This is a genomic window from Dactylosporangium sp. NPDC051485 (genome assembly GCF_040682015.1).
Lineage (GTDB): Bacteria > Actinomycetota > Actinomycetes > Mycobacteriales > Micromonosporaceae > Dactylosporangium.
Map to the genome: position 1 here is coordinate 56238 of NZ_JBFAZW010000002.1, position 56805 is coordinate 113042.

Below are 56805 nucleotides of genomic sequence, written 5' to 3' on the forward strand. Positions count from 1 at the left end.
GGGCGCTGGCCGCGCTGCGGGCCGCGTTTGCCCTGGCCGGGCGGACCGTGCACCTGACCGGCAGTGCCGGCGTGGTCGTGGCCGACGGGCAGCGCACCTCGGCGGAGATCCTGCGCGACGCCGACCTGGCCCTGGAGGCGGCCAAGGGCGGCGGCAAGGACCGGACCGTGTGGTTCGACACCGGCCTGCGCACCGCCGCCGACCGGCACCGGGAGCTCGCCGCGGGGCTGCGCCGGGCGCTGCGCGAGGGCGAGTTCGAGCTGCACTACCAGCCGGTCGTGCGCCTGAGCGACGGGCGGGTCACCGCGGTCGAGGCCCTGCTGCGCTGGCACCCGCCGGGCGGCGAGGCGATCCCGCCGGGCGTGTTCGTGCCGGTCGCCGAGGCCATCGGCCTGATCGTGCCACTGGGCTGGTGGGTGCTGGCCCGGGCGTGCGCGCAGGCGCGGGAGTGGCACGAGCGCTCCGGCATCAGCGTCACCGTGAACGTCGCCGCCCACCAGTTGCGCGAGCCGGACTTCGTCGAGCGGGTGCGGGCCGCGCTGGCCGCGGGCGGGCTGCCGCCCACCGCGCTCGTGCTGGAGGTGACCGAGAGCGCGCTGGTCGCCGACGCCGAGTCCACGGCCCGGCTCGATGTGCTGCGCGCGGACGGCGTGCGCGTGGCCATCGACGACTTCGGCACCGGGTACTCGTCCCTGGCCTACCTCGTCCACCTGCCGGTCGACGTGCTGAAGGTCGACCGCACGTTCATCGCCACCTCGGTCGACACCACGCTCATGCGGGCGATCCTGCAGCTGGCCGGTGGGCTGTCGCTGCAGACCGTGGCCGAGGGCGTGGAGACCGAGGAGCAGGCGGCGACGCTGCGGGCGCTGGGCTGCGAGCACGCCCAGGGCTACCTGTTCTCCCGCCCGGTACCGCCCGACGTCCTCGAGCCGCTCCTGTCCGGCGGCTTGGAGCTGGGCGCGGCGCGGGCGCGGTGAGCGCGGCGGATCCGCCGCCCGCCGTGCGAGGTGCAGCTCGAGCGATTCGTGTCCCAGGGTCGAGCATGGTGCGGCTCGGGCGCGGTTGTTTTCCGGGTCGGGTGGGCTTGAGCTTGGTGCGGTTTGGGCGGATTTGTGTCCGGGGTTCGGCGGCCTGGTGCGGTTTTGTGTTGCGGGGTCAGGCGGCCTCGAGCTCGGTGCGGCGGGGGCGCGGTAGCGGGGCGGGCCGGTTGTCGGGCTCGGCCGGGACGCGGGTGACCTTCGCGGACCGGCCGGCCGCCACGACCCGGTCGCGGCCGGCCCGCTTGGCCGCGTAGAGCGCCCGGTCGGCCAGTTGCACCAGCTCGGCGGGGTCGGCGGTGTCGGCGGGGAGCACCGCGGTACCGGCGGAGACCGAAACGGCGCGGTGGACGCCCGCACCCAGCTCGATCGGCCCGCCGCCCACAGCCGCGTGCAGCCGGTCCGCGACCTGTGCCGTGCGCTCCGCGTCGGCGTCCGAGACGAGCAGCGCGAACTCCTCGCCGCCGTAGCGGGCCAGGGTCACGCCGGGCCCGGCCGCCGCGCGCAGCCGGTCCGCGACCTCGCGCAGGACCCGGTCGCCGGTCGGGTGGCCGAAGGTGTCGTTCACCCGCTTGAAGTGGTCGATGTCCACCAGGATCAGCCCGAGCGGGCGGCCCCTCCGCGCGGCGCGGAGGCGCTCCTCGAACGCCCGCCGGGTGCGCAGGCCGGTCAGCGCGTCGGTCACGGCCAGCCGGTGCTGGTCGGCGACCAGGCCGGCCATCCGCCCGAGGACGAGCAGGAACAGCAGGGCGCACGCGACGGCGATGACCGGGACGTCGCGCGTTGTGCCGCGGGCGTACTGCACCAGCAGTACCACCGGGGCAAGCAATGACGCGGCGGCCAGGGCCACCAGGCGCGCCGGCGTGGTGGGGACCGCCCGCACCGGCGCCGGGTCGTCGATGCGCCGCATGGAGGGGTGCAGGGCCGAGCCGCCGAGCAGAGCGTAGGCCATCAGCCACAGGAAGCACTCCCAGCCGTTCGCCGGGCCGCCCAGGACCGTGAACGCGGTGTCGGCCGCGAGCATGGTGACCAGGCTGCCCAGCAGCATGAGGTAGCTGGGCGTGCGGGCGCCCCCGCCGAGCAGCATCCGCAGGCCGATGACCAGCACGAGCAGGTCGCCGACCGGGTACGCGACGGTCACCAGCCGGGCCGCCGGCGTCAGTCCCTCCGCGGCGGTGAGGGGGCCGATGAGGTACACCCAGGACAGCAGGCCGGCGGCGATGGCCAGGATGCCGGCGTCCAGCAGTGACGGGGTGTGCCGGCCGGGGGTGCGGCGCCGCACGAAGCTCACCAGCGCGGCCACGACGAGGGGATACTGCGCCAGGTAGAGGCCGTCGGCGGCGTTCGGGAACGCGACCTCGCCGTGCGCGAGGTTCTGCGCGATGTACAGGACGTCCCCGGCCGTGTAGATGAGCTGGCCGGCGCCGAGCAGCAGCCAGCCGGTGCGACCGTTCGGGCGGTACCGCCACACCGCGGCCAGCACGGCGAGCGCGGTGATCATGGACAGCCCGGCGTACAGGGCGCCGGCCAGCTGCGCGCCCACGCCGAGGGTGCGCAGCGCGGCGATTGCCGCGGCGGTCAGCGCCCCGAGCGTGAGGAAGGCCGCCCAGAAGGGCCTCTGCTCACGGACTGTATTCACACCATGATTTTCCGTTATCGCCGCGCGAAAGTGGTCCTCCAGTCGGATGATCCACAGTCCTGCCGGGGTTGTTCCCGGTCACAGTCGCGAGGTCGATGCCACCCCGTCTGCAACCCGGATGACACGGCGGTGCTCTGCCGCGAGCGTGTGCTTGGTTGAGGCGAAGGGAGCAAGTCATGACGCCACAGCTTCTCGAACACGTCCGCGCCGAGGCGCTCTTCGTGTCGGACGTGCAGTTGTCGGAGGCCCGCGACGCGGAGCGGGTCCGCCGGGCGGTCATGGCCAGCGTGCGGCGGCACGGGCCGCGGGGGTGCGCGGCGCTGGTGGCCCACGAGTTCGGGGAGCACCCGGACGCGGCGGTGCGCCGGATGGGCTGGGTGCTCGATGCGATCCGCCAGGCCTACGTCTGAGGGTTGTTTCGATAAGTCGGGCGCTGGCGCGCCGCGACTTATCGGATTTATACTTTATTTCCGATTTCTGGATCTTGAGCCGATCTTGAGCCCTGAATTTGTCGTACCCCGGGGGCAGAATCCCGGATATGCGATTCGAGGAGTTGGCAGGGGTTTCCCGGGCGGTGGCCGCGACTTCGGCGCGCAACGCCAAGATCGACCTGCTGGCCGCCGCCCTGCGGGGGCTGGCCGAGTCGGGTGACCCGCGCACCGTCGCCGCCGGCGCCGGCTACCTGGCCGGCGAGCTGCGCCAGCGCCAGACCGGGGTGGGTTACGCGAGCCTGCGCGACCTGCCGCCGCCCGCCGCCGAGGCCTCGCTGAGCGTCGCCGACGTCGACCTGGCCTTCGAGCGGATGTCGCAGCTGTCCGGCAAGGGCTCCCAGGCCGCCCGCCGCGAGCAGGTCGCCGCCCTGTTCGGCGCGGCCACCGACGCCGAGCGCCGGCTGCTGGTCGGGTTGCTCAGCGGCGAGCTGCGCCAGGGTGCGCAGGCCGGCCTGCTCGCCGATGCTCTCGCCCGGGGCGCCGGGCTCTCCTCCGCCGCGGTGCGCCGGGCCCTGCTCCTGGCCGGCGACCTCAAGGCGGTCGCGGCGGACGCGCTGCTGGGCGGGGTGGAGGCGCTGGACGCCTACCGGCTCACCGTCGGCCGGCCGCTCGCCCCGATGCTCGCCTCGAGCGCGCCCAACGCCACCGAGGCTCTCGCCGGCACCGGGGTGCCGGCCGCGGCCGACATCAAGATCGACGGGGTGCGCATCCAGGTGCACCGGGACGGCTCCGCGATCTCGGTCTTCAGCCGCAGCCTGGACGACCTGACCGCGCGGGTGCCGGGCGTGGTCGCCGCGGTGGCCGCGCTGGACGTGACCTCGGTCGTGCTCGACGGCGAGGCGGTCGGCGTCGACCCCGGCAGCGGCCGGGCCATTCCCTTCCAGGAGACCTCCAGCCGCGCCGCCCGGCGCGACGGGGTGTCGGTCCTGCACCCCTTCTTCTTCGACATCCTGCACCTCGACGGGGTCGACCTGCTCGACGAGCCGGCCGGGCAGCGGTGGGCGGCGCTGGAGCGGGTGGTCCCGGAGCGCCTGCGGGTCGGGCGCGCCATGGTCGGCTCGCCGGAGGAGGCCGAGGCGGCCTTCGCGCGGGCCGTCGCCGACGGTCACGAGGGGCTGGTGATCAAGTCGGTCGGCGCGGCGTACGACGTGGGCCGGCGCGGCGCCGCCTGGGTCAAGGTCAAGCCGCGGCACACGCTCGACCTGGTGGTGCTGGCCGTCGAGTGGGGGCACGGGCGGCGCCGGGGGTGGCTGTCCAACCTGCACCTGGGCGCGCGGGAGCCCGCGACCGGCGGGTTCGTGATGTTGGGCAAGACGTTCAAGGGGATGACCGACGAGATGCTGCGGTGGCAGACCGAGCGGCTGCGCGCCCTGGCCGTCGAGGAGTCCGAGTGGGTGGTGCGGGTGCGGCCGGAGCTGGTGGTGGAGGTCGCCTTCGACGGGGTGCAGACGTCACCGCGCTATCCGGGTGGGGTGGCGCTGCGGTTCGCCCGGGTTTTGCGGTACCGCGAGGACAAGCGCCCGGAAGAGGCGGACACCATCGACGCGGTTCGCGCGATTCACCGGGGCACGCTGTGAGCGGCGTCCGCTTCGTCGGGCTCCTCGTCCAGGAGGTTGTCCGGGCGCGGGCCGCGCGCCTCGCGGCGGGCCAGGTAGCCGTAGCCGTAGACGGTCATCGCGGCGAAGAGCCACCACTGCAGGACGTAGCCGGCGTTCTGCAGGGCGTTCTGCTTCTCGGCGGGCACCATGGTCAGGCCGGCGGCGGGCTCGTCGACGCTGACGTAGGCGTCGAAGATCGCATAGGGCAGCGTCGGGGCGATCGCCGCGGGCGTGATCCGGCGGATCTCCGAGTGGCCGGCGACCTCCTGCGGGCGCCCGCCCCGGCTCTCCGGCGGCTGCAGCCGGCCGGACACCGTCACGCTGCCGCCGGGGGCCGCGGGCACCTGGGGCGCGGTGAGCGCGCCGGACGAGGCCGGGCGCACCCAGCCCCGGTCGACCAGCACCGCCTTGCCGTCGCCGAGCACCAGCGGGGTCAGCACCTCGAAGCCGACCGCGCCCTCGACGGTCCGGCCGCGGACCAGGATCTCGTGGGCCGGGTCGTAGGTGCCGGTGACCGTCACCCGGGTCCACTCGGTGTGCTCCGCCGGCGCCGGCCCGACCGTCCCGGGCCCGCCGGAGGGCGCGCCGACCACGCCGATCAGCGCCACCGGCGCGGCCGAGGTGCCGGCGTCGATCCGGGCGTTGATGTCCGCCCGCTGGTGATAGCGGTCGAGCTGCCACAGGCCGAGCAGCACCATGACGGCCGCCGCGGCCACCGTCAGCGCGGCGTAGCCGAGCCACCGGGGCGTCGCGAGAAACCGGTACACAACCTGCACGGTATCCCGTCCGCTTCCGGGCGGTCGGGGTGGCGCCCGTTCGGTATCGTCCGGGACACACGTCTGCCCGAGCGCCGGAGGAGCACATGAGCACGATCCCGCGGCTGGTGATCAGCGCACCGTCGTCGGGCCACGGCAAGACGGCCATCTCGGTCGGACTGCTCGCGGCGCTGTCGGCTCGGGGCTACCGGGCCGCCGGGTTCAAGATCGGGCCGGACCACGTCGACGCCGCTTACCTCGGGCTGGCCGCCGGGCGGCCCGGGCGCAACCTCGACCCGCGCATGGTCGGGGCCAAGCGGATGGGACCGCTGTTCGCCCACGGCGCCGGCTCGCTGGACATCGCCGTCGTCGAGGGCACCATGGGGCTCTTCGACGGGCTGGCCGGGCGCACCGACAGCGAGTCCACTGCGCAGATCTCCGGCCTGCTGCGCGCGCCGGTCGTCCTGGTCGTCGACGTCGGCGCGATGGGACAGTCCGTCGCCGCGCTCGTGCACGGCTTCCGCGCCTACGACGAGCTGCTCTGGCTCGGCGGCGTGATCCTCAACCGGGTCGCCTCCAGCCGGCACGAGCAGCTGCTGCGCGAGGCGCTCGACGACATCGGGGTGCCGGTCCTCGGCGCCCTACGCCGCCACGCCCTCAGCGACGCCGGCGAGTCGGGGGCGCCGCTGCCGTCCCGCCAGCACGGCGTCGCCCCGGTCGTGCACCACAACATCGACGCCGTGCGGGCCGTGCGCCGCCTGGGCGAGGTCATCGCCGGCGCCGTCGACATCGACCGGACCATGGCGCTGGCGCGCTCCGCGCCCCGGCTGACCTCCGACGCGTGGGACGCCGAGGCCGAGATCGCGGCGGCCGGCGACCCGGCCATGTCCTCGCTCGCCGCCACGCGCATCGGCCGCCGGCCGATCATCGGCGTCTCCTTCGCCTACCCCGAGACCGCCGAGCTGCTCGCCGCGGCCGGCGCCGAGGTCGTCGCGTTCGACCCGCTGCGCGACGAGACACTCCCGCCCAACGTCGACGGCCTGGTCATCGGGGCGGCGCTTCCGGAGTCGTACGCCGAGGAGCTCACCTTCAACGGCCGGCTCCGCGCCGCCGTCGCCGCCCACGCCGCCGCCGGCAAGCCGATCGCCGCGGAGGGCACCGGCCTCGTGTGGCTCTGCCGCGACTACAACGGCCGGCCCATGTGCGGGGTCGTGGACGCCTCGGCCCGCGAGACCGACCTCGTGGTGCTGGGCTACCGCGAGGCCACCGCCCGCTCGTCCTCCGTCCTGCTGCCGGTCGGCGCGCAGGTCATCGGCCACAAGATGCACCGCACCAGCATCACGCCGCGGGCCGGCCTGCAGGCCGCCTGGACCTGGGCCGGCGGCCCCGCCGAGGGCTTCGTGCAGCGCGGCGTGCACGCCTCCTACCTGGGGCTGCACTGGGCCGGCGCGCCGGCCATCGCCTCCCGCTTCGTGGCGGCGGCGAGCGCCACGGCGGCGCCGACGCCCGGCCAGTGGAGCACCCCCTCCATCAGCCCGTATGGCCGCCCCTCCGTGCCGATCATGACCTTCCCGACGGCGCCGGTCACCGGCATCGCGGCCGCCGCGGGCACGCCCAGCTACACGGCCGACTACACGACGCCGGACGCCCCGCCGCCGCGGGTGCCGGGGATCGCCATTCCCGGCTCGATCCTGGCCAGCCCGGGCGGGCCGGGGTCGATCGCGGCGGGCGCGGCGGACGGCACGCCCTCGCCCACGCTGTCGCTGCCGCCGGTGGTCGCGAGCGCGGTGGGGACGTCGTCCGTGCCGGCCTCGCCCTACGCGCGGCCCGTCGAGGACGCCGGAAAGCCGGCCAGCGCGCCGACCTCGCCGGGGGCGTCGTCGCCGTTCGGGCCGGCGCTGGGTGCGGCTATGCCCACGCCGTGGACGGCCGATTCGGGGTCGGCCGGTGCCGAGGGCGGCTCGGCCGCGCCGGGCCCCGCGGACTCGCAGGCCCCCGTCACCGGCGTCCCGGCCGCCGGGACGCCGGACACGGTGAAGCCGGGTGCAGTAACGCCGGACGCGCTGATGCCGGGGGCGGTGACGTCGGATTCGGTGGCGTCAGGTGCGGAGGCATCTGTTTCTGGGCCGTCTGGCTCGGGGCCGTCGGTCGTCTCGTCGGCGGTTGCCGGGGTGGCGGAGCCATCCTCGCGGGCTCAGGCCTCCTCCGCCGCCGCTGTCCCATCCATCGGCGGTTCCGGCGATTCGGATCTTTCCTATGTGAGTGATTCGGGGGACGAGCAGCCCGGCCCGCGGTCCGGGGGCGGATTGCCCGCGGCCGGGCTGGTGATCTCTGGCCCCTGGGCGGCGGCCGACCCGGGCGGCGAGCGGGGCCAGGACGGCCCGGGCGACGACGGGGATGACGAGGTCACGACGGTCCTGCCGGGCGATATCAGCGGGGCCGCCGGTGCCACACCGCCTGTCGCGACGGATGGGGCGAGCGTTGGGGTGCCTTCCGGGCCGAACGGTCCCGCGGACGCCGCCGGCCTGTCATCGTCTGGGGTTGTGCCGACGTCCGTACCGATCGCGCCGGAGTCCGTGCCGGCGCAGTCCACGAGCCAGCCAGTGTCCGCCGCCCAGCCCGTCTCCACTCCGCCGGTGAGTGAGGAGCGCCCGGGCGCGGCCGTCAATCCGGCCACGTCGTCCGCGGTGCCGGTGTCGTCCGCCCCCATGCCCCGGGCCACCGCCCCGGTGTCGGCCGCGCCGATCGGCGTCACGGCGATGCCGGCCGCGGAGTCGGAGCTCGCGGCCGCGGAGCCGGAGGCCGACTCCTACGCCGCCGCCTCGTATGCCGCCGCCGACTCTTACCCCGCCGATTCGTATGCCGCGGATTCCTACCCCGCGGACTCGTACTCCGCACCCTCCCTGCCGATGTCGATGCCGTTGTCGGCCGCCGGCCTTGCCGAGCAGGCGCCCGTGTCCGCGCCACCGGTCTCCGCGCCTCCGTCCTCGAACCTGCTGGCGCCGGGCGGTGCCGGCTCGAGTTCGCCGGTGTCGACCGCGCCCGTGTCGGGCTCGCCGGCGGCGGGCGGAGGCGGGGCGGGAGCCGTGGGTGCGAGTGCCCCGGTTACGAGCGGGCCGGTGCTCGCGGGGTCCGGTGCCGCCGGGTCCGTGTCGGGTGCGCCCGTGTCGAGCTCGCCGGTGTCCGGGATGCCGGCCGGGTCGGGGGTCGGATTGGTTGGGCCAGTCGGATCGGTTGGGCCCGTTTCCGGGGCCGGGGTGGCCGGGTCGGTGTCTGGGGTGCCCGTGTCGGCGGGTGCGGGTGCCTCGGTCGCCGGGTCGCCGTTCGGGCCGGCTATCGGAACCGCGTCCATTCCAGTCTCACCCGTGTCGGGGGCGGGGTCTGAGGGGTCCGGTTCGGTAGTGTCCGGTTCCGTGCCTTCTTCGCGCGTTTCTGGGTCATCGCCCGATCTGTCCGGGCCCGGGGCTGTCTCCGCGCCGCCGGGGCAACGGGCCGGGGGCGCCGCCGCCGATGCGGGGGTCTCGTCGGCCGGGGAGGGCGGCGGGTGGACGCCGCCGGCCGGTGGTTCGAGCGGGGCGGTCTAGTGTCGACCTGGTCGGTGGCGCTGCGCCGGTTTCCCTCGCTGCTGGTGGAGACGCCGCGGCTGACGGTGCGGCCGCTGTGTGCCGACGATGACAAGCGGGTGGCCGAGATCTTCGCCGACCGTCTCGTGCGCCGGTGGCTGCCGGTGGCGCAGGACGAGGTGGACGAGTTCGACGGGTACGCGTGGTGCACCGAGTTCGCCGTCGAGCGGCGTGACAGCGGAGCCGGTGACCATTACGGCATCGTGCGGCGCGAGGACGAGCGGCTCGTCGGGTGCCTGTGGACGAAGAACACGGACTGGCTGACGCGGTCGACCGAGGTGACGTGCGCGGTGGCGGCGGACGCCCGCGGCTACGGGGTGGCGCCCGAGGCGATCGACGTGCTGGCGCTGTCGCTGCTGCTGGAGCACCGGTTCCAGCGCGTCGAGCTGCGGGTCGCGCCCGGCAACGTGGCCTCGCGGCGGGTGGCCGAGAAGGCCGGGTTCACGTACGAGGGGCTCCTGCGCAACGCCGGCTCGCTCGCCAGCGGGCGGGTCGACCTCGAGAGCTGGTCGCTCCTGCCGTCCGACATTCGCTGACCCCGGTGGCGTCCGGCCGTAGTCGCCGTTGGAAGAGCCCGGTCAGTGGGCCGTGGGGCGCTGGGTGGGCTTGGTGTCGCGGGTGGTGCCGGTCCGGCTCTTGGCCGGCTTGTCGGGCTTGCCGGCGATGGCCGGGCTCGGCGGCGTGAAGTCGCGCACCGGCGTGCCGGCCAGCGCGTCCCGCAGGGTCTCGGCGACGGTCTCGCGGGGCTTGCCCGTGTTGCCGGAGCCGACGCGGTGTAGTGGATTGTCCGGGTCGGCGATGAAGCCGGCGATCGTCAGGTCGGGGGTCATGCCGACGAACCAGGCCGAGCGGTTGTCGTCGGTGGTGCCGGACTTGCCGGCGACCGGGCGGCGTACGGTCGGGTAGACCTGCGGGGCTGTGGACCAGCCGCCGCAGTCGCCGGTCGCGGCGCGGTAGCCGGTGACGCAGCGGGCCGCGTCGACCGCGCCGCGGGCCACGTCGGGGGAGAGGACCTGGGCGCAGCGGGGCTTGGCGACCTCCACGCCCTTGTCGTCGACGGCCGGCTTGCCCTCGACGTCGGTGATGGACGTGACCGGGATCGGGTCGCAGTGCATCCCGTCGGCGACGACGGTGGCGAAGGCGCCGGCCATCTCCAGCGGGGTCGTGTCGGCCACGCCGAGGGTGAAGGCGCCCCAGCCCTTCGCCTTGGCCGGTGAGGCCTGCAGCTGGTCGATGCCGGTGCGCCAGCGAAGGCCGAGGCGCTCGGCCATGCGTACCGCCGAGTCCGCGCCCACCCGCTGCTCCAGCTGGACGAAGAACGTGTTCACCGACTTGCCGAAGCCCGACCACATGGTCTGCCGGCCCGTCATCGAGTCCGAGGCGTTGGACGGGCACCAGAAGTCGTTGCCGCAGTGGGCCGGGGAGCTGCGGCCGGTCTTGTACTTCGACTGGAACGTCTTGGGCGAGTTGATCGCGGTCGACAGCGGCAGGCCCTGCTCCAGGGCGGCGAGCATGGTGAACATCTTGAACGTCGACCCGGCCTGGTAGCCGGCCATGTCGCCGCCGCCCAGGAGCGGGTTGACCGTGTTCGGGTAGTTGCCGCGCAGGCGCTTGCGCTGCCTCGGGTCGGAGTGCGGGCCGTTGCTGGCGCGGTCCAGGGAGTACACCCGGTTGACGGCCATCGCCCGGATGCGCCCGGTCCCCGGCTCGATCGCGACCTGACCCAGCGCGTAGGGGCTGCGCGTCTGCTCCCGCTTGAGGATCTGCTGCTGCGCGATGTCCTGGGTGCGCGGGTCCAGGGAGGTCACCACGGAGTACCCACCGCGGCGCAGCTTGTCGATGCGCTCGTTGGGGCTGGCGCCGAACGCGGGCTGGGCCGACCACCAGCTGCGCAGGTAGGCGCAGAAGAAGCCCCAGCCCGCGCGGGTGGCGAGGCAGTCGTTCGGGGGCTCGGACAGCTGCAGCGCGACCGGGGCGGCGTGCGCGGTGGCGGCGTCGGCGGGGGAGAGGTACTTCAGGTCGACCATGCGGTCGATGACGTAGTCGCGGCGGGTCTTGGCCGCCCGGGAGTCGGTGCCGGCCGGGTCGTACGCCGACGGGGCCTGCACCAGGCCGGCGAGCATCGCCGCCTCGGACACGGTCAGGTCGGCCGGCTTCTTGGAGAAGTAGATCTCGGCGGCGGCGAGGATGCCGTAGGCGCGATGGCCGAAGTAGGCGACGTTGAGGTACCGCTCCAGGATCTCGTTCTTGCTCATGTGCTTCTCGAGCTCGATCGCGAGCTTCATCTCCCGCAGCTTGCGGGCGCCCGTCTGCTCGGTCGCCTCGTTGACCTCGGCCGGCGTGCGGGCGGAGTCGCGCAGGACGTTGCGCACGTACTGCATGGTGATCGTGGACGCGCCCTGCGACACGACGCCGGCCTTCTGGTTGGCCACGAACGCGCGGGCCACGCCCTTGAAGTCCACGCCGTGGTGCTCCCAGAAGCGCGCGTCCTCGGCCGCGACGATGGCCTGCTGCACGTTGACCGACATCGTGGACAGGCCGGTGTACGTGCGGTACTCCTCATAGAACTGGGCGAGCAGCGTGGTGCCGTCGGCGGCGTACACGTGCGTGGTCTGCGCTGGCAGCGTCTGGCGTAGCTCGTCGGGGGATATGGCCAGGGCTTCGGCGCTCTTCTTCGCGCCGACCCCCGTGACCGCCGCGATCGGGTAGATCAGGGCGGCCACGGCGAGGCCCACGATGAGGCCGGTCCGCAGGAGGGTCAGGAGGCCGCCGGCCGCCCGCATGGTGCGCGCGATCACATTCTTAAGCTAGGACAAATCGCCTCGCCGTACGCGACGATCGCGGGATGCTGCGCTTTCACGGCGACGCCGAGATCGCGCCGGGCCTTGTCGACCTCGCGGTCAACGTCCGGCAGGAGACGCCACCGCCCTGGCTGACGGGGCCGATCGCGGCCTCGCTGGCCCATCTGGCCCGCTACCCCGACCCGGCCGAGGCCACCGCGGCGATCGCGGCCCGGCACGGGCGGCCGCCCTCCGAGGTGCTGCTCACCGCGGGCGCCGCCCAGGCCTTCACGCTGCTCGGCCCGGCGCTGCGCCCGCGCCGGCCGGTGGTCGTGCACCCGCAGTTCACCGAGCCGGAGGCGGCGTTGCGCACGGCCGGCCACGACGTGACCCGCGTCATGCTTGCCGAGGACCAGGGATTTGCACTGGGAAATCTGGACATTTCGCCAGAGGTTGATCTCCTCGTGGTGGGAAATCCGACAAATCCGACATCGGTGCTGCACCCCGCCGAGGACCTCGCCGCCCTGACGCGCGACGGGCGGGTCACGGTCGTCGACGAGGCGTTCGCCGACACCGTGCCCGGCGAGCCCGAGTCCCTCGCCGGGCGCCGGGACCTGCCGGGCCTGCTGGTCATCCGCAGCCTGACGAAGACGTGGGGCCTGGCCGGCCTGCGCATCGGGTACGTGCTGGGCCCGGCCGAGCTGATCGAGCGGCTGCGCGAGCACGCTCCACTGTGGAGCGTGTCCACGCCGGCGCTGGCCGCCGCGATCGCCTGCGCCTCCCCGCTCGCCGTGGACACGGAGCGTGAGATCGCCATCCGGCTCGCCGCCGACCGCGCGCACCTCGTCGCCGCGCTGGAGCGGGCCGGTGTGGCCGTCGCCGGGCGCCCGGCGAGCTCGTTCGTGCTGATCAAGGTGCCGAGCGGCGAGTCGGTGCGCGCCGCGCTGCGCGAGCGCGGGTTCGCGGTGCGACGTGGCGAAACCTTCCCCGGACTGGGCCCGGACTGGTTACGTATTGCCGTGCGGGACACTGCCACGAGTGACGCTTTCGTTGCGGTGTTGTCAGACGTACTGGGAGGGTCAACATGCTGAACGAGACAATCGCCGCAATCCGGCCGCTCGACGACGAGGCGATCGCGGCCGCCCGGGCCCTGCAGGCCCGCCTCACCAAGCCCATGGGGTCCCTCGGCGCGCTGGAGACGCTGGCGGTACGGCTGGCCGGCCTGGCCGGCACCTGTCCGCCGCCGATCCCGGAGCCGGCCGCGCTGGCCATCTTCGCGGGTGACCACGGCGTGCACGACCAGGGCGTCACGCCCTGGCCACAGGAGGTCACCGCGCAGATGGTGGCCAACTTCGTCGCCGGGGGCGCGGTCGTCAACGCCTTCGCCCGCCAGGCCGGCGTGCGGGTGACCGTGGTCGACGTCGGCGTGAAGGCCGTGCTCGACCCGGCCGAGGGACTGCTGGACCGCAAGGTGCGGGCCGGCACGCGCGACCTGAGCGTCGAGCCGGCGATGACCCGCGACGAGGCGATCCAGGCCATCGAGGCCGGCATACAGGTCGCCGACGACCTCGTCGCCGGCGGCGCCCGGGCGCTGCTCACCGGCGACATGGGCATCGCCAACACCACGCCCTCGGCCGCGCTGATCGCCGCCTTCACGCACGCCGACCCGGCCGCCGTGACGGGGCTCGGCACCGGCATCGACAGCGAGACGCACGCCCGCAAGGTCGCCGTGGTGACCTCGGCGGTGGTCGGGCTGGAGGTCGAGGACCCGATCGACGTGCTGGCCGCGGTGGGCGGGCTGGAGCACGCGGCGCTGGCCGGGTTCATCCTGCGTGCGGCCGCCCTGCGCGTGCCCGTGGTCCTCGACGGCGTCATCGCCGTGTCGGCCGCTCTGGCCGCGCACGCCCTGGCCCCGCTGTCGAGCGGGGCGATGGTGGCCGGCCACCGCTCGGCCGAGCCCGGGGCCGCCGTGGCGCTCGGCTATCTTGAGCTCGAACCGCTCGTCGACCTGGGCCTGCGCTTGGGCGAGGGCACCGGCGCCGTCCTGGCGCTACCGATCGTGGCCAGTGCTGTCCGCGTGTTGCACGAGGTCGCCACTTTCGACTCTGCTGGAGTAGCCCACAAGTGAACCCCTACCCCCTCGGTCTACAGCTCGACGGGTTGCGCGTCCTGGTGGTCGGCGGCGGCGCCGTCGCCACCAGGCGCGTGCCCGCACTGCTCGACGCGGGCGCGGACGTCGTGCTCGTCTCCCCGCGCATCACCCCGGCGTTGCAGGCCCACGTCGACGCCGGCCGGCTCACCTGGCGGGCCCGCCGCTTCGAGCCGGCCGACCTCGACGACGCCTGGCTGGTCCACGTCGCCGTGAACGACCCCGAGGCCGGCCGCGCGATCAGCGAGGCGACGGCGGCCCGGCGGATCTTCACCGTGCGGGCCGACGACCGCCACGCCGCGACCGCCTGGACCCCCGCGGTGACCCGCCACGGCCCGGTGACCGTCGCGGTCCTGGCCGGCGGCGACCCGGTCCGCGCGGTCGCGGTCCGCGACGCGATCGGCGAGCGGCTCTCGGCCGGGGGGCTGGACGCCGCCGGCGCCGAGCCCCGGCGCGGCACGGTGGCCCTGGTCGGCTCCGGGCCGGGCGACCCGGAGCTGCTGACCGTGCGGGGCCGTCGCCTGCTCTCGGCCGCGGACGTGGTCGTAGTCGACCGGCTGGCCGCCGGCCTGCTGCTCGACGAGCTGCGCCCCGAGGTGGAGCTCGTCGACGCCTCCAAGATCCCGTACGGCCCCTCGGCCGCCCAGGAGGAGATCAACCGGGTCCTGGTCGACCGGGCCCTGGCCGGCAAGTTCGTGGTGCGGCTCAAGGGCGGCGACCCGTACGTCTTCGGCCGCGGCGGCGAGGAGGTGCTGGCCTGCGCCGAGGCCGGCGTGCCGGTGACCGTGGTGCCGGGCGTGACCAGTGCGATCGCGGTGCCGTCGGCGGCCGGCATCCCGGTGACCCACCGCGGCGTGGCCCACGAGTTCACGGTCGTCTCCGGCCACCTGGCCCCGGAGCACCCGGAGTCGCTGGTCGACTGGGCGGCCCTGGCCCGCCTGCGCGGCACGGTGTGCGTGCTCATGGGCCTGAAGAACCTGCCCGCGATCGCCGCCGTCCTGCAGGCGCACGGCCGCGCCCCGGACACCCCGGTGGCGGTGGTGCAGGAGGGCACGACCCGGGACCAGCGCGCGGTGCGGGCCACCCTGGCCACGGTCGCGGATGCGGCCAAGGAGGCGGCCCTGCGACCCCCGGCGGTCATCGTGATCGGCCCGGTGGTCGACGCCCTGAACACGCCCTCGGACGCCCCGCCCCCGGCCGCTCCGAACACGCCCCCGGGCGCCCCGGAACTGCCCTCATAAGACCCGAACCAGCCACATAAGACCCGAACGTGACCGCATAAGACCCGTCGGGCGAAAAATCCGATAAGTCGGGCGCGTCAGCGCCCGACTTATCGTGCAAAAGGGGCGCTCTCCCTTGCCAGGAAGAGCGCCCCGAAAGCCAACCGTCAGGAGCGGTCGAGCTCCAGCGCGCACCGGATCAGGCCCAGGTGCGAGTACGCCTGCGGGTGGTTGCCCAGCGCCCGCTCGGTCATCGGGTCGTACTCCTCCGGGATCAGCCCCGTCGGGCCGGCGCACTCGATGAACTGGGCGAAGAGCTCCTCGGCGTCGGCACGGCGGCCCGTGCGCAGGTACGCCTCGATCATCCACGTGGTGCAGAGGTGGAAGCCGCCCTCCGCGCCCGGCAGGCCGTCGTCCCAGCGGTAGCGGTACACCGTCGGGCCCTCGCGCAGGTCGGCCTCGACCGCGAGCACGGTGGCCAGGAAGCGCGGGTCGTCGTCCTGCAGGAGGCCGGAGAGGCCGATCCACAGCACCGAGGCGTCCATCTCCTCGTAGCCGTAGGCCACCGTGTACGCGCCGATCTTCTCGTCCCAGCCCTTGTCCAGGACGTTGTCGGCGATGGTCTTGCGCAGGGTGTACCAGACGTCGGGGACGGGGCGGCCCTGGCGCTCGAAGAGCTGGATGCCGCGGTCGACGGTCATCCAGCACATGACCTTGGAGTACACGTAGTGGCGGGGCCGGCGGCGGGCCTCCCAGATGCCGTGGTCGGGCTCGTGCCAGCGCCGCTCGACGGCCTCGACCATGGCGTCCATGAGGGCGAAGTCGCCCTCCTCGGGGGGCCGCACGTCGGCGAGGGCGCAGAGCAGGTCGGCGACCGGGCCGAAGACGTCCAGCTGGACCTGGCCGTTGGCGGCGTTGCCGATGCGGACCGGGCGGGAGCCGGCGTAGCCGGGCAGCGCCTCGATCACGGCCTCGGGGCCGAGCTCGGTGCCGTCCAGCGTGTACAGCGGGTGAAGCCGCTCCGGGTGCCCGTCGGTGTTGTCGGCGACCCGCAGCGTCCAGCGGACCAGGGACTCGGCCTCCTCGGTCGAGCCGAGGTCGACCAGCGCCTTGGCGGTCAGCGAGGCATCGCGCAGCCAGCAGTACCGGTAGTCCCAGTTGCGGGAGCCGCCGATCTCCTCGGGCAGCGAGGACGTGGCCGCGGCCAGGATGGCGCCGGTCGGCTTGTGCCACAGGCCGCGCAGGGTGAGCGCGCTGCGGCGAACGAGGTCCTTGGCGACCGAGGGCAGCTTCAGCGAGTCCGACCAGTCGCGCCAGGCCGACTCGGCGGCGATCTGGCGCTCGTTGATCGGGACCCGCGGTGCCTCGATCGAGTCGGTGCCCAGGCGCAGCTCCAGCATCGCGCTGCCGCCCATGGCGCCGAGGTCGACCGTGGCGCGGGCCAGGTCGCTGTGGCCGTCGGAGGTGATCTCCCACTCGATGCCGGGGGAGTAGAGCACGATCGGCTCGTTGGAGCCCAGCACCAGCAGGCCATCATCGCCGAGCGGCTGCAGGCGGATGTGCACCTGGCCGAAGTCCGGACGCGGGACGAAGTCGATGCGCGCCCGGGAGCTGCCCGACAGCACGCGGATCAGCGAGTTGCCGGTGCGGTGGTGGTCGAGCCAGTCCGTGACGGTCAGCCCCGACCAGCGGGTCTCGACGGTCATGGTGCCCGGGCGGTACCGCTGGCCGAGCGGAATCCCGCCGCGCTCCGGCTGCACCGTGAAGTGCCCCGCCGCGGTGTCGCCGAGCAGGTCGGCGAAGACCGCGCCGGAGTCCGGCTTGGGGTGGCACAGCCAGGTGACCCGGGCGGCCGGGGTGAGCAGCGCGACCGTGTGGGTGTTGGAGAGCATCGAGTGGCGCTCGATCGGCACCGCCTGCTCGCCGAAGAGCCAGCGCCGCCGGGTGAAGAGCAGCAGCTCGAGCAGCGCGACGGCCTCCTGCGCGTCGCCGATGCTGAACCGGGCCAGCGTCTCGTCGCCGCTGCCGACCTTGATCCCGAGGTCCGGCCCGTGCAGGTGGGCGAAGGCCTTCTCGTCGGTGGTGTCGTCGCCGAGGTACACCACCGCGCTGGCCGACACCTGCATGCGCAGCGCGTCGACGGCCAGGCCCTTGTCGGTCGGCACCACCGACAGCTCGATGACCTCCTTGCCGGTGGTCATCTCGATGTCCGGCCACAGGGCCGCACCGCTGCGCACGGCGTCGAACACGCGCTGGGCGACGTCTCGCGGGGCCGCCCGGGTGTGCACGGCGATGCTCGCCGGCTTGACCTCCAGCCGGACGCCCGGCTGGTTGTTGCAGATGGCGTTGAGCGCGGCCTGCAGCTCGGCCCGGCGCTGCTGACGCTCGGGCGGGAGCTCGTCGACGTAGCCGACGTCGAACTCGGAGCCGTGGCTGCCGACGAGGCGAACCTCGGCGGGTAGCCGCGATAACGCGGCGAGGTCGCGCAGGGCCCGCCCGCTGATCACGCCGACCGTCGTCTGCGGCAGCGACGACAGCGCGCGCACGGCGGCTACGGATTCTGCGGTCGGAGTCGCCTTGGTGGGGTCCGCGACGATCGGCGCGAGGGTGCCGTCGTAGTCACATGCCACCAAGAGGTTGGGCACGCGGGCGACGCGTAGCACCGCCGCGCGGAGGTCCGGGTCGAGCGAGAGGACGTTGCCTGTCGCCGAGGTCTGGTTCATGTCCGGCCTGTTCGTGGGAGCGATTTAGGTCGTGGATGCATGCAGCCGGGTGTCGGGCATTGTGCATCGAGCGGTTCATGATGCCGCGCCGAGCGCGTCGAGGAACGCGTCCGCCCAGGTTCGGACATCGTGCGCGCGCAGGTGGGAATGCATAGCATGCATCCGTTTGCGCCCTTCGACCGGGTCGACGTGGATCGCACGCATGAGTGCGTCTTTCACCCCGTCGAGGTCGTGCGGGTTGCACAGGAACGCCTGGCGCAGTTCGGCTGCTGCGCCGGCGAATTCCGACAGCACGATGGCGCCCCCGCCGTCGACGCGGGCGCCGACGTACTCCTTGGCCACCAGGTTCATGCCATCCCTCAACGGAGTCACCATCATGACGTCGGCCGCGACGTACAACGCGGCCAGTTCAGCCCGACTGTACGACTGATGGAGATAGTGCACGGCCGGTTGGCCAACTCGTCCGTACTCCCCATTGATCCGCCCGACCTCGCGCTCGACGTTCACCCGGAGCGTCTGGTAGTGCTCCACCCGCTCCCGGCTCGGCGTAGCCACTTGTACCATCACCGTCTCCGGTGCCGTGAGTCGTCCTTCCGACAGCAATTCCCTGAATGCCTTGAGCCTTCGCTCGATGCCCTTGGTGTAGTCGAGCCGGTCCACGCCCAGGATGATGGTGCGCGGATCCCCCAGCTCGGTGCGGATGGCGGCCGCCCTGGCCTGCACCTGCGGCGAGGAGGCGAGCCGGCGCATCTCCTCGACGTCGATGGAGATCGGGAACGCCTCGGCCCGCACCGTGCGACCTTCCCATTCGACGATGCCGCGGCGCACCCGGGTGCCCAGCAGATGTCGGGCCAGTTGGACGAAGTTCTGCGCGCCGAGTGGCCGTTGGAAACCAACCAGATCGGCACCGAGCAGACCCTTGAGAATGTCGGCGCGGCGAGGTAGCTGCATGAACAGTTCGACCGGGGGGAATGGAATATGCAGAAAAAAGCCGATCTTCAGATCGGGCCGGGTCTCGCGGAGCAGGGCTGGCACGAGTTGCAGCTGATAGTCCTGCACCCAGACCGTGGCCCCCGGTGCGGCATCGTCCGCGACCGCTTTCGCGAACCGCTCGTTGACCAGGCGGTACGACTCCCACCAGCGCCGCTTGAAGATGGGCGTCTCCACGGCGTCGTGGTAGAGCGGCCAGAGGCTGGAGTTGGAGAAACCCTCGTAGTAGCGCTCGATCTCGCCCGCGCTCAGGGGGACTGCGTGCAATTGCACCCCGCCGGCCTCGAAGGTCTCCTCGGGTGCGTCGGCGTCCGCGGCCCCGCCCGGCCAGCCGACCCACGTGCCGTCGCGCTGCTGCAGCACCGGCTCGAGCGCCGTCACAAGGCCGCCTGGGCTGCGGCGATAACTGACCTCTCCGTCCGGGCCGACCACCTTGTCGACGGGCAGCCGGTTGGCGACCACCACGAATGCACTGTTTCCAGCCACGTGTCGTGTCCTCCCCCTGGGCGATCCACCCTCGTACTTTCAGCCTACTGATCCCGGTAGCTGCCTGGCACCATGCGGAGTGCTGGCTCACAGATGCGATCCTGCTTGGCATGTCGCGCTACGAGGCCGGTCCCGCGCAGGGTTCGAGCCGGACCTTCACCGTCGTGCTGCTCTCGTTGCTCATCCTCACGGTCGTCGGGGCGCTCTTCGGATACGTGATCGGACGGCGCGACATTGATGAGGATAAGTCAGCGTCCGGTAACGGTCCGTCGGCGGTGCCGCCGGGAGTGACCTCCGCCGCGGCGACGCGCAAGGCGCCGAGCCTGCCGGGGATACGGTGCCCGGAGTTCATCGGGGAGGCGGCGAAGACGCTGGACGGGAATACGGCGCTGCCGTTGATGCTTGTGCAGTACATCCGCACGGCCAAGGGCCGCGAGGTGTGGATCTGCCAGGAGTCCGACGGGTCCGGGCTGTGGTATCAGGGCCACGACCGCAAGCAGGACTTCTACGACGGCGGAGAGCTGCCGCAGGAGGGCGTCAACGGCCTGCTGCGCCCCGGCGCGCAGGCGCGGGGCAACCGCACGTGGACGGTCACCAACGAAGGGACCACCTACACGGTCACCCCATCGGCGCTGAAGGTGACCGGCGGGCAGAACTTCACCGACACCGCGATCCAGGCCAACCCGCCCGCCTAGGGTCTGCTGCATAGCTGGGCCGGCCTGGGCGAGGAATCTGGGCCCGCCGCAGCCCCGCCGCGGCTATGCAGCAGGCCCTCGCGGCGGCCCGATTTGGGAGCGCGGTAGGGGCCTGGAAAGATTGGGCCCGGCACCAGCAACAGAACACTGGCGAAACGTTCACCGGAGGTAGGGGCGCACCGTGGCGCAGTACATTTACGTGCTCGAGAAGGCGCGCAAGGCGCACGGCGACAAGGTCGTGCTCGACAACGTCACGCTGTCGTTCCTGCCCGGCGCGAAGATCGGTGTCGTCGGCCCGAACGGCGCCGGCAAGTCGAGCCTGCTCAAGATCATGGCGGGGCTGGACAAGCCGAGCAACGGCGAGGCCCGCCTCATGCCCGGCTACACCGTCGGCATGCTGCAGCAGGAGCCGCCGCTCAACGACAGCAAGACGGTCCTCGGCAACATCGAGGAGGCCGTCGCCGAGACCAAGGCCAAGCTCGCCCGGTTCAACGAGGTCGCCGAGCTGATGGCCACGGACTACACCGACGAGCTCATGGAGGAGATGGGCCGCCTGCAGGAGGACCTGGACCACGCCGACGCGTGGGACATCGACTCCAAGCTGCAGCTGGCCATGGACGCGCTGCGCTGCCCGCCGCCGGACGCCGACGTCTCCCAGCTCTCCGGGGGTGAGCGCCGCCGCGTCGCGCTGTGCAAGCTGCTGCTGGAGGCGCCCGACCTGCTGCTGCTGGACGAGCCCACCAACCACCTCGACGCCGAGAGCGTGCAGTGGCTGGAGCAGCACCTGCAGAAGTACGCCGGCGCCGTGCTCGCCGTCACCCACGACCGCTACTTCCTCGACCACGTCGCCGAGTGGATCGCCGAGGTCGACCGCGGCCAGGTCCACGGCTACCAGGGCAACTACTCCACCTACCTGGAGAAGAAGGCCCAGCGCCTGGCGGTGCAGGGGCGCAAGGACGCCAAGCTGCAGAGGCGCCTGAGCGAGGAGCTCGAGTGGGTGCGCTCCAACGCCAAGGCCCGCCAGACCAAGTCGAAGGCCCGCCTCGGCCGCTACGAGGAGATGGCCAACGAGGCCGAGAAGACCCGCAAGCTGGACTTCGAGGAGATCCAGATCCCGCCGGGCCCGCGCCTGGGCAACATGGTCATCGAGGCCGCCAACCTGCGCAAGGGCTTCGAGGAGCGCGGCCTGCTCATCGACGACCTGTCCTTCACGCTGCCGCGCAACGGCATCGTGGGCATCATCGGCCCCAACGGTGTGGGCAAGACCACGCTGTTCAAGACCATCGTCGGGCTGGAGAAGCCGGACGACGGCTCGGTGCGGGTCGGCGACACGGTCCAGCTGTCCTACGTCGACCAGAACCGGTCCGGCCTCGACGGCGACAAGACGGTGTGGGAGGTCGTCTCCGACGGCCTGGACCACCTCATGGTCGGCAAGGTCGAGATGCCCTCGCGGGCCTACGTGGCCGCCTTCGGCTTCAAGGGCCCCGACCAGCAGAAGCCGACCAAGGTGCTGTCCGGCGGCGAGCGCAACCGGCTCAACCTCGCGCTGACGCTGAAGATCGGCGGCAACGTGATCCTGCTCGACGAGCCGACCAACGACCTCGACGTCGAGACGCTGTCGTCGCTGGAGAACGCGCTGCTGGAGTTCCCCGGCTGCGCCGTGGTCATCTCCCACGACCGGATGTTCCTGGACCGCGTGGCCACCCACATCCTGGCGTGGGAGGGCGACGACGAGAACCCGTCGAAGTGGTTCTGGTTCGAGGGCAACTTCGAGTCGTACGAGAAGAACAAGGTCGACCGGCTCGGCCCGGACGCGGCGCGGCCGCACAGCGTCACCTACCGCAAGCTGACCCGCGACTGATCGAACCGTAGTGGCCCGCTTCATCTACCACTGCGCCCTGCGCTGGTCCGACCTGGACGCGTACGGGCACGTCAACAACGCGCGCTTCCTCACGCTCTACGAGGAGGCGCGCGTTGCCCTGATGTTCACCGCGGCCCGGTCGGCCGGCCTCGAGTCGTTCGAGAACGGCATCGTCATCGCACGTCATGAGATCGACTACCTCCGCCCGATCGACTACGGCGACCCGGTGCGCATCGAGCTGTGGATCGAGGAGATCAAGGCCTCCCGGCTGACGGTGGCCTACGAGCTCTTCGACGGCGAGGAGCTCGCGTCCCGGGCGCGGACCGTCTGCGTGCCCTACGACCTCGACGCCGGGCGGCCGCGCCGGGTCCGCGACATCGAGCGCAAGTTCCTCTCCCCGTGGCTTGGCTAGCCGGTTCGGGCCGCTCCGACGCCGTGGCGTTCCTGGCCCGGGTGGCCCGCCTGGACCCCGGCGCGGTCGCCCGGTTGCGGCCCGCGGGGGAGGGCGCGGTGACCCTGTGGTCCCGCCTTCCCTGGGGTGTACTGGTGTGCCGCGCGCTGCCGGCCACGGTTGGCGGCGACCGGACCGTGGCGGCGGCCGACCTGCTCGCGTCGGTCGACGGTGACCTTCCCGCATCGCGGGACACCGACTGGCGATGGTCGCTACCCGCCGTCCCCGGAACAACGGTCGAGCGGATCCCTGCCGCGGACGTCGTGCGGGTCGGCGAGGCGGCCGCCCGGACCGTGCGGACCGCCGCCGTGGAGGGGGTCGGCGGGCGCCCGGTCGGCTCGCGGATGCTGCGTGACGCCCTCCTCGACCACGTGCCGATCACCGTCACCACCGAGGGCGGCGCGCACATACCCGTCTCGCAGCGCCTCGTCCAGGCGGTCGTCCGGATGGGCTTCACCGAGGGCGGCCCCGAGGACTTCGTCGATGTTCGGATTTCGGGTCCATGGACGGCCCTGGCCTGCGCATATGGCTCTGCCTGGCATCGCGCCGGCGGAGTCACCCTCATCGGATAGACGGCTATAAGACCCTCACCCGAACGGGTGGGAAGAGGGTGAAATTGGGGGCTGCTGAAACTCGGCCGAACGGGTACCGTCCTCTTTCGGGTCCACCGCCGAGCGGAATCGGGCGGCGACGGACCGCACATGCGGGTGGAGGCGCACGGGGGAGCAGGGAGTCCGAAACGATGCCAAAGTGGCCATGGCGGGCCGAGCCGGCGAACGGGTCGAAGACCGACTCGACCGTCGCTCAGCTGCCGCGGGAAGACGCGACCCCTACGCTCGACAGAGCGTGTGAGACGCCGCAGGAGGACGACGCCGCCGGCATAGCGCCGGTGACGCTGCAGCGAGTGGCTGATGCCCTCGAGAAGCTCGAGATCCGATACCTGACCGACGGAGACGGCAGCCTGCTCGCGCTGTGGGAGCGCCACGCGGTGCTGTTCGCGCTGGAGGGCCCGTCGGACGAGATCCTGGTCATCCGCGCACGGCCGCACGGGACGGTGCCGCCGGACTGGGCCGACCGTTCCTACCAGGTGGTCAACGAGTGGAACCACACACGTCGCTTCTACAAGGCGTATGTCGGTGACCCCACCGACCGCGGCCAGCTGCCGATCTACGCCGAGATGCAGGTGCCGCTCCTCTCCGGCGTCCACGACGCGCTCATCGGCGAGCTCGTCGACTGCGCCGCCGTGGTGGCGCTGGGCTTCGTGGACTGGCTCCACGACGAGGGCGCACTGCTCTGACGCTTCAAGCGGTTCGCCCGATTCGCAGGGGGTCGGGCGCCGCATCCGTCCGATGAGGCTGACATCCGTCCGATACGGGTCGCCAGGATCCGTGGCTGCGCCGTGTCTGTTGGCGCACACGGCTCCCGGAGGCCCGTGCCGGACGGTGTCAGCGCCTCACCGACCCCAGTGCCGGACGCGGCGCTCGACCTGTCCAGCATGGAATACAACGCTCTCGATCTCCTCTCAGGTGGCTATCGCGCCCCTCTCACTGGCAGAATCCGGAGGCCGACGGCCGGGGGCCGGATTTCCCCGCGGGCGTGGGACGATGTATGAGATCCCCAGCCCGATGGAGAACGGACGACTGTGCCACCGACGATCGACCCCGGCGCGAACCGGCCCGGCGACACCGCACCGGACCGGATCCGCAACTTCTGCATCATCGCCCACATCGACCACGGCAAGTCGACGCTGGCCGACCGGATGCTGCAGCTCACCGAGGTGGTCGAGGCCCGGCAGATGCGGGCGCAGTATCTCGACCGCATGGACATCGAGCGCGAGCGCGGCATCACGATCAAGAGCCAGGCCGTCCGCATGCCGTGGACCGTCCGCGAGGGCGACCGGGCGGGCGAGCAGGTCGTCCTCAACATGATCGACACCCCGGGCCACGTGGACTTCACCTACGAGGTCTCGCGCAGCCTGGCCGCCTGCGAGGGCGCGGTCCTGCTGGTCGACGCGGCGCAGGGCATCGAGGCGCAGACGCTGGCCAACCTGTATCTCGCGCTCGAGAACGACATGCAGATCATCCCCGTGCTCAACAAGATCGACCTGCCGGCCGCGCAGCCGGAGAAGTACGCGGAGGAGCTGGCCCACCTCATCGGGTGCGAGCCGGACGACTGCCTGCGGGTCTCCGGCAAGACCGGCGTGGGCGTCCCGCACCTGCTCGACGAGATCGTCCGGCAGCTGCCGGCCCCGGTCCCGGGCAGCGACGACGGCCTGGCCCGGGCCATGATCTTCGACTCGGTGTACGACGTGTACCGCGGTGTCGTCACGTATGTCCGGGTCGTCGACGGCCGGCTGGGGGCCCGCGACCGGATCCGGATGATGTCCACCGGCGCCGTGCACGAGCTGCTGGAGATCGGCGTCATCTCGCCCGAGCCGATCAAGAGCGACGGGCTCGGCGCGGGCGAGGTGGGGTACCTCATCACCGGCGTGAAGGACGTGCGCCAGTCGCGGGTGGGCGACACGGTCACCATCAACGCGAAGCCGGCCTCCGAGCCGCTCGGGGGCTACAAGGACCCCAAGCCCATGGTGTACTCCGGGCTGTACCCGATCGACGGCTCCGACTACCCCTTGCTGCGCGACGCCCTCGACAAGCTCAAGCTCAACGACGCCGCGCTGGTGTACGAGCCCGAGACGAGCGCCGCGCTGGGCTTCGGCTTCCGCTGCGGGTTCCTCGGCCTGCTGCACCTGGAGATCATCCAGGAGCGGCTGGAGCGCGAGTTCAACCTCGACCTGATCTCCACCGCGCCCAACGTGGTGTACCGCGTGATCATGGACGACGGCACCGAGGTCGCGGTGACCAACCCCAGCGAGTTCCCCGACGGCAAGACCGGCCAGATCTTCGAGCCGACGGTCCGGGCCACGGTGCTGACCCCGAACGACTTCGTCGGCGCGGTCATGGAGCTCTGCCAGGGCCGGCGCGGCTCGCTGCTGGGCATGGACTATCTCTCGGCCGACCGCGTCGAGCTGCGCTACACGCTGCCCCTCGGCGAGATCATCTTCGACTTCTTCGACCAGCTCAAGAGCCGTACGAAGGGCTACGCGAGCCTCGACTACGAGCCCTCCGGCGAGCAGGTGGCCGACCTGGTCAAGGTCGACATCCTGCTGCACGGCGAGGCGGTCGACGCCTTCAGCGCCATCGTGCACAAGGACAAGGCGTACAACTACGGCGTCACCATCGCCGGCAAGCTGCAGAAGCTCATCCCGCGCCAGCAGTTCGAGGTGCCGATCCAGGCGGCCATCGGCAGCCGGATCATCGCCCGCGAGACGATCCGGGCCATCCGCAAGGACGTGCTCGCCAAGTGCTACGGCGGTGACATCAGCCGCAAGCGCAAGCTGCTGGAGAAGCAGAAGGAAGGCAAGAAGCGGATGAAGATGGTCGGCCGGGTGGAGGTGCCCCAGGAGGCCTTCATCGCCGCCCTGAACACCTCGGACACCGCCGCCCAGGAGAAGCCGAAGAAGTGAGGCACTGCCCGCGCTGCGGCGGCCCCACCGGGGCCGCCCCGGCCGTCTGCCCCGCCTGCGGCTACGCCGTGTGGGTCAACCCGCGGCCGACCGGCACGGTCATCATCGTCGACGGCGACCGCTTCCTGGCCATCCGCCGGGCGCGGGCGCCGCGCGAGGGCTGGTGGGACCTGCCCGGGGGCTTCTGCGACGGCTTCGAGCTGCCGGCCGACGCCGCCGTGCGCGAGGCGCGGGAGGAGCTCGGGGTCACCGTCGAGCTGGGCGCCTTCGCCGGCATGTACATCGGCACGTACGACTATCAGGAGGAACACCTCCCGGTCCTGGACTGCTTCTGGCTGGCCACGATCACGGCCGGGGAGATAACCCTGGATCCGGCCGAGGCCAGCGAGTTCACCTGGCTCGCGCTGGCGGATCCGCCCGAGATGGCATTTGCGACCATGGACCTCGTGTTGCGCAATCCGATCGTTCGACAATCGTCGGTGCGTTTGGCGATGTGAGTCTGCGGGCATCACCAGTTCAACCGCAAAGCACAACCCCTGGTTGAGTTGGTAAGAGGAGGACTCCAGTGACTGTCACCGGAATCATCACCGCGCTCATCGTCGGTCTGATCGTGGGTGCGCTGGGCCGCCTGGTCGTTCCCGGCCGGCAGAACATCTCGATCCTGCTGACGATGGTCGTCGGCGTGATCGCCGCCCTGCTGGGCACCGTCGTGGCCCGCGCGATCGGGATCTCCACCGACACCCCGGGTGTCGACTGGGGCGAGCTGCTGATTCAGGTGCTGCTCGCGGCCGTCGGCGTGGCCCTGGTGGCCGGTCTCCACGGGCGTGGCCGCCGCGCCCTGTGATTTCTCACCGAATACGCGATTGACCCCCGGTTTGTCACAAGCCGGGGGTCAATCGCGTTTCAAGGGTTGTTCTTTAACGCAGCCAGGGAATCGAACGGTCGAGCAGGCCGCGGGTCTTCAGCTCCTTGCGCAGCGGAATCTCCTCGTCGATGTAACCGTTCCAGTTGATGCCCCAGTAGTTGGCCGTGTGCGATGCCTCGCCGAGCAGCTGGCGCTGCACCGGCGTGCGGTTGGCCCACCACTCGCCGTCGAAGTCGATCGGCATGTCGTCGAGAATGCGGATCCACCGGTAGGTGTAGCCGACGAACAGCATCTTGCGCGTGATGTTCGAGTAGTTGGGCGACCGCGAGTGCCAGAGGCGGCGGTCGAAGATGAAGCAGTCACCTGGGTTCGCGGTGATCTCGACGGTGCCCTCGGGGTCGGGGTTGTGCACCGTCGTGTCAGCGGGGCGGGGCAGGGAGTTCCACAGGTGGCTGCCCGGGATGACCTTGGTGGCGCCCCGGCCGGTCTCCGAGAGGTCGGAGATCACGTAGGCGACCTTCAGCGAGAACATCGGCCGCGGGACGTTGGGGTCCATCGTCTCGGGGTCGGAGTTCTGGCGGTAGCCGTCCTGGTGCCAGCCCCACGAGGGCGGCTCTTCCTCGGAGGTGGGCGGGGTGACGTCCAGGTGGTTGTGGTGCGTGTAGATGTTCCACCCGGCCAGGCCCCACATGTACGGGAAGATGGTCGGCTGGGTCAGCAGGTGCCCGAAGAGCTCGTCCCGATTCAGGAAGCCCAGCAGGTGCAGCGTGCCGTCCTTCTTCATGCTGGACGACCCGGCCGCCTTCTCCTCGGCGTAGACCCGGTCCATGGCGGCCTCGAGCTGGGCCCGGTGGTCCTCCGTGAGGACGTTGCGGACCAACAGGAAGCCGTTGTCCAGGAACTCCTTGCGATCGGTCTCGCTGATCGGCTCGTAGCCGGTGAGACCGTCGTAGTCGGGTGCAGCGGACGTCATGTCCTCCCCTTACTTCTTGAACCTTGCTACTACTTGGCAGAGCCCTTGCTCAGTAATCGCGAACGACCGATCGTAACGCGAGGTGCATGCCGCGCCGACTCGGGAGTTGGCCACCGGACAGTGGCCGAAAGGGCGACAACCTGCTGGTCGCGCGGAACGTCAGTGCCTCAGTAGACCTCGGCGACGACCCGTTCGCCGGCCGGGCCGGCGTCGATGCCGCCACGCTCCGTCACGTGTGACCACGCTCCGCTGGAGGCGGTCCACTGCATGTCGGCATAGACCACCCGCTTGACGCCGTGGTCCTGGGCGTGGGCGACCAGCCAGTGGGCATACTGCCAGCCGGACTTCGCCTCGCGGACCTTGAGCGCCACTCCGACGAGGTTCTGCACGTTCGCGGTGCTGACGCTGCCCCAGTCCAGCTGCAGGCTGTCGCCGAGCGAGCGGGCGGCGTCCGGGCCGTGGCTGGACGCCTCCCTGATGGTGCAGGCCACCGCGCCGGTCACGTCGCCGGACAGTGCGCGCACCATGATCTCGGACTCGTCGGCCCACTTCTCGTAGGCCTCCGGGTGGGCGCTGCGCTGCACCTCCTGGGCCGCGTCGGTGACCCGCATGTCCTGCCAGCCCTTGACCTTGAGCAGGGCGGTGAAGAACGCGTTGGCGGCGTAGCGCGGGTCGGCGATCTGCTCCGGCTTGCCCCAGCCCTGGCTGGGCCGCTGCTGGAACAGCCCGATCGAGTCGCGGTCGCCGCCGGTGAGGTTCTCCAGCTTCGACTCCTGCCACGCGGTGGCCAGCGCGATGACCAGCCCCTTGTGCGGGATCTTGCGGGTCAGCCCGACCGCCGTGATCGTGGCCGCGTTGGCCAGCTGCTCGGCGTCCAGCTGTACCTCACCCGCGTCCCCGGTCGCCCCGACCGACGCGTTGCCGGCGTTGACCACGCAGGCCTTGCCCGCGATGATCGGCAGTTGCAGGCCGTCGCCGATCCGCTGGATCACGGCGTAGGCGCACACGGCCATGGCGACGGCGGCCACCGCCGCGATCGTCACCAGTGTCCGCGCACGCATGGTGAGTCTCCGCTTCGCTCGTTCGTCGATTTGGTGGGCGTTCATCGCGCTCAGGTCGAACAGCGTACGTGTTCGATGCCACTCGAGGGGGTCAGGCGACGCCGTCGGGCACCCAATTCGGGTCGCGTTTGTCCCGGAATGCCATGATGCCCTCGATCCCTTCGGCGGATCCGAAGAATCGGACGGACAGCTCGGTCATGGCCGCCACCTCGTCACGGAACGTGCCGGACTCCCGGCCGTGCAGCAGCTCCTTGACCCCGGCCAGCGCGCCGGGGGCGCCGCGGACGAGGTCGCGCACGTAGCCCTCGACGGCCTCGTCGAGCCGCTCGGCCTCGACCGCGGCGGTCACCAGCCCGATCTGCTCGGCCCGCGCGCCGTCGAAGGTGGCGCCGGTGAGGTACAGCTCGGCGGCCGCCCTCGGCGCCAGCCGAGGCAGGACTGTGGTCGAGATCACGGCGGGGATCACCCCGATGCGCACCTCGGAGAACGCGAAGGTCGCCGCGGTGGTGCACACGGCGATGTCGGCGGCGGCGATGAGCCCCAGGCCACCGGCCCGGGCCGGCCCGCCGACCCGGGCGACGACCGGCTTGCGGGCCTCGCGGATCGCGGCCAGCACGTCGCCGAGCCGGCTCACCGGCGGCTTGCCGCTGCCGAACGCGGCGGCGGTCTCCTTGAGGTCGGCCCCGGAGCAGAAGACCGGGCCGGTGTGGCTCAGCACCACGGCGCGGACGGCGTCGTCGGCCTCGGCCGCGGCCAGGGCGGCGAGCAGCTCCTCGATGAGGGCGGTGGACAGTGCGTTGCGGTTGGCCGGGCTGTCGAGGGTGAGCGTCGCCACGCCCCGCCGGGTGTCGGTCGTCACAAGTGGCATGCGGGCACACTAGACAAGTGCCGGGACTACTACCAGAAGGCGAGCCCATGCCGCGGGACGGCGTCCTGCCCGACGAGGCTGCGCAGCGTGCCGGGCAGGCGGGCTTCGGCGTCTACGTCCACGTGCCGTTCTGCGCCACCCGCTGCGGCTACTGCGACTTCAACACCTACACCGCGGGCGAGGGCGTGCTCAGCGCCGGCTACGCGGAGCAGGTGCTCGACGAGCTCGCCCTGGCCGCGAAGGTGGTCCGCCCGCCGCGGGTCGACACCGTCTTCTTCGGCGGCGGCACCCCGACGCTGCTGCCGCCGGGCGAGCTCGGCCGCATCCTGGAGGGCATCGACCGGACCTGGGGTCTGGCCGCCGGCGCCGAGGTGACCACCGAGGCCAACCCCGAGTCGGTCGACCTGGCGGCGCTGCGGGAGCTGCGGGCGGCCGGGTTCAACCGGCTCTCGCTCGGCATGCAGTCGGTCGCGCCGCACGTGCTGACCGTGCTCGATCGCCGGCACACGCCGGGCCGCCCGGCGCAGATCGCGGGTGAGGCCCGCACGGCCGGGTTCGACCGCGTCAGCCTGGACCTGATTTACGGTACGCCGGGGGAGCGGCCCGAGGACTTCGCCGCCTCGCTGCGCACGGCCGTGGACGCCGGCGTCGACCACGTCAGCGCCTATGCGCTCATCGTCGAGGACGGCACCCGGATGGCCGCGCGGATGCGGCGGGGTGAGCTGCCCTTCCCCGACGACGACGTGGCCGCGGACCGGTATGTGGCCGCCGACGAGACGCTCACCGCGGCCGGGTTCGCGTGGTACGAGGTGTCCAACTGGTCCCGGGACTCGCCCTGCCGGCACAACGAGCTCTACTGGCGCGGCGGGGACTGGTGGGGCTTCGGGCCGGGCGCGCATAGCCACGTCGGCGGCGTGCGCTGGTGGAACGTCAAGCACCCGCACGCCTATGCGGCGCGGCTGGCCGACGCCGCCTCGCCGGGGCAGGCCCGGGAGGTACTGACGCCGGAAGAACGGCACATGGAGGACGTCATGCTGCGCATCCGGTTGGCCGACGGGCTGGCGCTGGACGCGCTCGACGCGGCCGGACTGGCCGGCGCGCGGGACTGCCTCGCCGACGGGCAGCTGGAGGCGGAGGCGTTCGCGGAGGGCCGGGCCGTGCTCACCCTGCGTGGTCGGCTGCTCGCGGACCACGTGGCCCGGGCGCTGACGTGAACGTATGCGGGGCGGTCGCCTCCGAGGTTGGCGACCGCCCCGAGATGACTGCGGGTCCTACTTGATCAGGCGCAGGGTGGCCGGGTAGCGGTACAGCTCACCGTTGTTCGCCTTCATGCCGCCGATGATGCACATGACGAGGACGTAGATCCACAGCAGGAACGGCACGAAGATCAGGATGACCGTGCAGGCCCCGATGATCCACGACAGGATCAGCGCGATCCCGTAGGTGATCTGGAAGTTGAGCGCCTCGTTGGCGTGCGCCTTGACGGTCGGCGACTCGTTGCCCTTCGCGAGCAGCGCGATGAGCGGGGCGATGAAGCCGATCAGGATGCCGCCGAAGTGGGCGATGAGCGCCCACGTCTTCTCGTCGCTGTTGGCGTAGCCGACGGGGGCCGGGCCGCCCGCGCCGGGCGCGCCGTACTGCCCGGGCTGCTGGTAGCCGGGCTGCTGGTACCCCTGCTGCTGGTAACCGGGCTGCTGGTATCCCGGCTGCTGGTACCCGGACTGCTCGTAACCGGGCTGCTGGTATCCCGGCTGCTGGTACCCGGGCTGCTGGTAGCCGGCGCCGGAGGTCGGCGGGGCGCCGTAGCCGCCGCCGCTGGACGGCGGCGGCGTGTACCCGCCACCCGACACGGGCGGCTGGGGCGGGTACCCGGAGTTGGGGTCCGACGGCATGCCGTATTCCCCCGGGGGACGAGGTGGTTCTGTCATGGGGGTCACGGTAGGTGCATCGATCAAGTGGCGCCAGCGACACGACATGACGTCTTTTCGACATCTTTTGCGCAGCCCAGCGGTCGTGCCGTCTATCGTGCGCGAAACGATCATCGCGTGCCCCTGCGCGACTGACGTAGACTGGCACTCACTAGTTGGGAGTGCCAGTCGACGAGGAGGTGCCATGGCCCTTGACGAGCGCAAGCTGGAAGTGCTGCGCGCCATCGTCGAGGACTACGTCGCCACCCAGGAACCGGTCGGCAGCAAGGCACTGGTCGAGCGGCACAACCTTCGGGTTTCCCCGGCGACGGTCCGCAACGACATGGCCGTGCTGGAGGAGGAGGGGTACATCAGGCAGCCGCACACCAGTGCGGGCCGGGTGCCCACCGACGCCGGCTACCGGCTCTTCGTCGACAAGCTCTCCCGGGTCAAGCCGCTCACCCAGGCCGAGCGCCGGGCGATCGAGCGGTTCCTGATCGGGGCGGTCGACCTCGACGACGTCGTGCACCGCACGGTCCGGCTGCTCGCGCAGCTCACCCGGCAGGTCGCCGTGGTGCAGTATCCGAGCCTGTCCCGGGCCAGCGTGCGGCACTTCGAACTGGTGCCGATCTCCACCACCCGGCTCATGGTCGTGATGATCGCCGAGACGGGCCGGGTGGAGCAGCGCCTGGTCGACCTGCCCGGCCCGACCCTCGCCGACGAGGTGACGGAGCTGCGGCGGCTCATCAACGAGAAGCTGGTGGGCAAGCGGCTGGTCGACACCCCACCGCTGGTCCAGGCGCTGGTCGAGGAGGCCGCGCCGAGCCTGCGGCCGCCGATGACGGCGCTGTCGACGGTGCTGCTGGAGACGCTGGTCGAGCGATCCGAGGAGCGCATCGCGCTCGCCGGCACCGCCAACCTGGCCCGCGGCGGCCTGCTGGACTTCCAGGGCTCGCTGCGGCCGATCCTCGAGGCGCTCGAGGAGGAGGTCATCCTGCTCAAGCTCTTCGGCGAGGTGGAGCCCAGCATGACGCGGGTCCGCATCGGCGACGAGAACGAGATCGAGGACCTGCGGACCGCGTCGATCGTGGCCACCGGCTACGGGCCGGGCACCATGGTTGTCGGTGGCATGGGCGTCCTCGGTCCGACCCGGATGGACTACCCCGGGAACATCGCGACCGTGCGCGCCGTGGCACGCTACGTCGGCGACCTGCTGGCACAGAGTTGACATCTATCTCAGGGGCATAGGACTCAGTGGCGAAGGACTATTACGGGATTCTCGGCGTCAAGCGAGACTCCACGGCCGATGAGATCAAGCGGGCCTACCGTCGGTTGGCCCGCGAATTCCACCCGGACGTCAATCCCGATCCGGCGGCGCAGGAGAAGTTCAAGGAGATCAACGCCGCGTACGAGGTCCTCTCCGACCCGCGCAAGCGTGAGATGGTCGACCTGGGCGGCGACCCGCTCGCCCCGAACGGCGGAGGGGCCGGCCCCGCCGGTGGCGCCTTCGTCGGCTTCCAGGACATCATGGACGCCTTCTTCGGCACCCAGTCCGCCCGCGGGCCCCGCCCGCGCGTGCGCCCGGGCGCCGACGCGATCCTGCGCCTCGACCTCGACCTGCACGAGACGGCCTTCGGCGTCGAGGCGCCGATCCAGGTCGACACCGCGGTCGTGTGCAACACCTGCCAGGGCGCCGGCACCGCGGCGGGCACCCACCTGCAGACCTGCGAGATCTGCCAGGGCCGCGGCGAGGTCCAGTCGGTGCAGCGCACCTTCCTGGGCCAGGTCGTCTCCGCTCGCCCCTGCTCGGCCTGCCAGGGCTTCGGCACGACCATCCCGCACCCGTGCGCGACCTGCGGCGGCGACGGCCGGGTCCGCACCCGCCGCCAGCTGACCGTGAAGATCCCCTCCGGCGTCGAGGACGGCATGCGCATCCGCCTCGCCCAGCAGGGCGAGGTCGGCCCCGGCGGCGGCCCGCCCGGCGACCTCTACGTCGAGATCCACGAGCGCCCGCACGACGTGTACTCGCGCAAGGACGACGACCTGCACTGCCGCGTCACCGTGCCGATGACCGCCGCGGCCCTCGGCACCCGCCTGACCATCAAGACCCTCGACGGCGAGGAGATGGTCGACGTGAAGGCCGGCACCCAGCCGACCTCGACGCTGCGCATCCGCGGCAAGGGCGTGCCGCACCTGCGCGGCGCCGGCCGGGGCGACCTCTACGTCCACCTCGACGTGCGCACCCCGACCCGCCTGGAGCCGGAGCAGGAGCGCCTCCTGCGCGAGTTCGCCCGCAGCCGCGGCGAGGAGGTCGCCGAGCTGTCCAAGCAGGGCGGCTTCTTCTCCCGGATGCGCGACGCCTTCAACGGCCACGCGTGAGCGGTCCGGAGGGGCTGCTCACCATGGGCTCAGTTCCGTGATGCTGCCGGGGGTGGCGTCGTGAGCCTGCCGCTCTTTCTGGTCGCCGAGCTGCCCTCGGAGTCCCTGTGGACGCTCGACGGCCCGGAGGGGCACCACGCCGCCGACGTGCAGCGCCTCACCCCGGGCGAGGCGCTGCTGCTCGCCGACGGCCGCGGCGGCCTGGCCCACTGCGTGGTCACCGCGGCCCGCAAGGGCGCACTGACGCTCGACGTCTCCTCGGTCTCGCAGGTGCCCGCGGCCGACCCGGCCATCACCGTGGTGCAGGGGATCGCCAAGGGGGAGCGGGGCGAGCTCGCCGTACAACTGCTGACCGAGGTCGGCGTGGACCGCATCGTGCCCTGGCAGGCGGCCCGCAGCATCGCCCGCTGGAAGGACGACCGCCCGCTGGAGCGGTGGCGTTCGACGGTGCGCGAGGCGGTGAAGCAGTCCCGCCGGGCCTGGCTACCCGCGGTGACGGCGGCCTGCACAACGCGGCAGCTCTCCCTCTCCGGCACCGTGCTGGTGCTGCACGAGGAGGCAACGTCGCCGCTCTCCGCGGTCGCCCTGCCCTCGTCGGGGGAGATCACGCTGGTCGTCGGGCCGGAGGGCGGGGTGGCGCCGGAGGAGCTGTCGGCGTTGGGGGGCACCCCGGTGCGCCTGGGCCGCGAGGTCCTGCGCACGTCGACGGCGGGCGCGGCGGCGGTGGCCGCCCTGTCTGTCCGCCTCGGCCGCTGGTAGCCCGGTTTCGGGGCTTCACGGCATTCAGCCGTTTTGCCGATATGTCCGGATGCCGGCACATCCGGATGCCGCGGGCCGCGCCGGTGACCAGGAGCCTGCGGACCGTCATGACCCGCGTCCCAAGTCGCCAAGATCGGCCCGATGCGACCCTAAGATGCGTTCGTGACGAGTGACTGCCTCTTCTGCCGCATCGTCGCCGGTGAGATCCCGGCGACCGTTGTGCACGAGACCGACGCGACACTGGCATTCCGCGACATCGCGCCACAAGCGCCGGTGCACGTGCTGGTCGTCCCCAAGGCGCATTACACCGACGTCGCCGAGCTGGCCAAGGCCGATCCCACACTCGCCGGGCAGGTGCTCGCCGCGGGGGCGGCGGTGGCCGACACCGAGGGGCTGACGCAGGACGGGTTCCGGGTCATCTTCAACGTGGGCGAGCACGGCGGCCAGGAGGTCTTCCACGTCCACGCGCACGTGCTCGGCGGGCGCCCGCTGGGGCCGATGGTCTCGTCATGAAGCCTGTGCAGCGGTACGAGAGGATGGCCCGAAGGGTCCAGGCGGAGGCCCGGGTCCCGGCCGTCAGCGTGGCCGTGCACCGCGCCGACCGTTCACTTTGGACCTTCCAGGTGGGCGAGGGGGTCGACGCCGCCAGCCAGCTGCGGATGGGGTCGATCACCAAGACCTTCACCGCCGTGCTGGTGATGCAGTGCCGCGACGAGGGGCTGCTCGACCTCGGCGACCAGATCGCGCGCCACCTGCCGGTCAAGGCGCACGGGGAGCTGACCGTCGGGCGCATGCTCTCACACCTGTCCGGGCTGCAGCGCGAGCCCTTCGGCGACGTCTGGGACACCCTGCAGGCGCCCGACGTGGAGACGCTGCTGGCCCAGCTGGACCGGGCCGAGCAGGTGCTGCGGCCGGGCCGGCGCTTCCACTACTCCAACCTGGCGATCGCGCTGCTCGGCCACCTCGTCGGGCGGCTGCGCGGCGGCACCTGGGAGGAGGTGCTGCGGGCGCAGATCCTGGAGCCGCTCGGGCTGCACGACGTGGCGGTCACGCCGCGGCGGCCGGTCACCGGCTACCAGGTCGACGCCTGGTCCGACTACGCCCACCCGGAGCCGCCCGACGACTTCGGCGCGATCGGGCCGGCCGCGCAGCTGTGGAGCACCGCCGCCGACCTGGCCCGCTGGGCCGCGTTCCTCGCCGACCCGCGCGAGATGGACCCCAACGGCACGGTGCTGGCCGCCTCGACCGTGGAGGAGATGCGGGTACCGCAGGCGGTCACCGAGGACGTCCTCTGGGCCCGCGCCTTCGGCCTGGGCCTCATCCTGCAGCCGCAGGCCGGCGCCGAGCGCGTGGTGCACGTCGGGCACGACGGCGCGATGCCGGGCTTCCTGGCCAGCGCCTACGGCCGGGCGGGCGGATCGGGCACGCCGAAGGGCCTCGGCGTGGCCGCTCTCGGCTCATCCGGCACGGCGGGAGAGGTCTTCGACCTCCCGCACGAGCTCCTCGCCGCCGTGGTGGAGCACGACCCGGCCGACATCGAGCCGTGGGCGCCCGGGCCGGGGGCGCCGCCGGAGTACCGCTCGCTCCTCGGTCGCTGGTGGGGCGAGGGCTTCGAGTACGCCTTCAGCTGGCGCGACGGCGCCCTGCACGCCCGGGCCGTGGAAGCGCCGGGCAGGCGCCCGCCGGCGGTCTTCGCGCCGGTCGAGGGCCGGCCCGACGTGTTCCGGACCGTCTCCGGCCGGGAGGCGGGGGAGCTGCTGCGCCTGACCCGGGACGAGGACGGCACCGTGGTGCGGATGCACTGGGCGACGTACCGGTTCACGCGAGGCCAAGAGGCGTTCGACGGATATCGCTTCTAACCCCCGCTAGCGGGCGATCAGGGTGAACACGGCCCCGTTCGGGTCCTCGATGACGGCCAGACGGCCGTGCGGGGAGTCGAACGGGCCGTGCTGCACCCGCCCGCCGGCGGCCAGCACCCGCTCGGCGGCGGCGTCGGTGTCGGCGGTGGCGAAGTACACCGTCCAGTGCGCCGGCACGCCGTCCCAATCCGAGGTCATCGTGAGCCGGCCGGCCACCGGGTCGGCGTCGCCGAGGCTCCACGCGGAGTAGTCGAAGGGCTCGTCGGCGAGGTCGGACGTGCTCGGGATGCGGGTCTGCCGGTAGCCGAAGAGGCCGTGGTAGAAGAAGTCGGTCACCGTCGGTTCGCGGGTCGTCACCTCGGCCCAGCACAGGGCGCCGTCCTCGTCGAAGAGCTGTGAGCCGGTGTGCTTGCCCGGCTCCCAGGCCCCGAACGCGGCGCCCGACGGGTCCATGGCGAACAGCATGCGGCCGTTGCCGGGGATCTCCATCGGCGCGACGAGCAGCTTGCCGCCGTGTTCCTCGATGCGGTTCGCCGTGCCGGCCAGGTCGTGTGACATGAGGTACAGGCTCCAGGCGGCCGGCAGCGACTCGGACCCGGGCATGGGCGGGCTCATCCCGGCCACGATCCGTCCGTTCTTCAGGCACATGACGTAGTGCCCGAAGTCTGCCCCGGTGTCCGCGTACGTCCAGCCGAACAGCTGTGCGTAGAAGTGCTGCGCGGCGGGTACGTCGGCCGCCACCACGTCGGCCCAGCAGGGCTCGCCGTCGATGTATCCGGTGCGCTCGACCATGGCTGGGGCCCTCCAATTGAATCGGTCATCTGCCTCCCTACCAGCACGAGAGGGCCCCGCGCGGGCGAATGGCGGCGAACCGCATGATCGGCCGAACCGGGAAGTGGATGGCACACGGAAAAATGGGAACGGCCAGGCGGGCGGTCAGCCGATACCATGAAGAGCCTGGACATGAGCCCAGGCTGGACCGAGCCCGGAAGCAGGTGCTTGAGGCCCAACGCGGCCAAGGTATGACCGAGACCCCGAACCCCGAGCCGGCTGCGTCGTCGGAGCAGCCCGTGCGGGCCATCAGCAAGATCACCGTTCCCGACCCGCACGTCATGGTCAGGCTGCTCGGGGCCGGCGACGAGATCCTCAAGCTCGTCGAGCGGTCGGTACAGAGCGATGTTCACGTGCGGGGCAACGAGATCACCATCACCGGTGCCGCCGCCGACAACGCGCTGGCCGAGCGCATCTTCAGCGAGCTGATCGAGCTGGTGCGCAAGGGCGAGACGCTCACCACGGACAACGTCCGGCGCACCGTCGGCATGCTGCAGCAGAACACCAACGAGCGGCCGGCCGAGGTGCTCACCCTCAACATCCTGTCGCGGCGCGGCCGCACGATCCGCCCCAAGACGCTGGGGCAGAAGCGCTACGTCGACTCGATCGACCAGCACACGATCGTGTTCGGCATCGGGCCGGCGGGCACGGGCAAGACGTACCTCGCGATGGCCAAGGCCGTCCAGACGCTGCAGGCCAAGCAGGTCAACCGGATCATCCTGACCCGGCCCGCGGTCGAGGCCGGTGAGCGGCTCGGCTTCCTGCCCGGCACGCTCTACGACAAGATCGATCCGTACCTGCGGCCGCTGTACGACGCGCTGCACGACATGATCGACCCGGAGTCCATCCCGAAGCTGATGGCCGCCGGGACGATCGAGGTCGCGCCGCTGGCCTACATGCGTGGCCGGACCCTCAACGACGCCTTCATCATTCTCGACGAGGCCCAGAACACCACGCCCGAGCAGATGAAGATGTTCCTGACCCGGCTCGGCTTCGGCTCCAGGATCGTCGTGACCGGCGACGTGACGCAGGTCGACCTCCCCGGGGGGACCCGCAGCGGCCTGCGAGTCGTCCGTGAGATCCTCGACGGCGTCGAGGACGTTCACTTCGCCCAGCTCGGCAGCGCCGACGTCGTGCGCCATCGGCTGGTCAGTGACATCGTCGACGCCTACGCCCGCTGGGACGAAGCGCAGGAGGCTCAGCAGCCGGTGCGCGCCGTCCCGGACCGTGCCGCACAGGGCGGCCGGCCCGGGCGCCGCCGATAGCCACGGGAGCGCTGTTGTCCATCGAGATCGCCAACGAGTCCGGCGCCGACGTCGACTCCGACACCATTCTCGCGGTGGCGAGGCACGCCCTCGACGAGATGGGGGTCAACCCGCTGGCGGAGCTGTCGGTGCTGCTCGTCGACGTGGAGTACATGACCGAGCTCAACCACCGCTGGATGGACGGCGACGGCCCGACCGACGTGCTGGCCTTCCCCATGGACGAGGGCAGCGTCGACCACGGGCCCGGCGAGGGCTCCGGCGAGCCGGCGCTGCTCGGCGACATCGTGCTCTGCCCGGAGGTGGCCGCCAAGCAGGCCGCCGCCGCCGGGCACTCCACGATCGACGAGCTGGCGCTGCTGACCGTGCACGGCATCCTGCACCTGCTCGGGTACGACCACGCCGAGCCCGAGGAGGAGGCCGAGATGTTCGGCCTCCAGGCACGATTGCTGGAGAGCTGGCGAAAGTCGTGAACCCGCTGAGCGGTCCGGAGCGAATCGGCGCCAACCTGGGCGGTGCCTGGTCCGGGCCGGCGGCCGCGGAGCTACGTCCGGCCGGACTGGGCGGCGCCCGGTCTGGGCCGGCCGCTGCGGAGCTACGTCCGGCCGGACTGGGTCGCGCCTGGTCCGGGCCGGACGCTGCGACGCTTCGCCGAGCCGGACCATGCGGAGGGGCCGCGAGCCGCTCCCGCCGTCGCAGCGATGCGGAGGTGCCGGCGTGAGCGACGTGACGCTGCTGGCCACCGTTGCCGGGCTGGTCGTGCTGGCGGGGCTGTTCGCCATGACCGACGCCGCCCTCAACGTGGTCTCCCCGGCCCGTGCGCACGAGCTCGCCCGCGAGGGCAAGCCCGGCGCCGGGGCGCTGGAGGTCGTGGCGGCCGACCCCGCGCGGTATATCAACCTGCTCCTCCTGCTGCGCCTGCTGTGTGAGCTCACCGCGACCACGCTCGTGGCCCTGGAGACGGCGGCGGCGGTCGGCGGCGACCGGGACTGGCTCGCCGCGCTCATCACCGCCGGCGTCATGACCGTCGTCAGCTTCGTCGTGGTGGGCGTGGCGCCCCGCACCATGGGCCGCCAGAACGCCTACACCGTGGCCCGGTTCGCCGCGCCGCCGGTGCGCTGGCTCGGCACGGCCCTGGGCCCGCTGGCCCGCCTGCTGATCCTCATCGGCAACGCGGTGACGCCGGGCAAGGGGTACCGCGAGGGCCCCTTCGCCACCACCATCGAGCTGCGCGAGCTGGTCGACATCGCCGAGCAGCGCGGCGTGGTGGAGCACGGCGAGCGGGACATGATCCACTCCGTCTTCGCGCTGGGCACCACGATCGCCCGCGAGGTCATGGTGCCGCGCACCGAGATGGTCTGGATCGAGGCCCACAAGACCGTCCGCCAGGCCCTCATGCTCGCGATGCGCGGCGGCTTCTCCCGCATTCCGGTGGTGGGGGAGAACGTGGACGACGTCCTCGGGATCGCGTACCTCAAGGATCTTGTCCGCCGTACCGCGGGGGACGACGCCACCGCCGCGGACATGCCCGTCGCCCAGGTCATGCGCGACGCCACCTTCGTGCCGGAGTCCAAGCCGGTCGACGACCTGCTCCGCGAGATGCAGGCCAAGCGCACCCACATGGCCGTGATCATCGACGAGTACGGCGGGACCGCCGGCCTGGTCACGATCGAGGACATCCTCGAGGAGATCGTCGGCGAGATCACCGACGAGTACGACGTGGCCGAGCGCCCGCCGATCGAGGAACTGCCCGACGGCGCCGTGCGGGTCACCAGCCGCCTGCCGATCGAGGACCTCGGCGAGCTCTTCGACGTGGAGCTGCCCGCCGACGAGGTCGAGACCGTGGCCGGCCTGCTCGCCCAGGCCCTCGGCCGCGTGCCGATCCCGGGCGCGAGGGCCGTCGTCGGCGGCCTGGTCTTGGTGGCCGAGGGCGCCACCGGCCGCCGCAACCGCATCGAGACCCTGCTGGTGCGCCGGGCCGACCCGGAGGACGAACAGCAGCCCAGCCACGAGACCGAGAGGCAACACGCCGATGCCTGACCTGACCGCCGAGGACGCCAAGCTGGTGACCCTGGCCCGCGCGGCCCGCGCCCGCATCGGCGCCGTGGAGGGCGCCGCGGTCCGCGACGGCGACGGCCGCACCTACAACGCCGCCTCGGTGGCGCTGGCGTCCCTCTCGCTCACCGCCCTGCAGCTCGCGGTGGCCTCGGCGGTGGCGTCGGGCGCGACGAAGATCGAGGCGGCGGCGGTGGTGACGGAGGCGTCCACGCTGGACCCGGCCGGGCACGCCGCGGTGCGCGACGTCTCACCGGCCGCCCCCATCCACCTGGCCGGCCCGGACGCCACGGTCCTCACCACGGTCGAGGACTGACAGAGCGCGAAGCCAGCCCGGACGCCACGGTCGAGGACCGACAGAGCGCGAAGCCGAAAAATCCCGATGCCTGGCGGCATCAGGATTTTTCGGACTTTTCGCCCGACGGGGCATCCGTCCCATCGTGCACATGGCGCGAACGCAGCGAAGCACTTGATAGCGCACGTCGGTCGGGCCGGTCTGGGCACTTCATCAACAACGCCGGCGACATGCTCGGCGCGTGGTCGACTTGATAGCGCACGTCGGCAGGGCAGGTCTGGACAACCTCATCGACAACGCCGGCGGCCGGCGGCACACGCGGCGCGTGGTCGAGCCGCTCGACGATCTCCGAATACGCGGTCCGGAATAGAACCTAAGCCGCGTACGCCGAAAAATCGTGAAATGTCCGATAAGTCGTGGCGCGCCAGCGCCCGACTTATCGGGTTGGTCGCAGCATGCCGGGCAACGTGCCGAACCTGCTGATAAGTCGGATAAATCTGGCGCCCCCAGGCGCCGGATTTATCCGGACAAAGCCAGCGAATCTCAGGTGGTCAGGGTCGGGACCACCGGGTTGGGGATGGCGCCGCCGAAGCGCCGGTCCCGCTTGGCGTACACCTCGCAGGCGTACCAGAGGTGGCGGCGGTCGAAGTCGGGCCACAAGGTGTCGACCGAGACGAACTCGGCGTAGGCGGCCTGCCAGATCATGAAGTTCGAGGTGCGCATCTCGCCCGAGCTGCGGACCATCAGGTCCACGTCCGGCAGGTCGGGCTCGTCGAGGTACCGCGCGAAGGTCTTCTCCGAGATGCGGTCGGCCTTGAGGCGCCCGGCGGCCACGTCGGCGGCCAGGCGGGCGGCGGCGTCGGCCACCTCGGCGCGGCCGCCGTAGTTGACGCACATCGTGAACGTCAGCAGGTCGTTGTGGCGGGTCAGGTGCTCCGCGTACTCCAGCTCGTTGATGACCGAGCGCCACAGGCGGGGGCGGCGGCCGGCCCAGCGGACCCGGATGCCCATCTCGTGGAACTGGTCGCGGCGGCGGTGGATCGTGTCGCGGTTGAAGTTCATGAGGAAGCGGACCTCGTCCGGGGAGCGCTTCCAGTTCTCGGTGGAGAACGCGTAGGCGCTGATGTACTTCACGCCCAGCTCCAGCGCGCCCTCGATCACGTCGAAGAGGGCCGCCTCGCCCGCGGTGTGGCCGGCGGTGCGGGGCAGACCGCGCTGCTTGGCCCAGCGGCCGTTGCCGTCCATGATGATCGCCACGTGCCGCGGGATGGCCTCCTTCGGCAGCGCCGGCGGGCGGGCACCGCTGGGATGCTGCGACGGCGGGCGGAAGTTGCTCACGAGCGTTCCTTTCGCAGGGGTCGTTCATCGCGGTCGACCAGCGGAAGCGAGCGTAGTGCCCGCTCCAGGTGCCACTGCAGATGCGCGGCGACCAGGCCGCTGGCCTCGCGCTGCTGGGCCGCGGGGGCGGCGTCGGCGATGGTCCAGTCGCCCTCGGCGAGGGCGCTCATCAGCTCGATGGTCGCGGGCGCCGGGTGGGCGGCGCCAGGGGGGCGGCAGTCCGGGCAGACGGCGCCGCCGGCCGGGATCGAGAAGCCGCGGTGCGGTCCGGGCGTGCCGCACACCGCGCACTCGCGAAGCGCCGGCGCCCAGCCCGCCACGCTCATCGCCCGCAGCAGGTAGGCGTCCAGCACCAGGCCGCCGGCGTGCTCGGCCTTGGCCAGGGCGCGCAGGGCGCCCAGCGTGAGCTGGAAGAGCCGCTGCGACGGCTCCTGCTCGATGGGCGTGAGCCGCTCGGCGGTCTCGGCGATGGCGCTGGCCAGGGTGTACCGCGAGTAGTCCTCCAGGAACCGCCGCCCGAACAGGTCGACGCCCTCGACCTGGCTGATCACGTCGAGGGTGCGGCCCTCCAGCAGCTGCACGTCCACGTGCCCGAAGGGCTCCAGCCGCCCGCCGAACTTGGAGGTGGTGCGGCGCACCCCCTTCGCGACGGCGCGGATGCGGCCGTGGTGGCGGGTGAAGAGCGTGATGATGCGGTCGGACTCCCCGAGCTTCTGCACGCGCAGCACGACGGCGTCATCCCGGTACAGCTTTCCGCGGAAGCCCGACCCGGACATCAGAAGCCCAGGCGGCGCAGCTGCTTCGGGTCGCGCTGCCAGTCCTTGGCCACGCGGACGTGCAGGTCCAGGTACACCCGGCCGCCGAGCAGGTCCTCGATCTCGCGGCGGGCCCGGGTGCCGACCTGCTTGAGCCGGCTCGCCTGGTGGCCGATGACGATCGCCTTCTGGCTCGGGCGCTCGACGTAGATGTCGGCGTAGACGCGGGTGAGGCCGCCCTCTTCGGCAAGCACCTCCTCCACCAGGACGGCGATCGAGTGCGGCAGCTCGTCGCGGACCCCGTCCAGGGCGGCCTCGCGGATCAGCTCGGCCATCATGACGTTCTCGGGCTCGTCGGTGAGCATGCCGTCCGGGTACAGCTGCGGCGAACGCGGCAAATGCCCGATCATGACGTCGACCAGGGTGGTGATCTGCGCGCCGGAGACCGCGCTCACCGGCACGATGTCGGCGAACTCGCCCAGCTCCTGCACGGCCAGCAGGCGCCGGGCCAGGGTGGCCTTGTCGACCAGGTCGGTCTTCGTGACCACCGCGACCAGGGTCGCCTTGAGCTCGGCGATCTCGCCGCTGATGAACCGGTCGCCGCGGCCGATCTCCTCGTCGGCCGGCAGGCACAGGCCGATCACGTCGACCTCGCTCCAGGTCGAGCGGACCAGGTCGTTGAGGCGCTCGCCGAGCAGCGTGCGCGGGCGGTGCAGGCCGGGCGTGTCGACCAGCACCAGCTGGCTGTCCGGGCGGTGCACCACCCCGCGCACGGTGTGCCGGGTCGTCTGCGGCTTGGGCGAAGTGATTGCGATTTTTTGGCCGACGATCGCGTTGGTCAGCGTCGACTTTCCGGCGTTGGGCCGGCCGACGAAGCATGCGAAGCCCGCGCGATAGTCACCATTGGTCTGCACGATGTTTCAGCGTACTCAGACTTCCAGCTGCAACTGGCGGGGGCGTTGTGAAGGTGTCGTGGGCTTCACCGCCGGCGCCCCGTGCGGGGCCGTGGCCACCTGCAGCTCGATCGTGCCCTCGACGAGCCCGCGCCCGCCGGAGCGCAGCACGATCCGGCCGGACATCAGCCGGGCCAGGGAGGTCGGCACGGCGCTGCGCTGCTCGGTGGCCAGCACCAGGTGCACGCCGACCGCCTTGCCGCCGGCGGCGACCAGGGTCAGGGCGTCGTTGAGCATCGGGTCGTGCCCGTCGACGAGCACCAGCACCCGGGCGCCGTCGTGCTCGGCCAGCGCGGTGCGCTCGGCCACCAGCTCGCCGATGGTGCCCAGCAGCGCGGTGGCGGCCGGCACGTCGGCGGCGTCGACCCAGTACACCCGCAGGGCCGCCCCGTCGAAGCGCCGCCCGAACGAGGCCGCGATCGTGTTGAGCAGGGTGGTCTTGCCGGCGCCGGCCGGGCCGTACACCAGCAGGTGCCCCAGCTCGTCGAGGTCGAGCGGCCACACCTGCACAGCCTGCGAGCCGGGCAGGTCGACCATCCCGATCGGCGCCGAGAATGCCGCCCGGGACCCCAGGGAACGCACCTCGTCGGCGCCGGTGCCGGCCGTAGCGGCCGCCAGCTTGTCCGATACCTCCGACAGTTCGTACGTGGGCAGCATGGGCGGCTGCCAGGCCCGCGGCTGATCCGGCACCCGAGCCTCCCGGTGCGCCGCGGTGATGGCCGCCACGAGCCGCCGCAGGTCGGTGATCTCACCGTCGACCGGCACGAGCTGCGACCCGGGCGCTCGCTCGGCGATCTCGGGCTGCGAAGGCTCGGGCATGTGCAGGCCCGACTCGAAGCGCCACTCGGTCACGAGCGTGGGGCCGTGCGCGCGGTCGGCGGGCGAGCGGGCGCCGCCGTAGGCGACCTGCACGGCCTCGGGCTCGGCCGCGCCGGCCCGCACGAACGCGCGGCCGGGCAGCAGCGGGGACAGGTGGGCGGCGTCCGGGCGCTCGAGGACCTCGAGGCTGTCCTGCTCCTCGTCCACCCGCAGCGCGATGCGCAGCGGCGCCTCGGCCCGCAGGTCGTCGTCGACCAGCCCGTGTGGGTGGGCCGTGGACAGCAGCAGGTGTACCCCGGCGGGGCGCCCCCGCCGGGCCAGCTCGCGCAGCCCGGTCACGAAGTCCGGCGGCGCGGCGGCCAGCTCGGCCACCACGATGAGCAGGTTGGCCGGGGCGGCCGCCGGGTGGCGCCGCTCCATCTCCACGATGTCCTTCACCGCGTGCCGGCGCAGGACCCCCTCCCGGCGGCGCACCTCGGCGCCGAGTGAGATCAGCACGCGCCGGGCCCGGTAGCCGTCGTCGCCGGTGAAGACGCCGACGGTGTGCGGCAGGTCGGCGCACTCGCCGAACGTGGTGCCGTCCGGGTCGACCAGGACGAAGGTGAGGCGGTTGGCGGGGTACGTCGCGGCCAGCCCCACCAGGTAGGAGCGCAGCAGCCAGGACCGCCCGGAGCCGGGGGCGCCGGCGATGAGCCCGTTCGGGCCGTCGCGGCGCAGGTCGACCAGGACCGGCCCGGTGCTGCCGAGCCCGATCGGCGCCGCCAGGCCCCGATCGCGGGTGGACGGCACCCAGCGCTTCACGATCGAGCTGGGGGCCGGCTCGCCGCCGAGGCTGAGCACCTCGCCCAGCGGGGCCAGGCGCGGGGCCGCGTTGCCGGCCGCGTCCCGGGTGGCGGCCAGGGCGTGTGCGACCCGGTCGGCGACCGCGGCGGCGATGCCCTCGCCCTCCAGGGCGACCACGCCGGGCGGCAGCGACAGGGCCTCCGGCGCGGCCGTGAGCAGGCTGATCCCGCCCCGGGGGCCGTCCTCGACGAGGCGGGCCAGCGACTCGTGCGGTACCGAATCCGGGTCTGGAAGCACCACCACCACGTGCGGCGTGAACTGCTCGGCGATCGCGTGCCGGCCCAGCCGCCGCTGCCGCAGCAGGGCCTCGACCAGGGCCAGCACCCGGCGGCGGTCGTCCTCGCGGGCCGCCACCGTGCGCGCGCCGGGGGCGAAGGCGCTGGTCAGCGTGCGGGTGTGCGGCAGCCAGCCGGTCCACGTCCAGTGCTCGGCCTCGTCCGGCGTGGTGAGCACGACCAGCGCCAGGTCGTTGGGGCCGACGAGGGTGGCCAGCTGCACGATCCACGAGCGCAGCACCGCCCGGCGGGTCTCGTCTGTGCCGGTGGCGCCCAGCGCGCCGAGGGTGCGCAGGTCGGCCTCGACGGGGACGTCGGGGTCGAGGGCGTACCGCTGCCGCAGCGCCGCGATCCGGTCGGTGCGCGGGATCGAAGTCGCCGGTGGTGGGCGCCTGCTCGAAGCGCAGCCGGCTGGGCTGGTCCTCGGTCGCCACCCGCAGCGTGAGGAAGTTCTGGTCGTCGGGGCGGCGGGCCGGCTTCTCCTGCCGGTCGGCGGCCCGGGCCAGGTGGGCCACGCTGGGCGCCTCGGCCCGCCGCGCCTGCACCACGGCCCGCCGCGCCTGCACCACGGCCCGGTGCTTGATGGCGGCGTCGGCCTCGGCCCGGTCCATGGCCGCGGCGAACTCGGCGGCGGGATCGGCCGCCCGGCGGCGCAGCGCGAGACGGCGGCGTTTCTGCGGCTGCGGTACCACAGGCAGCCACACGGCCGGCGGCGGACCCTTGGGCGCGGGCGGATCCGCCGGCACCTCGTCGACCGCGATCAGCGTCGCCCCGAGGCGCAGCAGCTGCCCGCCGGTCAGCGTCACGGTCCCGGTCAGCGGCGCGCCGTCCAGCCGGGTGCCGGCGGGGGAGCGCAGGTCGGTGGCGGCCACCTCATGGCTGCCGATGCCCAGGTGCAGGTGGCGCCGCCCGGCGGTGGCGTCGGACAGGACCAGGTCGCCGGCCGGGTCGGTGCCGATGACGAACTCGCCCGGCGGCAGCGGCACCCAGGTCCCGGCGTCCGGGCCGGCCACCACCAGCAGCTCGAAGCGGTGCTCCTCGGCCCGCTCCGGGCGCTCCGGGCGCAGCTCCGGCGAGGCCAGCAGGATCGCGTCGCCGCAGCGCAGGCCCTGATCACCCACGGGACGGTTGGGGTCGAGGCGCCGGCCGGTCCGCATCAGCCAGGCCCACGTCGTCTGCTGCGGCCGGTCGGCCGGGTCGAGCAGGCCCAGCAGGGCCGCGATCAGGTCGGCGACCGCGCTACCCGGTTCGGCCCGCAGCCGCACCGTGCGGTCCAGTGTCGCGGTCGAATCTCGCCTCGCCACTCGCACGTCGATCAGCAGGTCCATCGACCGGCCCCTTCCTTCCCGCGCAGTATCGATCCGTCGTCGGTCTCCAGAAAGCCTGGTGGCGGGGCGGGCGCACTGCAGGGCTCCGCCCTCGACAGTAAGCGCCGCAACGCCGAGTGGATCGCATCGACGCGCGCCAGGATTTCGTGCTATACGCGAGTAAAACGGGCGGAACGGCAGGTGGGTTACCCTCCTGGACCATGACGGTGCGTGTCGCGATGTGGTCAGGCCCCCGCAACATCTCCACGGCGATGATGCGCAGCTTCGGTGCCCGGCCCGACACGGTGGTGGTCGACGAGCCGCTGTACGCGCACTACCTGCGGGAGACCGGCCTGGACCATCCGGCCCGGGAGGAGATCCTCGCCTCGCAGCCCCGCCGCTGGCAGGACGCGGTCGCCGGGCTTCTCGGGCCGGTCGGGGCGCGGGTGTACTACCAGAAGCACATGACCCATCACCTGCTCCCGCAGGTGGGCCGGGACTGGCTGGCCGAGGTGGCCAACGCGTACCTGATTCGCGACCCGGCGCACGTGGTGGCCTCCTACGCGAAGGTGCGCGGGGAGCCGACGCTGGCGGATCTGGGGTACCCCCAACAGGTGGAGATCTTCCGCGCCCACGGCGGCCCGGTGGTCGACGCCGCCGACGTGCTGCGCGCCCCGGCGGGCACGCTGTCCGCCCTGTGCGCGGCGCTCGGCCTGTCCTGGGCCCCGGCGATGCTCTCCTGGCCGGCCGGGCGGCGGTCCACGGACGGGGTGTGGGCGCCGCACTGGTACTCGGCGGTGGAGCGCTCGACGGGGTTCGCCCCCTACGACCCGGCGCCGCCGGAGGTGCCGGACCGGCTGCGGTCGCTGGTGGATCGGGCCCGGCCGCTGTACGAGGAACTGGCCGCGCACCGCATCCCGCCCCAGGGCTGAGACGCGCCGGACACGTGTCCGGCGTTTCCCGGCTGTTTCCCATCGGAGCACCGATGGGACGCGCGCCCGCGGTCGAATCGTCTCCTTCGATGAAGTGGATGGGGGGCCCACATGCGCAGATCGGCGAGCGCAGCAGCACTGTCGTTACTCCTGACGTCCGTCGTCACGGCGGCCGGCGGCACGGCGTGGGGCGCCTCCCACGTCCGGATCGAGGGCACCGGATCCTCGATGGCGGCCAACGCGATGAACACGTTCATCGCCGACGGTTATCCGAAGGGGCTGCAGGTCGTCTACACCTCGCTCGGCTCGGCGGCCGGACGCCAGGACTTCGCAAACCAGGTGAACGACTTCGCGGTCAGCGACCTGCCGTTCAGGGGCCGCGACCCGCTCACCGGCATGGACGACACCAGCCGCGGGCGGCCGTTCGCATACATGCCGCTGGTCGGCAGCGCCACCGCGTTCCCGTACCACGTGGTGGTCGGCGGCGCGCTCGTGCGGGACCTCAAGCTCTCCGGCGACACCCTCGCCAGGATCTTCACGAACCAGATCACCAACTGGAACGACCCGCGGATCACGGCCGACAACGGCGGGCGGGAGCTGCCGTCGTTGCCGATCATCCCCGTGCTGCACACCGAGGGCTCCGGCGCCACCTGGCAGCTCACCTCCTACCTGGCCGACCGGTTCCCGGCGCTCTGGGGGCCCTTCGCCGGCGCGAGCGTGCCGACCGAGTACTTCCCGCGGCAGGGCAACGCGATCCCCGCGGTCGGCTCCGACGGCGTGATGAACCAGATCGCGTCGATCAACGGCGCGATCGGCTACGACGAGTACCCGTACCCCCTCGCCGCCGGCTACCCGGTGGCCTCGGTGGGCAACGCGTCCGGCGCGTTCGTGGCGCCAACCCCGCAGGCCACCTCGGTCTCGCTGACCTACGCGAAGGTCAACGCCGATCCGGCCTCGCCGGACTACCTCACGGCGGACCTGAGCCGGCTGTACACCGCGACGGACCCGCGGGTGTACCCGCTGGCGTCGTACACGTACACCATCCTGCCGACGGGCAGCGGCGCCGACGAGCACCGGCTGTACACCGCGAAGCGGCAGACGCTGGTCGACTTCTTCCACTACACGCTGTGCGCCGGCCAGGCCCAGGTCGAGAACCTCGGCTACGCCCCGCTGCCGCCGAACCTGGTCGCGGCCGGCTTCGACCAGCTGCGCAAGCTCCACGACGCCGACCCGGCCGTCGACGTGTCCGTCCTCGCGAGCTGCGCCGCCACCGGCGGCGTGACCGGGGCCGGGGTGCCGCTCGACGCCAACAACGAGACGGCCCCCTACGAGGGCGCCGTGGCGCTGCAGGTCGCCGGCGGCACCGCGGTGCAGCTGCGGCAGCTCGACCCAGGCGCGCCGGGCGGCCACCCGGCGCAGGGCACGGACCCGACCGGGCACCGGCACGCCTGGGTCTTCACCGGCTCGCTGTCCGGCATCTCGGTCGCCGACTCCCGCCCCGGCCAGCCCGGCTGGACGCTGAGCGGGCAGTCGACCGACTTCGTCAACGGGGCCACCACGGTCTCCGCCGCGCACTTCGGCTGGAAGCCGGCGCTGGTCGCGGCTGGCAGCGACGCCGAGGGCATCCCCGTGGCCGGGCCCGCGATCGCGCCCAGGATGCAGGTCCCGGGCAGCCTGGGCCTCGCCGGGGTGTCCCTGCTGGCCGGCGCGCCCGGCGGCAGCGGCCTCGGCACCCAGCACGTGGGCGCCGACATGGTGCTGTGGATCCCCGACACCTCGCCGACCGGCACCTACACCAGCACGCTGACGCTCACGCTCATCAGCGGCTGACCCGCCGCGTCCCGCTACCGGAATGCGGGCCAGTGCTCCGGCCTTCAGGCCGGGGGTGAAGGCCCGCGCAGTGCCTTAACCGGGTCCTTTAGGACGGAGAGGATGTCAAAGGGGGATGGCGTTGGCTCGGGCGTGGTCGCGGTAGAGCTCGGCGATCTGCCGGGTCACCGGGCCGACCTTGCCCGAGCCGATCGGGCGGCCGTCGATCGTCACCACGCCCGCGATCTCGCCCATGGTGCCGGTGCAGAAGACCTCGTCGGCCGTGTACATCTCCACCTGGGCCAGGTCGCGGACCTCGACCGGCAGTGGGGCGATGCGCAGTACCGTGTCCCGGGTGACGCCCTCCGGGCAGGCCACCGCGCGCGGGGTGAGCAGCCGGCCCTCGGCCACCGCGAACAGGTGGGTGGCGTTGGTCTCGGCCACGAAGCCGCGGGCGTCGAGCATCATCGCGTCGTCGGCCCCGGCCACGTTGGCCTCCATCTTGGCCAGGATCGAGTTCAGCAGGTTGTTGTGGTGGATGCGCGGGTCGAGCACGTCCGGGCCGGGGCGGCGCACGCTGCTGGTGATCAGGGCCAGACCGCCGGTGTCGTAGACCGGGGCCTTGAACTCGGCCAGCACGATGAGCGTGCAGCCGTCGCGGTTGAGGCGCGGGTCCATGCCGCTGGTCACCTTCACGCCGCGGGTCAGGGTCAGGCGCACGTGCACGCCGTCGTGCATGTCGTTGGCGGCCAGCGTGGCCCGCAGCGCGGCGATGACGTCCTCGTCGGCGGGGATGCCGGCGAAGCCCAGCGCGGTGGCCGAGCGGCGCAGCCGGGCCAGGTGCTGGTGCAGGCCGTAGATGCCGCCGTCGTAGAGGCGCAGGCCCTCCCACACCGCGTCGCCGCCCTGCACCACCGAGTCGAAGGGCGAGATGCCCGGCTCGTCGCGGTGGCGGAGGGCGCCATTCACCCAGTACCGCAGGCCGGCGTTGCGCTCGTCGTAGCGCTGCAACATCAGTCGTCCTCCTTGGCGGTGTCCCCCAGCGCGATCAGCACCTCGCGCAGCCCGTCGGCGGCCGAGGCGACCAGCGCCGCGGGCGCGGGCGTGAACAGCCGGGCCTGCGCCGCGGTCACCGCCCGCACGATCTTCTCGGCGGCCGGCACCCCGCGCTCGCTGAGCCGCACCCAGGCGACCCGGGCGTCGTCGGGGTCGGCGGCGCGCTCGATGAGCCCGTCCTGCTGCAGCCGGCGCAGCACGTTGCTGATCCCGCCGGAGGTGAGCAGCAGGCCGGAGGCGAGCTCCGAGGGCTTCAGCGCGTGGGGCGGCCCGACCCGGCGCAGCGCGGAGAGCACGTCAAACTCGGCCGGGGTGCGGCCCGCGGCGGCGGTCTCGGTGCGGACCACCTCCTGCAGGCGGCCGGCCAGGCGGTGGATGCGCTCGCCCAGCTCCATCGGCGGGCCGACCACGTCGGGCAGCCGGGCGCGCCACTCGTCGACGACGGCGTCCACGTGGTCCCTCGGCATGCCCGAAGCCTAATAGGGGCCCGCCGCGAAACGGCGGGCCCCACGAACTAGTGATCGGTGCAGCAGGGCCGGTTGTTCGGCGGCTCGAAGGGGACCAGCACGCCGTTGCGGGCGAACTGGGTCACCAGGGTCAGGACGCCGTCCCGCCAGATCGGCCGGACGAAGTCCCGGGTGTCGACGAGCATCTCCGGCACCGCCGCCATGCCGCCCAGGATCACGACCTTCTCGATCGCCGAGCCGTCGAGGATGGCCGCGACCGCGATCGTGCCCTTGAGCTGCTCCGCGCCCTCGAACAGCACCTGGCGGGCGCCCTCCGGGGGCGGGTCCGCCTCGGCGCCGACGGCGACCTGGCCGCCGTCGAAGTACGTGAACGCGGGGCGGCCGGCCGCCAGGATGTGATGGTCGGCCGCCTGTACGTCGGGGAACCGCGTCATTACCGCGTGTAGACCCAGATCGGGTTGGCGTAGAACCACAGGTCCTTCCACGGGTCGGCGTCGCCGAGGACGTCGATGGCCGGGCCGGCCGGGTCGATCGCCGCGCCGAGGTAGCCCGGGGCGGTGCGGTTGCCGTCGGTGCCGCGCAGGCGCACGTAGAACGCCGTGTCCACCGGGCCGAGGTCGTAGGTGAACGACACGATGCCGGTCGACTTGTTGACCTCGAAGCTCTTGACGACCTTCGTGTTCGGCGCCTTCATCGAGTCCTGGTCGCTCACCGCGCCGGTGACCTCGCCGCGGATGACGTCCACCCGGGCCAGGGTCGGCACGAAGTTCGCCCAGTTCGGCGTGTTGGCCAGGTTGATCTTGATGACCAGCTCGGCGCTCTGGCCGCGGCGCACCACCAGCGAGTCGCCGAGGGTGACGCCGACCGGGCTGCCCTTCACGCGCACCTGCACGTCAAGGCCGCTGATCAGGCCGCCGTGGTCGACCCAGACGCGGCCGGCCCGCAGGCCGTCCATGACCGCGGCGTAGCTGAAGTTGCGCGAGCCGACGTGGGTGCGGCTGTAGTAGCCGGGCCAGAAGTCGCCGGGCGTGAGGCTGGTCGGCTGCCCGTAGACCGGGTCGAAGTGGTAGCCGTTCTTGGCGAAGTCGGTGTTGGCCGGGCGGGCCGCCGTCTCCTCGTACACCACGTGCGAGTCCGAGTTGGCGGTGATCCACCAGGTCTTGCCCTCGGCGAGGAGGCTGTCCCACAGGCCGCCGACGGTCGCGGTCATCCAGTCGAAGCCGCCCCAGGTGCGGTAGCTCTCCAGCGGGAAGCCGGGGAACGACTTGGCGTTGGGGGCGTTCTCGTAGAAACCGCGGCCGGCGCCGGCGCCGTTGGGCTTGGCGATGCCCGCGGCCTGGTGGCCGGGGGCGCCCTCGAAGCCGATGGCGATCCGCGGGTTGGCGTCGCGCCAGCCACGGATCTCGTGCGGCGAGTCGATGCCGTTGCGGGCCGGGTGGTTGGCCAGGAACAGCGCGTCCTGGACCCGCCGCTTGGTGACCTGGTCGCCGAGGAACTTGATGCCGGCGATGGCCAGCGCCTCGGTGACGGCGGTGGGGTCGACCGCGCCGACGACGGAGCCGTCGAAGGTGTTCTCGAACTCCTTGAGAACGGTGACCTCGTTGGCCCCCGGGTGCACGAAGACGGTGCCGTGCTCCGCCTGCGGGATGTTCCACTCCAGGCCCTGGAAGACGAGCATGTCCTTGTAGTCCGCGCGGGCCGCGCGGATCAGCGGGTTGACCTTCTCCACGCCGATCTTGGAGTGCTGCACCGTGCCGTGGTCGGTGATGACCATCCAGTCCAGGCCGTAGGCCGAGGCGTGCTTGACCTGGTCGCCCGGGCGGTACATGCCGTCGCTGGAGAACTGGGTGTGGATGTGGTGGTCGCCGGCCAGCCACTTGTAGTTGTTGAACGTCGGGCGGCTGTGGCCGTGGCGGTCCGCGCCGTCGAAGTTGTGGTCGTGGTCGTCGTCGTGCGCGTGGGCGACGCCCGCGTTGGCCAGCGCGCCACCCGCGGCGGCGGCCGCGCCCAGCAGGCCGGCGCGGCGCAGGAAGCCGCGGCGGGAGACGTCGCCGGGGGAGAGCTCACTGTCGGGGATCGAAGCGTCGAGAACCGCGGGGACGTCACCGGTGGTGTGCGGCATGTCCTCGTGGTGGTGGTGGTGATGGCCGTGGCCCATGAAGGAAGGCTCCGTTTCGCTCGCGGTGGTCCTCACGGCCGACCCTCGACGTTGTTGGAGAACAACAGGTAGCGATACGACTATGCGTACGCGAACTTCAGCACGATCACCGTGATGGCAATTGCCACCCCAGCGACCACCACCAATCCATCCGGCCAGCCGAAACGGGTCTCGCGGGCGATCGTGCGGGGGCCGGCCCGGTCGAAGCCGCGGGCCTCCATCGCCGTGGCCAGCCGGATGCCGCGCCGGATGGCCGCCACGAGGAGGCCGAACAGGGTCGAGAAGGGCCCCGCGCGGGTACCGCGGGCCCGCCGGGCCAACCGGATCAGCCGGTACTCCTCGGCCAGCAACGGCGCCAGGCGCAGCGCGGCCAGCGCCCCGATCGCGAAGCGCGGCGACACCCGCAGGTGCGCGACCAGCGAGTCGGCGAGGTCGGTCGGGTCGATGGTGGCGAAGACCACGATCCCGGGCAGCGCGACCGCGAGCAGCCGCAGCGCGTAGCCGACCGCGTCCCGCCGGATGTCGAGCCCGGCGACGTGGGCCAGGACGGGGGAGTGCCGCTCGCCGAAGAGCACGGCGAAGGCGAAGACGCCGGCCGCCGAGGCCAGCAGCGGCCAGCCGCGCCGCCACAGCACGGCGGGCGCGATCCCGGTCAGCGGCAGCGCGGCCAGCAGCGCCCCGATGACGGTGAGCGCCACGACCGGCTCCAGGCTGGTCATCAGGGCCGCGGTGACCAGGAACGCGGCGAGCAGCTTGGCGGTCGCGTCCCGCCGCGCGAGCCACCCGCCGGCCGCTGCGCTGCGCTGCGGACCGCTCACGACGGCCTCTCCGCCGCTCTCCGGGCCGCTCACGACGCCGCTCTCCCGAGCGCTCACCGGGTCAGCTCCAGGCGGCGGTCGCCGATCGAGTCGACCAGCTGCGGATCGTGGGTGACCAGGACCAGCGCCCGGCCCTCGTCGCGCAGGTCGGCCAGCAGCGTGACCAGCTCCCGCCAGGTGCGCAGGTCCTGGCCGAAGGTCGGCTCGTCGAGCACCAGCACCCGCGGCGCCGCGGCCAGCGCGGTGGCCACGCTGAGCCGCCGCTGCTCGCCGCCGGAGAGGGTGAACGGGTTGGCCAGAGCCAGCTTGTCCAGGTACAGGCGGGCCAGCAGCTCGTCCACGGCGGCCGGGGACGCCCCGCCCAGGGCCAGTTCCTCGCGCACGGTGCCGGTTACGAACTGGTGCTCCGGGTTCTGAAACACCGAGCCGATCCGACCGGCCAGCCGGGCGGCCCGCCAGCGGTGCGGCGGGCGGGCGGCGTCCCGGCCGGCCAGCTCGGCGGTGGCCGCCACCCGGCCGCCGGCCGGGCGGGTCAGCCCGCCCAGCAGCAGCGCCAGGGTGGTCTTGCCGGCGCCGTTGGGCCCCTCGACCGCGAGGGCCTGGCCCGCCAGCACCTCCTCGTCGACGACCGCGCCGGTGTGCGGCAGGACCAGCCCCTGCGCGCGCAGCAGCGGCCCGCCCGGCGCGGCGGCCGCCTTGCGGGCCGGCAGCGCGGCACCGGGCGCCCACACCGCGTCGGGGTGCTCGCCGATCACGACGGCCCGGTCGACCAGGGCCAGCGCCTCCTCGACCCGGTGCTCGACGAGCACCATGGTGGCGTCGAGGTCGAGCAGCGCCTTGGCCACGGCGGTGCGCACCAGCCGGGCCCCCTCCGGGTCGAGGTTCGCGGTCGGCTCGTCGAGCAGCAGCAGGCCGGGGCGCAAGGCGATGGCCCCGGCGATGGCCAGCCGCTGCTGTTCGCCGCCGGAGAGCGCCGCGGTGTCGCGGTCGCGGCCGTACGGGAAGCCGACGGCGGCCAGGGCGGCGTCGACCGCCGGCCAGATCTCGGCCCGCGGCACGCCCCGGTTCTCCAGGCCGAAGGCGACGTCGTCGCCGGCCCGGCGCATGACCAGCTGGGTCTGCGGGTCCTGGAACACCATCGCGGTCCCGGCCCGCGCCTCGCGGGCCGGGCGGCCGTCGACGAGCACCTCGCCCTCCTGCTCGCCGGAGTCCTCGGCGAGCAGGCCGGCGAGCGCGGCGAGCAGGGTGCTCTTGCCGGCGCCCGAGGCGCCCTGCAGCAGTACCCGCTCGCCGTGCTCGATGCGCAGGTCGAAGCCGCGCACGGCCCAGGCCTTGCGCCCGGCGTGCCGCCAGCCGAACCCGCGAAACTCGACGGAACCCATGGCTCGGCGCGTCAGACCGCGACGCGCTCCCGGCCCGACGGGAAGCGGTCGAGCACGCCCGTGCGGGAAAGGGCCCGCTGCAGGGCCCAGCTGCCCGCGCCCGCGATCACCGCGCTGCTCACGATGACCAGGATCGCGTACGTCCAGCGCTGGCCGGTCGTCATCGGCGGGAGGTACGGCAGGACGCCCAGGTCCATCAGCGCCGCCCCGGTGCCGGCCAGCGCGCCGCCGATCACGGCGTTGACCAGCCCGAATCGCCGGTAGCCGGTGGCCGCGAAGCCGAACTCGCCGCCCATGCCCTGCACCAGGCCGGACACGAGGACGCTGAGGCCCCAGGCCGAGCCCATGACGGCGGAGATGACGGCGGCGACGAGCTCGACGAACAGCCCGGCGCCGGGCTTGCGCACGACCAGCGGGCCGAGCACGGCGGGGATCAGCCACACGCCGTAGATGGCGGCGCGCCACGGCAGGGCGAAGCCGTTCAGCGCCTCCCACAGGTTGTTCCAGGCGTAGAAGACGGCGGCGAAGGCCACGGCGATGACGGCGGCCACGACGATGTCGACGGTGCGCCAACGGGTCTGCATTGGTGGATGCCTCCTAGTTCGGGGTGCCGCGGGCGCTGACAGCGTTGCCGCGGGAGGAACCAGAAGGAGTCGCGACGCCACGTGGCCACGGATGGACGACGTGACGACTGGCGTGAGGTGACCGAACTCCCTGCGCTGGCATTACCCAGATCAGGTTCGAGGGTCTGCGCCGCC

49 protein-coding genes, 1 pseudogene and 1 riboswitch (2 of these 51 running past the window's edge) are annotated in these 56805 nt (G+C 72.5%); of the genes and pseudogenes, 28 read left to right on the plus strand and 22 right to left on the minus strand.

Translation table 11 applies throughout. The features are described 5' to 3' along the window. Positions 1 to 977: the 3' portion of a bifunctional diguanylate cyclase/phosphodiesterase gene (locus AB0M46_RS01235; protein ID WP_363332168.1), read on the plus strand. It extends 544 nt beyond the left edge of the window; 977 of the gene's 1521 nt are visible here — the last part of the coding sequence; its start codon lies beyond the left edge, outside the window; the stop codon is at positions 975 to 977. A 178-nt stretch (positions 978 to 1155) separates the two neighbouring features. On the opposite strand, the gene AB0M46_RS01240 is transcribed toward AB0M46_RS01235, so the two are convergent. Continuing rightward, on the minus strand, positions 1156 to 2676 hold the full coding sequence (locus AB0M46_RS01240) for a GGDEF domain-containing protein (RefSeq protein ID WP_363332169.1): 1521 nt from the start codon (positions 2674 to 2676) through the stop codon (positions 1156 to 1158). A gap of 176 nt (positions 2677 to 2852) precedes the next feature. On the opposite strand from AB0M46_RS01240, the gene AB0M46_RS01245 reads away from it, so the two are divergent. Both AB0M46_RS01245 and AB0M46_RS01250 read left to right on the plus strand, forming a co-directional pair. Then, entirely contained in the window at positions 2853 to 3086 is a 234-nt protein-coding gene (locus AB0M46_RS01245; RefSeq protein WP_363332170.1) for a hypothetical protein, read from the plus strand. Positions 3087 to 3214: 128 nt separating this feature from the next. Further along, positions 3215 to 4744 carry an ATP-dependent DNA ligase gene (locus AB0M46_RS01250; RefSeq protein WP_363332171.1) on the plus strand — a complete coding sequence of 510 codons (1530 nt, stop codon included), beginning with the start codon at positions 3215 to 3217 and terminating at the stop codon, positions 4742 to 4744. Here the strand turns inward: AB0M46_RS01250 and AB0M46_RS01255 are convergent. Then, the gene (locus AB0M46_RS01255; protein WP_363332172.1) at positions 4726 to 5532 is read right to left on the minus strand and encodes an SURF1 family protein; all 807 of its coding nucleotides are present in this window, start codon (positions 5530 to 5532) and stop codon (positions 4726 to 4728) included. The genes AB0M46_RS01250 and AB0M46_RS01255 overlap by 19 nt on opposite strands. Before the next feature lie 95 nt (positions 5533 to 5627). On the opposite strand from AB0M46_RS01255, the gene AB0M46_RS01260 reads away from it, so the two are divergent. Both AB0M46_RS01260 and AB0M46_RS01265 read left to right on the plus strand, forming a co-directional pair. Further along, positions 5628 to 9104: a cobyrinate a,c-diamide synthase gene (locus AB0M46_RS01260; RefSeq protein WP_363332173.1), complete on the plus strand. Its 3477-nt coding sequence runs from the start codon at positions 5628 to 5630 to the stop codon at positions 9102 to 9104. Beyond that, positions 9104 to 9679 (plus strand): GNAT family protein, encoded by a 576-nt coding sequence (locus AB0M46_RS01265; protein WP_363332174.1) that lies wholly within the window; start codon positions 9104 to 9106, stop codon positions 9677 to 9679. Before AB0M46_RS01260 ends, AB0M46_RS01265 begins: the two co-directional genes overlap by 1 nt. Positions 9680 to 9721: 42 nt before the next feature. Here AB0M46_RS01265 and AB0M46_RS01270 read toward each other — a convergent pair whose 3' ends face one another. Next, positions 9722 to 11941, minus strand: a complete 2220-nt coding sequence (locus tag AB0M46_RS01270) for a transglycosylase domain-containing protein (protein WP_363332176.1) — start codon at positions 11939 to 11941, stop codon at positions 9722 to 9724. A 47-nt stretch (positions 11942 to 11988) separates the two neighbouring features. Here AB0M46_RS01270 and cobC point away from each other — a divergent pair, with 47 nt between their 5' ends. Genes cobC through cobA form a run of 3 tightly spaced genes read left to right on the plus strand, consistent with a single transcriptional unit; the run spans position 11989 to position 15313 of the window. Next, entirely contained in the window at positions 11989 to 13014 is a 1026-nt protein-coding gene (gene cobC, locus AB0M46_RS01275) for an Rv2231c family pyridoxal phosphate-dependent protein CobC (protein WP_363332177.1), read from the plus strand. Beyond that, positions 13008 to 14051 carry a nicotinate-nucleotide--dimethylbenzimidazole phosphoribosyltransferase gene (gene cobT / locus AB0M46_RS01280; RefSeq protein WP_363332178.1) on the plus strand — a complete coding sequence of 348 codons (1044 nt, stop codon included), beginning with the start codon at positions 13008 to 13010 and terminating at the stop codon, positions 14049 to 14051. The genes cobC and cobT overlap by 7 nt, the downstream gene beginning before the upstream one ends. Beyond that, positions 14048 to 15313: a uroporphyrinogen-III C-methyltransferase gene (cobA, locus tag AB0M46_RS01285; RefSeq protein WP_363332180.1), complete on the plus strand. Its 1266-nt coding sequence runs from the start codon at positions 14048 to 14050 to the stop codon at positions 15311 to 15313. Before cobT ends, cobA begins: the two co-directional genes overlap by 4 nt. A 146-nt stretch (positions 15314 to 15459) precedes the next feature. Here cobA and otsB read toward each other — a convergent pair whose 3' ends face one another. Beyond that, the gene (gene otsB / locus AB0M46_RS01290) at positions 15460 to 18015 is read right to left on the minus strand and encodes a trehalose-phosphatase (protein ID WP_363332181.1); all 2556 of its coding nucleotides are present in this window, start codon (positions 18013 to 18015) and stop codon (positions 15460 to 15462) included. 75 nt (positions 18016 to 18090) lie between these two features. Continuing rightward, positions 18091 to 19491, minus strand: coding sequence for a trehalose-6-phosphate synthase (locus AB0M46_RS01295; protein WP_363332182.1), 1401 nt, complete (start codon positions 19489 to 19491; stop codon positions 18091 to 18093). A 110-nt stretch (positions 19492 to 19601) separates the two neighbouring features. On the opposite strand from AB0M46_RS01295, the gene AB0M46_RS01300 reads away from it, so the two are divergent. From AB0M46_RS01300 to AB0M46_RS01335, 8 genes are all read left to right on the plus strand, one after another. Next, complete coding sequence (locus tag AB0M46_RS01300) at positions 19602 to 20186, plus strand: hypothetical protein (protein WP_363332183.1); 585 nt, start codon at positions 19602 to 19604, stop codon at positions 20184 to 20186. Between the two features lie 181 nt (positions 20187 to 20367). Next, positions 20368 to 22047, plus strand: a complete 1680-nt coding sequence (gene ettA, locus AB0M46_RS01305) for an energy-dependent translational throttle protein EttA (protein ID WP_363332184.1) — start codon at positions 20368 to 20370, stop codon at positions 22045 to 22047. Positions 22048 to 22057: 10 nt separating this feature from the next. Next, entirely contained in the window at positions 22058 to 22459 is a 402-nt protein-coding gene (locus AB0M46_RS01310) for a thioesterase family protein (RefSeq protein WP_363332185.1), read from the plus strand. Beyond that, positions 22447 to 23070 (plus strand): hypothetical protein, encoded by a 624-nt coding sequence (locus AB0M46_RS01315; protein WP_363332186.1) that lies wholly within the window; start codon positions 22447 to 22449, stop codon positions 23068 to 23070. Before AB0M46_RS01310 ends, AB0M46_RS01315 begins: the two co-directional genes overlap by 13 nt. 170 nt (positions 23071 to 23240) lie before the next feature. After that, positions 23241 to 23795 (plus strand): YbjN domain-containing protein, encoded by a 555-nt coding sequence (locus tag AB0M46_RS01320; RefSeq protein WP_363332187.1) that lies wholly within the window; start codon positions 23241 to 23243, stop codon positions 23793 to 23795. 345 nt (positions 23796 to 24140) lie between these two features. Further along, positions 24141 to 26021, plus strand: a complete 1881-nt coding sequence (gene lepA, locus AB0M46_RS01325) for a translation elongation factor 4 (protein ID WP_363332188.1) — start codon at positions 24141 to 24143, stop codon at positions 26019 to 26021. Next, on the plus strand, positions 26018 to 26518 hold the full coding sequence (locus AB0M46_RS01330) for an NUDIX domain-containing protein (protein ID WP_363332189.1): 501 nt from the start codon (positions 26018 to 26020) through the stop codon (positions 26516 to 26518). The genes lepA and AB0M46_RS01330 overlap by 4 nt, the downstream gene beginning before the upstream one ends. A 68-nt stretch (positions 26519 to 26586) precedes the next feature. Beyond that, positions 26587 to 26865: a GlsB/YeaQ/YmgE family stress response membrane protein gene (locus tag AB0M46_RS01335; RefSeq protein WP_363332190.1), complete on the plus strand. Its 279-nt coding sequence runs from the start codon at positions 26587 to 26589 to the stop codon at positions 26863 to 26865. Positions 26866 to 26938: 73 nt separating this feature from the next. On the opposite strand, the gene AB0M46_RS01340 is transcribed toward AB0M46_RS01335, so the two are convergent. From AB0M46_RS01340 to AB0M46_RS01350, 3 genes are all read right to left on the minus strand, one after another. Continuing rightward, positions 26939 to 27859, minus strand: a complete 921-nt coding sequence (locus tag AB0M46_RS01340; RefSeq protein ID WP_363332191.1) for a phytanoyl-CoA dioxygenase family protein — start codon at positions 27857 to 27859, stop codon at positions 26939 to 26941. 167 nt (positions 27860 to 28026) lie between these two features. After that, positions 28027 to 28920, minus strand: a complete 894-nt coding sequence (locus tag AB0M46_RS01345) for a hypothetical protein (RefSeq protein ID WP_363332192.1) — start codon at positions 28918 to 28920, stop codon at positions 28027 to 28029. Positions 28921 to 29011: 91 nt separating this feature from the next. Next, complete coding sequence (locus AB0M46_RS01350; protein ID WP_363332193.1) at positions 29012 to 29788, minus strand: enoyl-CoA hydratase-related protein; 777 nt, start codon at positions 29786 to 29788, stop codon at positions 29012 to 29014. Positions 29789 to 29835: 47 nt separating this feature from the next. Between AB0M46_RS01350 and hemW the strand changes: the two genes are divergently transcribed. After that, complete coding sequence (hemW, locus tag AB0M46_RS01355) at positions 29836 to 31002, plus strand: radical SAM family heme chaperone HemW (RefSeq protein WP_363332194.1); 1167 nt, start codon at positions 29836 to 29838, stop codon at positions 31000 to 31002. A gap of 57 nt (positions 31003 to 31059) precedes the next feature. On the opposite strand, the gene AB0M46_RS01360 is transcribed toward hemW, so the two are convergent. After that, positions 31060 to 31716 (minus strand): DUF4870 domain-containing protein, encoded by a 657-nt coding sequence (locus tag AB0M46_RS01360; protein ID WP_363332195.1) that lies wholly within the window; start codon positions 31714 to 31716, stop codon positions 31060 to 31062. A gap of 184 nt (positions 31717 to 31900) precedes the next feature. On the opposite strand from AB0M46_RS01360, the gene hrcA reads away from it, so the two are divergent. The 5 genes from hrcA (at position 31901) to AB0M46_RS01385 (ending at position 36692) form a co-directional block, all read left to right on the plus strand. Beyond that, positions 31901 to 32923 (plus strand): heat-inducible transcriptional repressor HrcA, encoded by a 1023-nt coding sequence (gene hrcA / locus AB0M46_RS01365; protein ID WP_363332196.1) that lies wholly within the window; start codon positions 31901 to 31903, stop codon positions 32921 to 32923. A 26-nt stretch (positions 32924 to 32949) separates the two neighbouring features. After that, a complete protein-coding gene (gene dnaJ / locus AB0M46_RS01370) occupies positions 32950 to 34074 on the plus strand; it encodes a molecular chaperone DnaJ (protein ID WP_363332197.1) in 1125 nt (374 codons plus the stop codon). A 60-nt stretch (positions 34075 to 34134) separates the two neighbouring features. After that, positions 34135 to 34833, plus strand: a complete 699-nt coding sequence (locus AB0M46_RS01375) for a 16S rRNA (uracil(1498)-N(3))-methyltransferase (protein ID WP_363332199.1) — start codon at positions 34135 to 34137, stop codon at positions 34831 to 34833. Positions 34834 to 34995: 162 nt separating this feature from the next. Beyond that, a complete protein-coding gene (locus tag AB0M46_RS01380; RefSeq protein WP_363332200.1) occupies positions 34996 to 35346 on the plus strand; it encodes a histidine triad nucleotide-binding protein in 351 nt (116 codons plus the stop codon). Next, positions 35343 to 36692, plus strand: coding sequence for a serine hydrolase domain-containing protein (locus AB0M46_RS01385; RefSeq protein WP_363332202.1), 1350 nt, complete (start codon positions 35343 to 35345; stop codon positions 36690 to 36692). Before AB0M46_RS01380 ends, AB0M46_RS01385 begins: the two co-directional genes overlap by 4 nt. A gap of 6 nt (positions 36693 to 36698) precedes the next feature. Here AB0M46_RS01385 and AB0M46_RS01390 read toward each other — a convergent pair whose 3' ends face one another. Next, a complete protein-coding gene (locus AB0M46_RS01390; protein ID WP_363332203.1) occupies positions 36699 to 37484 on the minus strand; it encodes a VOC family protein in 786 nt (261 codons plus the stop codon). Positions 37485 to 37714: 230 nt separating this feature from the next. Here AB0M46_RS01390 and AB0M46_RS01395 point away from each other — a divergent pair, with 230 nt between their 5' ends. The 4 genes from AB0M46_RS01395 (at position 37715) to AB0M46_RS01410 (ending at position 41156) form a co-directional block, all read left to right on the plus strand. Then, complete coding sequence (locus AB0M46_RS01395) at positions 37715 to 38788, plus strand: PhoH family protein (protein WP_363332204.1); 1074 nt, start codon at positions 37715 to 37717, stop codon at positions 38786 to 38788. A gap of 14 nt (positions 38789 to 38802) precedes the next feature. Then, positions 38803 to 39258, plus strand: coding sequence for an rRNA maturation RNase YbeY (ybeY, locus tag AB0M46_RS01400; RefSeq protein ID WP_363332205.1), 456 nt, complete (start codon positions 38803 to 38805; stop codon positions 39256 to 39258). Positions 39259 to 39448: 190 nt separating this feature from the next. Next, positions 39449 to 40825, plus strand: coding sequence for a hemolysin family protein (locus AB0M46_RS01405; RefSeq protein WP_363332207.1), 1377 nt, complete (start codon positions 39449 to 39451; stop codon positions 40823 to 40825). Beyond that, on the plus strand, positions 40818 to 41156 hold the full coding sequence (locus tag AB0M46_RS01410) for a cytidine deaminase (RefSeq protein WP_363332209.1): 339 nt from the start codon (positions 40818 to 40820) through the stop codon (positions 41154 to 41156). The genes AB0M46_RS01405 and AB0M46_RS01410 overlap by 8 nt, the downstream gene beginning before the upstream one ends. A 522-nt stretch (positions 41157 to 41678) precedes the next feature. Here the strand turns inward: AB0M46_RS01410 and AB0M46_RS01415 are convergent. The 5 genes and pseudogenes from AB0M46_RS01415 to AB0M46_RS01435 form a co-directional block, all read right to left on the minus strand. Further along, a complete protein-coding gene (locus AB0M46_RS01415; protein ID WP_363332210.1) occupies positions 41679 to 42473 on the minus strand; it encodes an isoprenyl transferase in 795 nt (264 codons plus the stop codon). Beyond that, complete coding sequence (recO, locus tag AB0M46_RS01420; protein ID WP_363332211.1) at positions 42470 to 43249, minus strand: DNA repair protein RecO; 780 nt, start codon at positions 43247 to 43249, stop codon at positions 42470 to 42472. The genes AB0M46_RS01415 and recO overlap by 4 nt, the downstream gene beginning before the upstream one ends. Next, positions 43249 to 44142 carry a GTPase Era gene (gene era, locus AB0M46_RS01425; RefSeq protein WP_363332212.1) on the minus strand — a complete coding sequence of 298 codons (894 nt, stop codon included), beginning with the start codon at positions 44140 to 44142 and terminating at the stop codon, positions 43249 to 43251. Before era ends, recO begins: the two co-directional genes overlap by 1 nt. 15 nt (positions 44143 to 44157) lie before the next feature. Then, positions 44158 to 46359: an FtsK/SpoIIIE domain-containing protein gene (locus AB0M46_RS01430; protein ID WP_363332214.1), complete on the minus strand. Its 2202-nt coding sequence runs from the start codon at positions 46357 to 46359 to the stop codon at positions 44158 to 44160. Between the two features lie 568 nt (positions 46360 to 46927). After that, positions 46928 to 47446, minus strand: a pseudogene (locus tag AB0M46_RS01435) (FHA domain-containing protein); the annotation flags it as partial. A gap of 200 nt (positions 47447 to 47646) precedes the next feature. Between AB0M46_RS01435 and AB0M46_RS01440 the strand changes: the two are divergent. Together AB0M46_RS01440 and AB0M46_RS01445 are read left to right on the plus strand one after the other, a co-directional pair. Continuing rightward, positions 47647 to 48357: an HAD family hydrolase gene (locus AB0M46_RS01440; RefSeq protein WP_363332215.1), complete on the plus strand. Its 711-nt coding sequence runs from the start codon at positions 47647 to 47649 to the stop codon at positions 48355 to 48357. Positions 48358 to 48468: 111 nt separating this feature from the next. After that, positions 48469 to 50187 (plus strand): substrate-binding domain-containing protein, encoded by a 1719-nt coding sequence (locus AB0M46_RS01445; RefSeq protein WP_363332216.1) that lies wholly within the window; start codon positions 48469 to 48471, stop codon positions 50185 to 50187. Between the two features lie 105 nt (positions 50188 to 50292). Here AB0M46_RS01445 and AB0M46_RS01450 read toward each other — a convergent pair whose 3' ends face one another. The 7 genes from AB0M46_RS01450 to AB0M46_RS01480 are packed head-to-tail and all read right to left on the minus strand — an operon-like array spanning position 50293 to position 56631. Further along, positions 50293 to 51180: an aminotransferase class IV gene (locus AB0M46_RS01450; RefSeq protein ID WP_363332217.1), complete on the minus strand. Its 888-nt coding sequence runs from the start codon at positions 51178 to 51180 to the stop codon at positions 50293 to 50295. Then, the gene (locus tag AB0M46_RS01455; RefSeq protein ID WP_363332218.1) at positions 51180 to 51689 is read right to left on the minus strand and encodes a MarR family transcriptional regulator; all 510 of its coding nucleotides are present in this window, start codon (positions 51687 to 51689) and stop codon (positions 51180 to 51182) included. The genes AB0M46_RS01450 and AB0M46_RS01455 overlap by 1 nt, the downstream gene beginning before the upstream one ends. 47 nt (positions 51690 to 51736) lie before the next feature. Beyond that, the gene (locus tag AB0M46_RS01460; RefSeq protein ID WP_363332219.1) at positions 51737 to 52123 is read right to left on the minus strand and encodes a hypothetical protein; all 387 of its coding nucleotides are present in this window, start codon (positions 52121 to 52123) and stop codon (positions 51737 to 51739) included. Further along, complete coding sequence (locus AB0M46_RS01465) at positions 52123 to 53883, minus strand: PHP domain-containing protein (protein WP_363332220.1); 1761 nt, start codon at positions 53881 to 53883, stop codon at positions 52123 to 52125. The genes AB0M46_RS01460 and AB0M46_RS01465 overlap by 1 nt, the downstream gene beginning before the upstream one ends. Positions 53884 to 53927: 44 nt before the next feature. Next, positions 53928 to 54722 carry an energy-coupling factor transporter transmembrane component T gene (locus AB0M46_RS01470; protein WP_363332222.1) on the minus strand — a complete coding sequence of 265 codons (795 nt, stop codon included), beginning with the start codon at positions 54720 to 54722 and terminating at the stop codon, positions 53928 to 53930. Then, the gene (locus tag AB0M46_RS01475; protein ID WP_363332223.1) at positions 54719 to 56047 is read right to left on the minus strand and encodes an ATP-binding cassette domain-containing protein; all 1329 of its coding nucleotides are present in this window, start codon (positions 56045 to 56047) and stop codon (positions 54719 to 54721) included. Before AB0M46_RS01475 ends, AB0M46_RS01470 begins: the two co-directional genes overlap by 4 nt. Before the next feature lie 11 nt (positions 56048 to 56058). Then, positions 56059 to 56631: an ECF transporter S component gene (locus AB0M46_RS01480; protein ID WP_363332224.1), complete on the minus strand. Its 573-nt coding sequence runs from the start codon at positions 56629 to 56631 to the stop codon at positions 56059 to 56061. A 109-nt stretch (positions 56632 to 56740) separates the two neighbouring features. Then, positions 56741 to 56805: riboswitch (TPP riboswitch) on the minus strand; it runs 50 nt beyond the window's last position.

What these genes read in the sequence shown, in the direction of transcription:
- AB0M46_RS01245 (WP_363332170.1), top strand. Translation starts at nt 2,853, where the DNA reads ATGACGCCACAGCTTCTCGAACACGTCCGCGCCGAGGCGCTCTTCGTG.
- AB0M46_RS01250 (WP_363332171.1), top strand. Translation starts at nt 3,215, where the DNA reads ATGCGATTCGAGGAGTTGGCAGGGGTTTCCCGGGCGGTGGCCGCGACT.
- AB0M46_RS01260 (WP_363332173.1), top strand. Translation starts at nt 5,628, where the DNA reads ATGAGCACGATCCCGCGGCTGGTGATCAGCGCACCGTCGTCGGGCCAC.
- cobC (WP_363332177.1), top strand. Translation starts at nt 11,989, where the DNA reads ATGCTGCGCTTTCACGGCGACGCCGAGATCGCGCCGGGCCTTGTCGAC.
- cobT (WP_363332178.1), top strand. Translation starts at nt 13,008, where the DNA reads ATGCTGAACGAGACAATCGCCGCAATCCGGCCGCTCGACGACGAGGCG.
- otsB (WP_363332181.1), bottom strand. Translation starts at nt 18,015, where the DNA reads ATGAACCAGACCTCGGCGACAGGCAACGTCCTCTCGCTCGACCCGGAC.
- AB0M46_RS01300 (WP_363332183.1), top strand. Translation starts at nt 19,602, where the DNA reads ATGTCGCGCTACGAGGCCGGTCCCGCGCAGGGTTCGAGCCGGACCTTC.
- AB0M46_RS01320 (WP_363332187.1), top strand. Translation starts at nt 23,241, where the DNA reads ATGCCAAAGTGGCCATGGCGGGCCGAGCCGGCGAACGGGTCGAAGACC.
- AB0M46_RS01340 (WP_363332191.1), bottom strand. Translation starts at nt 27,859, where the DNA reads ATGACGTCCGCTGCACCCGACTACGACGGTCTCACCGGCTACGAGCCG.
- AB0M46_RS01345 (WP_363332192.1), bottom strand. Translation starts at nt 28,920, where the DNA reads ATGCGTGCGCGGACACTGGTGACGATCGCGGCGGTGGCCGCCGTCGCC.
- AB0M46_RS01350 (WP_363332193.1), bottom strand. Translation starts at nt 29,788, where the DNA reads ATGCCACTTGTGACGACCGACACCCGGCGGGGCGTGGCGACGCTCACC.
- hemW (WP_363332194.1), top strand. Translation starts at nt 29,836, where the DNA reads ATGCCGCGGGACGGCGTCCTGCCCGACGAGGCTGCGCAGCGTGCCGGG.
- AB0M46_RS01360 (WP_363332195.1), bottom strand. Translation starts at nt 31,716, where the DNA reads ATGACAGAACCACCTCGTCCCCCGGGGGAATACGGCATGCCGTCGGAC.
- hrcA (WP_363332196.1), top strand. Translation starts at nt 31,901, where the DNA reads ATGGCCCTTGACGAGCGCAAGCTGGAAGTGCTGCGCGCCATCGTCGAG.
- AB0M46_RS01385 (WP_363332202.1), top strand. Translation starts at nt 35,343, where the DNA reads ATGAAGCCTGTGCAGCGGTACGAGAGGATGGCCCGAAGGGTCCAGGCG.
- AB0M46_RS01390 (WP_363332203.1), bottom strand. Translation starts at nt 37,484, where the DNA reads ATGGTCGAGCGCACCGGATACATCGACGGCGAGCCCTGCTGGGCCGAC.
- AB0M46_RS01395 (WP_363332204.1), top strand. Translation starts at nt 37,715, where the DNA reads ATGACCGAGACCCCGAACCCCGAGCCGGCTGCGTCGTCGGAGCAGCCC.
- AB0M46_RS01405 (WP_363332207.1), top strand. Translation starts at nt 39,449, where the DNA reads ATGCGGAGGGGCCGCGAGCCGCTCCCGCCGTCGCAGCGATGCGGAGGT.
- AB0M46_RS01410 (WP_363332209.1), top strand. Translation starts at nt 40,818, where the DNA reads ATGCCTGACCTGACCGCCGAGGACGCCAAGCTGGTGACCCTGGCCCGC.
- recO (WP_363332211.1), bottom strand. Translation starts at nt 43,249, where the DNA reads ATGTCCGGGTCGGGCTTCCGCGGAAAGCTGTACCGGGATGACGCCGTC.
- AB0M46_RS01440 (WP_363332215.1), top strand. Translation starts at nt 47,647, where the DNA reads ATGACGGTGCGTGTCGCGATGTGGTCAGGCCCCCGCAACATCTCCACG.
- AB0M46_RS01445 (WP_363332216.1), top strand. Translation starts at nt 48,469, where the DNA reads ATGCGCAGATCGGCGAGCGCAGCAGCACTGTCGTTACTCCTGACGTCC.
- AB0M46_RS01450 (WP_363332217.1), bottom strand. Translation starts at nt 51,180, where the DNA reads ATGTTGCAGCGCTACGACGAGCGCAACGCCGGCCTGCGGTACTGGGTG.
- AB0M46_RS01455 (WP_363332218.1), bottom strand. Translation starts at nt 51,689, where the DNA reads ATGCCGAGGGACCACGTGGACGCCGTCGTCGACGAGTGGCGCGCCCGG.
- AB0M46_RS01460 (WP_363332219.1), bottom strand. Translation starts at nt 52,123, where the DNA reads ATGACGCGGTTCCCCGACGTACAGGCGGCCGACCATCACATCCTGGCG.
- AB0M46_RS01475 (WP_363332223.1), bottom strand. Translation starts at nt 56,047, where the DNA reads ATGGGTTCCGTCGAGTTTCGCGGGTTCGGCTGGCGGCACGCCGGGCGC.
- AB0M46_RS01480 (WP_363332224.1), bottom strand. Translation starts at nt 56,631, where the DNA reads ATGCAGACCCGTTGGCGCACCGTCGACATCGTCGTGGCCGCCGTCATC.